We start from the raw sequence: 56,666 nt of genomic DNA on the forward strand, positions 1-56,666 counted from the left end.
GAATCGACCCGCGTCGAGGTCCGCCGTGAAGGCCTCCAGACGCCTTGCCGCATCGGCGAGATCGTGCTTGGCCGCGGCCGTAATGACCAGCAGCTTCCGGGTCAGCGCCATCCGTACGCCCTCCGGGACTTGCAGTGCGCGCACTCTTGTGTGCGCTTCCTTGAGTTGGTCCGCGACTGCCGCATAGAGCTTGAGTTGGCCGTCGTGTTCCATGCACAGATTGTGCCATCTGGGGCGAGTTGTCGCCTGCTCAGGGTGCAACTGCCGCCTCAAACGGCCTTCCGGGCACTTGCGGAAGCCGCGGCTGTACACGTCGCGTACCCCGGCAACACCCCACCTAACGTGGGAAGTTGAGGACAGTCACGAGTGGGTGCAGGGCCGTTCGGGTGCAGACACAGCCGTACCCCCGATCGGGCTGATCGGGGGTACGGCGGGGGTGTTGCGGTGGCCGAAAGTCGACCTGTTGGACGCCTTGGGATCAGACCTCGAGCGTCCGCGGCTTGTACGAAGGCCGCTTGGCCTCGTAGATGGCGATGTCTTCCTCGTTCTGGAGGGTGATGGAGATGTCGTCCAGCCCGTTCAGCAGCCGCCAGCGGGAGTTCTCGTCCAGCTCGAAGCTCGCGGTGATGCCTTCGGCGCGCACCTCGCGGGCCTCCAGGTCGACCGTGATCTCGGCCTGCGGGTCCTTCTCGGCGAGCTCCTGGAGCGCGTCCACGATCTTCTGCTCCAGAACCACCGTGAGCAGGCCGTTCTTGAGCGAGTTGCCGCGGAAGATGTCGGCGAACCGGGAGGAGATGACGGTCTTGAAGCCGTAGTTCTGCAGCGCCCACACGGCGTGCTCACGGGAGGAGCCGGTGCCGAAGTCGGGGCCGGCGACCAGGACGGTCGCGCCCTTGCGCTCGGGCTGGTTGAGGATGAATTTCTCGTCCTTGCGCCAGGCCTCGAACAGCCCGTCCTCGAACCCGTCCCTGGTCACCTTCTTGAGCCAGTGAGCAGGGATGATCTGGTCGGTGTCGACGTTGGAGCGGCGCAGCGGGACGGCCCGGCCGGTGTGCGTGGTGAATGCTTCCATGACTCTCAGACTCCAGCGGCGACAGGGGCGTCGGACAGGTCGGCGGGCGAGGCCAGGTGGCCCAGCACGGCGGTCGCGGCGGCGACCTGCGGCGAGACCAGGTGCGTACGGCCGCCCTTGCCCTGCCTGCCCTCGAAGTTGCGGTTGGAGGTGGACGCGGAGCGCTCACCCGGGGCCAGCTGGTCCGGGTTCATGCCCAGGCACATCGAGCAGCCCGCGTGCCGCCATTCGGCGCCGGCCTCCTTGAAGACGACGTCCAGGCCCTCGGAGACGGCCTGCAGACCGACCCGCGCGGAGCCGGGGACAACCAGCATCCGTACGCCGTCGGCGACTTTGCGGCCCTTGACGAGCTCGGCGGCGGCGCGCAGGTCCTCGATACGGCCGTTGGTGCACGAACCTACGAAGACGGTGTCCACCTTGATGGAGCGCAGCGGCTGTCCGGCCTCCAACCCCATGTATTCCAGGGCCTTTTCGGCGGCGTGGCGCTCCGAAGCGTCTTCGTACGAAGCAGGATCGGGGACGTCCGCCGAAAGCGGCGCGCCCTGGCCCGGGTTGGTGCCCCAGGTGACGAACGGCGACAGCTCGTCGGCCTTGATGACGACCTCGGCGTCGAACTCCGCGTCCTCGTCCGACTTCAGCGTCTTCCAGTACGCGACGGCCGCGTCCCAGTCCTCGCCCTTGGGGGCGTGCACACGGCCCTCGAGGTAGTCGAAGGTGGTCTGGTCGGGGGCGATCATGCCCGCGCGGGCGCCGGCCTCGATCGACATGTTGCAGATGGTCATCCGGGCCTCCATCGAGAGCTTCTCGATGGCGGAGCCGCGGTACTCCAGGACATAGCCCTGGCCGCCGCCGGTGCCGATCCGCGCGATGATCGCCAGGATCAGGTCCTTGGCGGTGACGCCGTCGGGCAGTTCGCCGTCGACCGTGATGGCCATGGTCTTCGGACGGACCAGCGGCAGCGTCTGGGTGGCCAGCACATGCTCCACCTGGGAGGTGCCGATGCCGAACGCCAGACCGCCGAAGGCGCCGTGCGTGGAGGTGTGGGAGTCACCGCAGACGACCGTCATGCCGGGCTGGGTCAGACCCAGCTGCGGGCCCACGACGTGGACGACACCCTGCTCGACGTCGCCCAGCGAGTGCAGGCGCACACCGAACTCGGCGGCGTTCTTGCGCAGCGTCTCCAGCTGGACACGGGAGACCGGGTCCGCGATGGGCTTGTCGATGTCGAGGGTCGGGGTGTTGTGATCCTCGGTGGCGATGGTCAGGTCGAGCCTGCGCACCGGGCGACCGCTCTTGCGAAGGCCGTCGAAGGCCTGCGGGCTGGTCACTTCGTGCAGCAGGTGCAGATCGATGAAGAGGAGGTCGGGCTCGCCCTCGGCGCGCCGGACGACATGGTCGTCCCAGACCTTCTCCGCGAGTGTCCTACCCATCGCTTTCCCTCCGGCCGGCAAATGGTGCGCCGGCCCAACTAGAGATCTTCAGGAAGCGGCGCCCGCACCCCCTGGTTTCCCGGGCAGCCGCCACCAGGCCCGTTGGTCCGCGGGCCGCTGTGTATCCAAGGGTTGCGCGTCTCACGAAAAAAGGAACTTGCGTTTCACAGAGTGAGACGTGAGTATCGTTTCATGGACAACAGTAGCGGCGTCGGCGTTCTGGACAAGGCAGCCCTTGTCCTCAGCGCCCTGGAGTCCGGTCCGGCCACCCTCGCAGGTCTTGTGGCGGCCACCGGACTGGCACGGCCCACGGCCCACCGGCTGGCCGTGGCCTTGGAACACCACCGTATGGTGGCGCGCGACATGCAGGGTCGTTTCATTCTCGGCCCCCGGCTGGCGGAGCTGGCCGCGGCCGCGGGCGAGGACCGTCTCCTCGCCACGGCGGGCCCGGTGCTCACGCATCTCCGTGACATCACGGGCGAGAGCGCGCAGCTCTACCGCCGCCAGGGCGACATGCGCATCTGCGTCGCCGCGGCCGAGCGGCTGTCCGGACTTCGGGACACCGTCCCGGTCGGTTCGACGCTCACGATGAAGGCCGGCTCCTCGGCCCAGATCCTGATGGCCTGGGAGGAGCCCGAGCGCCTCCACCGCGGCCTGCAGGGCGCCCGTTTCACGGCCACCGCGCTCTCGGGCGTACGACGCCGGGGCTGGGCCCAGTCCATCGGTGAGCGCGAGCCGGGCGTCGCGTCCGTCTCCGCGCCCGTACGCGGTCCCTCCAACCGTGTCGTTGCCGCCGTCTCGGTCTCGGGCCCCATCGAGCGCCTGACGCGCCACCCGGGCCGTATGCACGCCCAGGCGGTCATCGACGCCGCCGCCCGCCTCTCCGAGGCCCTGCGCCGCACCGGCTGACCGGCTCGGGACACCACAGCGGGGAGGACCTGCCCCAACGCCGCGGCAGGCCCTCCCCGTCCCCCGATCCCCCGTCACTTGGCTTCTTCGGCCACCTTCGCCTTCGCCGACCGGTGCGCGAAGCGGTCCTTGCCGGTACGCCCCCGCCGCTCCAGCGGCACCTGACCGTGCGCCGCCGCGAGTCCGAAGGCCGGCATGTCGGCGTAGATCGACTCGTACGACCCCTCGGGCACGACATAGGTCTCGTGCCACAGCCCGACGTGCTGTCTGGCCTTCCCCGCCTTCTCCTTGCGGTTGATGATCGCCCACGCCCGGCGGTGGAACATGTCCGGTGCCTGCGCGTAGGCGTAGAGCTTCTCCTTGGACTCCCAGTACTGGACGACGTAGTACGTCCGCGGGCCGGCCGTCAGCAGGACATGGCCGAGCAGTCCCCGCTCGGGGGCCTTCCCCAGCTCGCGCAGCATCCGCGGCATGGCCAGGAGCACCGGGAGCCAGTGGTGCGCGGCCCAGAAGTGGTTGATGCGCATACCGATCAGCAGGACGACCACATCGCCCTCGGTGTCGGCGGTGGTGCGACCCGGTACCGGGTTGGCGAACATGACGAGCCCCCGTCCCCCCTGTCGGATAGCAGCGCTATCCTCCTGAGTGATGCTTGGATAGTGGCACTCCCCAATGAAGGGCGCAAGACATGCGACTGGCTGAACTGAGCGAGCGCAGCGGGGTGTCCACCGCGACGATCAAGTACTACCTGCGCGAAGGGCTGTTGGCGCCCGGCCGGCAGATCAACGCGACGACGGCCGAGTACGACGAGGAGCATCTGCGTCGGCTGCGGCTGGTCCGCGCGATGCTCCAGGTCGGCCGGGTGCCGGTGGCGACGATCAGGGAAGTGCTGACGCACGTTGACGACGACTCGCTGCCCCGTGCGCTCCGCCTGGGCTCGGCGGTCTGGGCGCTGCCGCAGGTACCGGAGCCGGACGCGGACGACGAGTTCGTACAGGGCGCGCGCGTCGCGATGGAGGACCTGCTGCGAACGCTGGGCTGGTCCAACGCGCAGGCCCTCGCGCCGCTCTCGCCGTCCTTCCGCTCCCTGGTGGTGGCGGCGGCCGCGCTGCGTCGCCTCGGATACGACTGGGGTCTCGAAGCCCTGGTGCCCTACGCGCGGCTCATGCAGCAAGTGGCCCAGCTGGACATGGAGTTCATGGAGTCGCATGTCTCGGAGGCAGAGAAGGCGGAGGTCGCGGTGCTGGGTGTGGTGCTCGTCGAGCCGATACTCCAGGCGCTGCACCGGCTGGCGCAGGAGGAGGAGTCGACGCGGAGGTACGGCTACGAGTAGGCGCCGGGAACGGCGAAGGCCCCCCACCGAAGTGGAGGGCCTTCACTCTGCGTACCCCCGACCGGATTCGAACCGGCGCTACCGCCTTGAGAGGGCGGCGTGCTAGGCCGCTACACAACGGGGGCCCTAGCGATCCTGCGTTTCCGCAGTTCCGAGCTGGTCTACCTGGACTCGAACCAAGAATGACGGTACCAGAAACCGTAGTGTTGCCAATTACACCATAGACCAATAAGGTTGAAACCTTTTCGTACCCCCGACCGGATTCGAACCGGCGCTACCGCCTTGAGAGGGCGGCGTGCTAGGCCGCTACACAACGGGGGCCCTAGCGATCCTGCATCGAGGTCGGCGGGAGCTACCCTGACCATCCCCGCGGGAAGGATCTGTACCCCCGACCGGATTCGAACCGGCGCTACTGCCTTGAGAGGGCAGCGTGCTAGGCCGCTACACAACGGGGGCTTCGCGGAGCTGGTCTCCGCTTGTGCAGATGAGCTCTGCGAGCTGGCCTACCTGGACTCGAACCAAGACTAACGGAACCAGAAACCGTCGTGCTGCCAATTACACCATAGGCCACTGGAACTCAAGTCCCTGAAGGGATCTTGTTCTAGTGTGCTCCCCCGGTTTCCGGCCTTTCGGCCCGCTCTCCGGCGGCGCAGGAAGAACATTACCCGAAGGTGGACGGGGCTCCAAAACGGGTATCCGCGCCGAGGATCGCGGGGAGTTCGGCGAGGGTGGCGATCCGGTGGGGGCCGACTGGGGCAGTGCCGGTCGCGTACACACCGTCGCGGTCGATCCAGAAGGAACGCAGGCCGGCCTCGGCGGCACCGCGTCCGTCGATCTCCGGATGGTCACCGACGTAGGCCACCTGCTCCGGGGCGAGTTCCAGGGCCTCGCAGGCCGCGTGGAAGGCACCGGCCTGCGGCTTGGAGACGCCGAGTTCGGCGGCGCAGAGGACGGCCTCGAAGCGGTCGTACACGCCGAGGGCGCGCAGTTTGCGGTCCTGGACGTGGATGCTGGAGTTGGAGAGCACCGCGTGCCGGTGGCTGGCGGCCAGGGCGTCCAAGACGGGCAGGACGTCCGGGAAGAGGGCCCAGACCGTCTCGTAATGCGCGACGTACCGCTGGAACCAGGCGTCGGCCTCCGTATCGCTCAGCTCCACGCCGAGGAATGCCCGCACCCGGTCCCGGCGCTGCCCCTGGAAGTCGACCTCCCCCGCCGAGAACCGCGCCCACTGGACGTCGGTGATCTCCCGCCAGCTCACGATGGCCTGCTCGACGTTCTCGTACGCCTCCAACAGCCCCTCGGCCGCGAGGTGCAGGCGCATTCCGGCGCGGTCGGCGCCGGTGTAGTCGAAGAGGGTGTCGTCGACGTCCCAGACCACGGCACGGATGCTCATGGTCCGACGGTAACCCTGAGGGCGGGCTCGCGGGCCCGATACGGCGAAGGGGGGCGACTGGCACACTGAGGTCATGAGCGAGTACCGCGTCCAGTTCACCGTCGAAGCCCGTGCGGCCTACGACGCCCTGCCCCCTTCACGTCAGGAGCATCTGGACAGAGCGGTACGGATACTGGCACGCGACCCGTTCCGGAAACACTCGACCGCGCAATTGGGTCCCGACGAGCATCTCCGCAAGGCGTACGTCGCCCCCGGCGTGATGCTGGAGTACATGGTGGCCGGCGCGATCATGGTCGTCGTGGTGCTGGAGATCTTCGACGAGAGCGCCTATCTGATCGACGAAGCCGACGCACAGTGACCGCCGATACGTGAAGGGGCGGTACCCGGAATTCCCGGTACCGCCCCTTCGCGCTTGCGTGACCTACGCCGCGAGCTTCGCCAGCGCCGCGTCGATGCGGGCCAGGGTCGTCTCCTTGCCCAGGATCTCCAGGGACTCGAAGAGGGGCAGGCCGACCGTGCGGCCGGTGACGGCGACGCGGACCGGGGCCTGGGCCTTGCCGAGCTTGAGGCCGTGGGCCTCGCCGGCGGCCAGGACGGCCTCCTTGAGGGACTCCGCGGAGGTCCAGTCCGCCGACTCCAGCTTCTCGCGGGCGGTCCTCAGGAGGGCGTCGCTGCCCTCCTTCATCGCCTTCGTCCAGCTCGCCTCGTCGAAGACCGGCTCCGCCAGGAACAGGAAGTCGACGTTGTCCGTGATCTCCGAGAGGACCTTCAGACGGGTCTGGGCGTGCGGGGCGATCGCGTGCCACTTGGACTCGTCGAAGTCCTCCGGCGCCCAGGGGGCGAACGGGGCCCGCAGCCAGGGGGCGCAGCGCTCGGTGAAGTCCTTCACGTCCAGCAGGCGGATGTGGTCGCCGTTGATCGACTCGCACTTCTTGAGGTCGAAGCGGGCCGGGTTGGGCTGGACGTCCGCGATGTCGAAGGCCGCGACCATCTCGTCCATCGTGAAGATGTCCTGGTCGGCCGAGAGCGACCAGCCGAGGAGGGAGAGGTAGTTCAGCAGCCCCTCGGGCAGGAAGCCGCGCTCGCGGTACAGGTTGAGCGAGGACTCCGGGTCGCGCTTGGAGAGCTTCTTGTTGCCCTCGCCCATCACGTACGGCAGGTGGCCGAAGGACGGGGTCTGCTTGGCGATGCCCAGCTCGGTCAGCGCCTTGTACAGGGCGATCTGGCGCGGGGTGGAGGAGAGCAGGTCCTCGCCGCGCAGGACGTGGGTGATCTCCATCAGGGCGTCGTCGACGGGGTTCACCAGCGTGTAGAGGGGCGCCCCGTTGGCTCGTACGATCCCGTAGTCCGGCACGTTCTCCGCGGTGAACGTCAGCTCGCCGCGGACCAGGTCCGTGAAGGTGATCGTCTCGTCGGGCATGCGAAAACGGACGATCGGCGCCCGGCCCTGTGCCTTGTACTCCTCGACCTGCGCATCGCTCAGCTCGCGGCAGTGGCCGTCGTAGCCGGAGGGCTTGCCGGCGGCGCGGGCGGCCTCGCGGCGGGTGTCCAGCTCCTCCTGCGAGCAGTAGCAGTGGTACGCGTGACCGGCGTCCAGGAGCTTGCCCGCGACCTCCTTGTAGAGGTCCATGCGCTGCGACTGGCGGTACGGCGCGTGCGGGCCGCCGATCTCGGGGCCCTCGTCCCAGTCGAAGCCCAGCCAGCGCATCGAGTCGAGCAGCTGGCCGTAGGACTCCTCGGAGTCGCGGGCCGCGTCGGTGTCCTCGATGCGGAAGACGAGCGTGCCCTGGTGGTGCTTGGCGAACGCCCAGTTGAACAGGGCGGTGCGGACCAGGCCCACATGGGGGTTACCGGTGGGCGAGGGGCAGAAACGTACGCGGACGGGTGCGCTAGCCACGCTTGACAACCTTGTTGGTGAGAGTGCCGATGCCTTCGATGGTGACGGCGACCTCGTCGCCGACGGTGAGCGGCCCGACGCCTGCCGGGGTGCCCGTGAGGATCACGTCGCCGGGGAGCAGCGTCATGGCCTCGGAGATGTTGACGATCAGATCCTCGATCGGGTGGATCATCTCGCTGGTGCGGCCGAGCTGGCGCTGTTGGCCGTTGACCGTGAGCTGGATCGTGAGATCGGCGGGGTCGAGGTCCGTCTCCACCCAGGGGCCGAGCGGGCAGGAGGTGTCGAAGCCCTTGGCCCGGGCCCACTGCTTCTCGCGCTTCTGGACGTCGCGGGCGGTGATGTCGTTGGCGCAGGTGTAGCCGAGGATGACGTCCTTGACGCGCTCGCGCGGGACCTCGCGGCACATACGGCCGATGACCACGGCCAGCTCGGCCTCGTGGTGGAGGTCCTCGGAGAAGGACGGGTACTGGATCTCGTCGCCGGAGCCGATCACCGAGGTGGACGGCTTGAAGAAGGCGAACGGGGCGTCGGGGACCTCGTTGCCCAGTTCCCGCGCGTGCTCGGCGTAGTTGCGGCCGTAGGCGACGACCTTGTTGGGGAGCACCGGCGGCAGCAGCCGGACCTTGCTCAGCGGGACCTTCGTACCGGAGAGCTCGAAGTCCGCGAACGGGATGCCCTTGATGATGTCGAGGACGAGCTCGTCAGGCTTGTCGCCCTCGACCGCGCCGAAGGCGACGTTCCCGTCGATGGAGAATCTGGCGATGCGCACGGGATCCTTGCGCCCCTCACTTGAGCCGTCTGGAGTCTGACGCTCCAGGCTAACGCGGCAAAGGGCCGGCGCCTCGCGCATTACGCGGGCGCCCCGACGGTCGTACGGGCGTGATCTACTCGGCGGTGGCGGAGACCGGGACGTCCATCAGGATCGTGCGGCGCGGGTTGGCGGTCTGGGCCGGGAGGTCGACGGAGTGCTCCGGGAGTTCCGGGGTCTGCAGGTCGTCGGCGTCCTCGAGGTGCGCCAGCGTCGTGCGCCGCGGGTTGGCTATGTTGCGGAACATCATCGTCGTCTTCACGGTTGTACGAGACCTTGTCGTCTTCGGGCGCCGGACGGGTCCCAAGGGGCCCCGGGCGGGCGCGGGTTGTCAAAGTGTTACGTCATGTAAAGCGTCAGGCTAAACATGCGCTTCCCCTCCGAAGGCGTGAAGACCCCATGATCCGCATGTGAGTTTGCTCACGGGGTAAGACACAAAGCGGTCAATTCAGGCCCGCAACCCACCCCAACGAAACGGACATTGACTCCCTGAAGGCACCATTCCGCTCCTGATCATGGCGACTGGGACACCCTTGTCGCGCAAGGGATCCGTTCGGGTACGTCCACTTTTGAGTGGATCACTCTCTACGTCTCGTAACGCGTCCCTCACGTGGTGTCACGGAAGTCACAGCCTGGCCTACGGCCCTTGTTGGAGATCCTGCACTGTGCTGGAATCTCACGGACCGCCGCAGGAACAAGCCGGCGCACAGGGGGCGCTCCGCGCGCCGGGTGGCGGCGAGTAAGGGGGAGCCAGCGCCGGTCACTCACGACCATCGGGGGGCGTAATTCAGGGCGCCCCCTAGTACGCCGACACCGTGTCCTTCCGTTCACGCGGAGGGGCGCCTGGTCCAGAGGTTGCGACGCTAGTGCAGGGACGTTTCAAGAGGGATGGCAGCGCTTCGGCGGAGCCGGAGCCGCACGGCGGGACTGGCCCGAAAGGCGGCTCCGCGCCCCAGCACGCCCAGAACCCGGGCCAGGCGGCCACGTCCGGCGACGGGGGCGAGCGCTCCGGGCGACCCGGCGCGGCGTCCTCCGGACCCGCGAACCCCGCCGCCCCGACGGTGAAGGCGCCGACGGGCCCGACCGGCCCCGGCTCGCGAATAGCTCTGCGCAACTGGCGTATCTCCACGCGCCTGGTGTCGCTGCTCGCGCTGCCCGTGGTCGCGGCCACCTCGCTGGGCGCCCTGCGCATCAGCGACAACATGGACGACATCCAGCAGCTCGAGAACATGAAGCTGCTGACGGACATGACCAAGCAGGCGACCGCGCTGGCCGACGCGCTCCAGAAGGAGCGCGACCTGTCCGCCGGTCCGCTGGCGCACGGCTCCAGCGCGACCGAGTACACGATCAAGGGTCTGCGCGACAAGACGGACCGCGCCCTCGAGGACTTCGTCGACTCCTCGGAGGAGATCGACACCGAGGGCGGAAGCCTCCAGGGCGTCCGCGAGAACGTGGTGCTCCTGGTCAGCAACCTGCGCGGTATCGAGAAGGTTCGCAACACCGCGTACGAGCAGAAGAACAACTCCACGCAGACGGTGGAGGCCTACCACCGCCTCGTCACGCAGCTGCTCGACCTCTCGCGCGACATGGCGCAGGCGACCAGCAACCCCGAGATGATCCAGCGCACACGTGCCCTGGCGGCCTTCTCCGCCGCCAAGGAGTACTCCTCCGTGCAGCGCGCGGTCCTCGCCGCGGCCCTGCCCGCGAACAAGACGTCGTTCGGCAACCTCTCCAAGAACGACCAGCTCTACGCCCAGTCGGCCCTCTCCAACGAGGACGCCGAGATCAAGAGCTTCCAGTCGATCTACGGCAAGTCCAGCGCCGTGGAGCTGATGGAGCCCATCAGCGACAACAACTCGACCATCCAGTCCGCCGACACCTACGCCAGCCGCGCCCTGGGCTCCACGGAGGGTCTGGAGAACCTGGACAAGCGGTCCTACCAGGACTGGGTGGACGACAGCTCCTCCAAGATCGACCAGATGGGCAAGATCGAGCACACGCTGCTCGAGGAGATGGAGCAGAAGGCCCGCGAGCTGCGCAACGAGTCGGAGCAGGAAGCGATCATCTCCGGTGCGCTGATCCTGCTCGTGCTCGGCATCTCGCTCGTCGGCGCCTTCGTCGTGGCCCGATCCATGATCCGCTCGCTGCGCCGGCTGGAGGAGACCGCCACCAAGGTCGCCACGGACCGACTGCCCGAGCTGGTCAAGGCGCTGTCCGAGTCCGACCCGCAGGACGTCGACACCTCCGTGGAGTCGGTCGGTGTGCACTCCCGGGACGAGATCGGCAAGGTGGCCGCGGCCTTCGACGACGTGCACCGCGAGGCGGTCCGCCTCGCCGCCGAGCAGGCCCTGCTCCGGGGCAACGTCAACGCGATGTTCACCAACCTCTCGCGCCGCTCCCAGGGTCTTATCCAGCGCCAGCTGTCGCTGATCTCCGAGCTCGAGTCCCGTGAGGCCGACCCGGACCAGCTGTCCTCGCTGTTCAAGCTGGACCACCTCGCGACCCGTATGCGCCGTAACGGTGAAAACCTTCTGGTTCTCGCCGGTGAAGAGCCCGGCCGCCGCTGGACCCGCCCGGTCCCGCTGGTCGACGTGCTCCGCGCCGCCGCCTCCGAGGTGGAGCAGTACGAGCGCATCGAGCTGGCCTCGGTACCGACCACCGAAGTCGCCGGCCGCGTCGTCAACGACCTCGTGCACCTCCTCGCCGAGCTGCTCGAGAACGCGACCTCCTTCTCCTCGCCGCAGACCAAGGTCAAGGTCACCGGTCACGCGCTGCCCGACGGCCGCGTGCTGATCGAGATCCACGACACCGGCATCGGCCTCTCCCCCGAGGACCTCGCGGCGATCAACGAGCGGCTCGCCTCGCCGCCCACCGTGGACGTCTCGGTCTCCCGACGCATGGGTCTGTTCGTGGTCGGCCGGCTGTCGCAGCGTCACGGCATCCGCATCCAGCTGCGCCCGTCCGACTCCGGTGGTACGACCGCGCTGGTCATGCTGCCCGTCGATGTCGCCCAGGGCGGCAAGAAGCCGCAGCCCAAGCCCGGTCAGGGTGCCGGTGGCGCCCCGTCCGCCGCGCAGGCGGCCGCCGGTGTGGGCGCGGGCCGTCGTGGCCCCGGTCAGCAGGGCGGCTCGCTCGGTGCGGGTGCGGCCTTCGGTGGCGGTGCCCTCGGTGCCGGCGCTCAGCCCGGTGGCCGGCTCAATGCCGGTCAGGGGCCGCGGGCCGCGCTGCCGGGCACGGGCAACGGCGGTCGTCCGGGTGGTGCGCCGGGTGGCGCGCGCGGACCCCAGGCTCCCTCGGCTCCTGCGCAGGGCCGGCCTTCCCCGGCCGGTGCGGGCGCCGCGTTCGGCGGTCAGGCGCCGGGTGCTCCGCAGGGTCTGCAGGCCGCGGGTACGTCCGCGCCGCAGGACGCCTTCGGTGGCAGCCGCGGTCCCGTACCGCCGCAGCAGTCCGCTCCCGCGGGCAACTCCGGCGACGAGCAGCAGGGCGGCCGCCGCCGTGGGCGTCAGCTCCCGGGCCGTGGCGGTCCGCGGGCCGAACTGCCCGGCGGCGCCCCGCAGCAGCCGCGGACGCCCAGCTGGAGCGACGAGAACGCGCAGCCGCAGATCTCGCACACCTCGCTCGACACCCCGCGCGGCCATGACGAGCAGGACGCCGCGCAGACGTCCCGGATGCCGCGGATCGACGACCGGCAGGGCCCGGGCGCGACCACGGAGATGCCCGCGATCCCCCGGTCCGACGGCCGCCAGGGTCCCGGCGCCACCTCCGAGTTCGCCCGCCCGGACTTCGACGCCCCGCAGAACACCGGCCAGTTCGCCCGCTCCGAGTACGACGCCCCGCAGAACACGGGCCAGTTCGCGCGCCCCGGTACCGAGGCTCCGCAGAACGGCACGGGTTCGTTCGTCCGCCCGGACGTCTTCGGCGCCCCGGGGCAGAACAGCCCCTCGGCGACAGGCCAGTTCACGGCTCCGCAGGGCTACGACAACGGCTCCACGGGCCAGTTCCCGATGCCGGGTCAGGACAGCGGCTCCACCGGCCAGCACGCTCTGCCGGGTCACCAGAACCCGCAGCACACCGGCCAGTTCGAGCGGCCGCAGACGAACGGTGGACGGGGTCCGGCCGACTTCGGCGCCCCGCGTCCCCCGGTCCCGCCGCGTCCTCAGCGTCCCGCCCGTCAGGAGCCCGAGGCGCTGCCTCCGGCGACGAGCGCCGGCGACGGACGGACGCCGCTGTACGACACCCTGGAGACCAACTGGTTCCACGGTCAGCAGGGTGGCCAGCAGGGCAGCGCTCCGGCTCAGGCCCCGCAGCAGCCGCAGACTCCCGCGGCACCCCAGTCCCCCGCATCCGCTCCTCAGCGGACCGCGGCCAACGCCTCCTGGCGCAGCTCGCCGAACGACGATCTCGTCCGGCAGGCCGAGCGGGTCAGGCAGCCGGCCGCGGGCGGAGTCACCACCTCCGGCCTGCCGCGCCGGGTGCCCCGGGCGAACCTCGTCCCGGGCACGGCTCAGCAGCAACAGCACCAATCCGGTCCGGCAGTCTCCCGTGCGCCTGATGACGTACGCGGCCGTCTGACCAATCTTCGTCGGGGTATCGCGCAAGGTCGTCAGGCCGGCACCGGCCAGACGGGCAGCTTCCCGAGCCCCACTCACCAGCAGGAGCGTTAGTTGAGCCCGATGAGCCAGGCGGCACAGAACCTGAACTGGTTGATCACCAACTTCGTGGACAACACCCCTGGGGTGTCCCACACCGTCGTCGTGTCCGCCGACGGCCTTCTGCTGGCGATGTCCGAGGGTTTCCCGCGGGACCGTGCCGACCAGCTGGCGGCCGTCGCGTCGGGTCTCACCTCACTGACGGCCGGGGCCTCCCGGATCTTCGAGGGCGGCAACGTGGCACAGACGGTCGTCGAGATGGAGCGGGGTTTCCTGTTCCTGATGTCCGTCTCGGACGGCTCGTCCCTGGCCGTGCTGGCGCACCCCGACTGCGACATCGGCCTGGTCGGCTACGAGATGGCCCTGCTCGTCGACCGCGCGGGGGCGGTCCTCACGCCTGATCTCCGCGCCGAACTACAGGGCAGTCTGCTTCACTGACCGGCCCCGGATCCACCCGTCTCACCAAATCACCGTCCGGCCGCCACAATCCCCCCACCGGCCATGTCAGACGGCTTGACTGACCGACTTGCTGTCCCGTCCGGAGGATTCATGACCCCGCCCACCGCCTCTCATGATCCGTACGCGGAGCCGTACGAGGATGAGGGCGACCAGCCGCTGGTACGTCCGTACGCGATGACCGGCGGCCGGACCCGGCCGCGCTACCAGCTCGCCATAGAGGCCCTGATCAGCACCACGGCCGACCCGGCGGCACTGATGGGCCTGCTCCCCGAGCACCAGCGCATCTGCCACCTGTGCCGTGAGGTGAAGTCGGTCGCCGAGGTGTCGGCGCTCCTGGCCATGCCGCTCGGTGTGGCCCGCATCCTCGTCGCGGACCTCGCCGAGGCGGGTCTCGTCGCCATCCACCAGCCGGGCGGCGACGAGAGCACCGGCGCTCCGGACGTGACACTGCTCGAAAGGGTGCTCAGTGGACTTCGCAAGCTCTGACGGAGGCCGGGCGACCACCTCCGCGAAGATCGTGGTGGCCGGCGGCTTCGGCGTCGGCAAGACCACGTTCGTGGGCGCCGTCTCCGAGATCAACCCGCTGCGCACCGAGGCCGTCATGACCTCGGCGAGCGCGGGGATCGACGACCTCACGCACACCGGGGGCAAGACGACCACCACGGTCGCCATGGACTTCGGCCGCATCACCCTGGACCAGGACCTGATCCTGTACCTCTTCGGTACGCCCGGTCAGGACCGCTTCTGGTTCATGTGGGACGACCTGGTGCGCGGTGCCATCGGCGCGATCGTGCTGGTGGACACCCGCCGTCTCGCCGACTGCTTCCCCGCGGTCGACTACTTCGAGAACAGCGGCCTCCCCTTCGTCGTCGCGCTCAACGGCTTCGAGGGGCACCAGCCCTACGCGCCCGAGGAGGTGCGCGAGGCGCTCCAGATCGGTCCGGACACCCCGATCATCACGACGGACGCCCGCCACCGCTCGGATGCGAAGAGTGCCCTGATCACGCTGGTCGAGCACGCTTTGATGGCACGGCTGCGGTAGCACTCAAATCGTCCGTGTCATACGGAAGTTGTCGTAGACGCCCCGGAGCCGGCTGTGTCCTTTGACACGGTCGGCCCTGGTGTTCATAACGTTTCGGCAGAGGAATCGGGTGGTACGGCCACGCGTCGTTGTCAACCGGTCTCACTGCGCTCACAAAAGCCCCGTCATTTGACGGGGCTCGCTCTTTATGACCGTTTTATCTAGGGCTTACATCACTCCGAATCCCCGCCCTCCCATGTTTGGAGGACGGTAGGCCGACATGCTGGAATGCCTGAACTGCCCAATAGTCAAAGACGTACTCACTAGTCGATGGCGCACTGGGCTCTGAGAGACTGCGGCACGACGTTGGTGCCGACCCCGCCGGAAGGTTGTTGGTCGAGTGAGGCGAAGCAAGAACGGTCCCGAGCCGTCGGCCCGGGGCAACTTCACCCCGCCGCCGCGCGGAGCGGCGCCCGCCCCTGTGCCCGGTTCGGAACCGACGGCCGCGCCCGCTCCGAGCGGCGGCCGTCTCTCCCCGCGCAACTGGCGCGTGCCGACGCGGCTGAACGCGATCCTGCTCATACCCGTGCTGGTCGGCCTCGTCATGGGCGGCTTCCAGGTGAAGAGCTCGATCGACACCTGGCAGCAGGCCGAGGACGCGGAGAAGACCGCACGCCTGGTCCGGGCCGCCCTGACCTACGGCGACGCCCTCTACACCGAGCGCGACTCCACCGCCGCCCCGCTGCTCCAGGACCTGGGCGAGGACGACAAGACGGTCGTCGCCGCCCGCAAGGCCACGGACACCGCCGCCGACGCCTTCGACGAGGCCGCGCAGAACATGCCGCAGACGGCGGGCCTCCAGCGCCGCCTCCAGATCTTCCGCAAGGTGGAGCCGAACCTCCAGAAGCTGCGCGCGACGGCGTACACCTCCAAGCGCACCGGCGTACAGACCGAAGAGGGCTACGTCGAGGTCGCGCACCCCTTGATGGAGTTCTCCAACGAGCTCGGCCTGGGCACCGGAAACATCACCAGCTACGGCCGTACCGTCTACGCGATCGCGCTGACCAAGGCCTCGCTGTCGCTCGAGCGCGCCATCGGTATGCACCTGCTGATCAAGCCGGGCACCGACGCCAAGAGCTTCGCCGCCCAGCGCACCGCGCTCACCTCGTACGCCTACCTCGAGGGCATCGCCATCGAGGAGTACATCGGTGGTGGCACCGAGGCCGACGCCCAGAAGCTGGACACCCTGCAGAAGCAGGCGCTGGCCGACGGCGCGACGGCGGCCAAGGAAGCCAAGCAGAAGAACTCCGCCTATGTGCCGCCGCCGTCCGACCCGGTCGACATGGTCCGGGGCATCGGCGGTCTGACCTCCACGGACAAGTCCGAGCGTGACGTGCTCGCCACGAAGGGGATCACCGCCGAGAACTGGTGGGCGGTCAACACCCTCAAGTACAACGTCTACCGGACGATCGAGTCCGACATGGCCGACAAGGCCGTGGACGAGGCCGCCAGCATCGCCGACGAGGCCCAGCGCGACGCCTTCATCACCGGTGCCGCCGTCGTGGTCGCCCTGCTCGCCGCGTTCATCCTGGCCGGCATGGTGGCCCGCCAGATGTCCCGCTCGATGCGCCAGCTGCGCAACGCCGCCTTCGGTATCGCCGAGCAGCGCCTGCCGATGCTGGTCGACCAGCTCTCCCGCACCGACCCCGGCCGGGTCGACACCCGGGTCACGCCGATCCCGATCACCTCGACCGACGAGATCGGCGAAGTCGCCCGCGCCTTCGACCAGGTCCACCGCGAGGCCGTCCGGCTCGCCGCCGAGCAGGCCCTCCTGCGGGGCAACATCAACGCGATCTTCACCAACCTGTCGCGCCGCAACCAGTCCCTGATCGAGGGCCAGCTGACCCTCATCACCGAACTGGAGAACAACGAGGCCGACCCGGACCAGCTGGAGAACCTCTTCCGCCTGGACCACCTCGCGACCCGTATGCGCCGCAACGGCGAGAACCTCCTGGTCCTCGCCGGCGAGGAGCCCGGCCGCCGCTGGGACCAGCCGGTCCCGCTGGTCGACGTGCTCCGCGCCGCCTCCTCCGAGGTGGAGCAGTACGAGCGCGTCGAGCTCTCGGGCGTCCCGGAGGCCGAGATCCACGGCCGCGCCGTGACCGACCTCGTGCACCTGCTCGCCGAGCTCCTGGAGAACGCCACCACGTTCTCCTCCCCGCAGACCAAGGTCCGCGTGACCGCGACCCGTCTCCCCGACGGCCGCGTGATGATCGAGATCCACGACAAGGGCATCGGCCTCACCGCCGAGGACTTCGCGGACATCAACCACAAGCTGGCCAACCCGCCGACCGTGGACGCCGCGATCTCGCAGCGCATGGGTCTGTTCGTGGTCGGCCGGCTGTCCGACCGGCACGGCATCCGCGTCCAGCTGCGTCCCTCGGGCGAGCAGGCCGGTACGACCTCGCTGGTCATGCTGCCGGACGCGATCACCCACGGTGGTGGTGGCGAGCAGCAGCAGCCGTCCCAGGACGAGTTCACGGTCTCGCAGATCATCCCGGAGCAGAGCTTCGGCGGCGAGAACTTCAACAACGGCCTGCCGATGCGCACGGCCGCCGAGCTCGGCTTCGACGACAGCCGCTACACCGAGGTCCCGGACGACATACGCGAGCTGGACCCCGTGGGCCGCTCCCTCATGCGTGAGGAGCGCCGCGCGGCCCTGGAGGCCCAGCACGGCCAGCCGTCCCTGGACGGCCCCGCAAACTCGTACGCCGACGAGTTCGACGCGCAGCAGGCCGCCTACGACAACGGCCACGGCGGCTTCCAGCAGCCCTCCGGCTACGAGGAGCAGCAGCAGGCGCCCTACGCCGAGCCGCAGCGCGCCGCGTACGAGGAGCCGCAGCAGGCGTCGTACGACGAGCAGTACTACGCGCCGAACGGCGGTGTGCCGCAGAACGACGCCTTCTCGCCGAACGGCGGCTACCCCGAGCCCACGTATGCGGAGCCTGCCCAGGCGGACCACACGTCGGTCCCGGAGTCCATCCCGGCCTTCGAGGAGCGGCGCTACCAGGACGACTGGCCGCAGCAGGACGGGTACCAGAACGGGTACCAGGGCCAGTACGCTCCCGAAGCGGAATCCGCGCAGGCCGCTGACGTCGGTGAGCGCGACCACGTAGGCTTCGACCGTCCGGGTCCGGCCCCGTCGGCCGCTCACGACCTGACCGAGGCGGGGCTCCCCCGCCGCGGATCCGGCGGGGGCGGAGCGAACGGCACGGCCCGTGCGAACGGAACGAACGGCACGGGCAGCACGACCGACATGTTCGGCTCGCGGCACGTGACCCAGGAACCGCCGGCCTCCGCACCGGAGAGCAACGGCAATGGCAACGGTGACTGGCGCTCGGCCAACGACGAGCGCTGGCAGCAGGCTTCGGCGCTCAAGAAGCCCAAGGCGGGCGGGGTCACCTCCTCCGGTCTGCCGAGGCGGGTGCCCAAGGCCAACCTGGTCGAGGGAGCCGCCGAGACCACCCCCCAGGGCGGCCCACAGGTCTCCCGCGCTCCCGAGGACGTCCGGGGCAGGTTGAGCAACCTGCGCCGCGGTGTCGAGCGGGGTCGCAGCGCAAGCAGTGAAACGAACGGTCAGGGCTTCGGTTCTGACAGCACCTACAACCAGGAGCGTTAGTGTGAGCCCGATGAGCCAGGCGGCACAGAACCTGAACTGGTTGATCACCAACTTCGTGGACAACACCCCTGGGGTGTCCCACACGGTGGTGGTCTCCGCCGACGGACTCCTTCTGGCGATGTCCGAGGGTTTTCCGCGTGACCGCGCCGACCAGCTTGCGGCCGTCGCCTCCGGTCTGACCTCACTGACCGCCGGTGCCTCGCGCATCTTCGAGGGCGGCAGCGTGAACCAGACGGTTGTGGAGATGGAGCGGGGATTCCTCTTCATCATGTCCGTCTCCGACGGATCCTCGCTCGCAGTTCTCGCACATCCCGAGGCGGACATCGGTCTCATCGGGTACGAGATGGCGCTTCTGGTGGACCGTGCAGGTACGGTCCTGACGCCCGACCTTCGGGCCGAGCTCCAAGGGAGCCTTCTCAACTAACAGACAGACGGTGCGTTTTGGCGTCCCGAGGCCATAAGGTTTCGGGACGCGGCTCCACAGTGATGCGGTGCCCGGCACAGTCGGAGGAGGAGAGAAAGTGGCAACACCCCCAGGCGGTTCATCGTCCGGTAATTGGTCGTACGGCCCTGGCCAGGGTCAGAACGACGGTTCCCAGAACCCGAACCGTTACAACTTCCCCTCCGCACCGAGCCATCGGCAGCCGTACGCGCCCCAGGGCCCCGGGCCCTCGCCGTACGACCAGCCGTCGGCACCGCGTATCCAGCCTGTGCAGCCGCAGCGACGCGCTCCTGAGCCGGCGCCCGCAGGGGCGTCGAACAACCCCTTGGTGCGCCCGTACGCCATGACCGGCGGCCGGACGCGCCCGCGCTACCAGCTCGCCATCGAGGCACTGGTGCACACCACCGCGCAGCCGCACCAGATGCAGGGCCAGTTGCCCGAGCATCAGCGGATCTGCAACCTCTGCCGGGAGATCAAGTCGGTAGCCGAGGTCTCGGCTCTGCTCACGATCCCTCTCGGCGTGGCCAGGATCCTCGTCGCCGACTTGGCGGAGGCGGGCCTGGTCGCCATTCATCAGCCCGGCGGCGACGAGAACGCCGGCGGCCAGCCAGACGTGACACTGCTCGAAAGGGTGCTCAGTGGACTTCGCAAGCTCTAGCGGCGGTCCTTCCCGCTCCACCACCTCGGCGAAGATCGTGGTGGCGGGTGGCTTCGGCGTGGGCAAGACCACGTTCGTCGGGGCCGTTTCGGAGATCAACCCGCTGCGCACCGAGGCCGTCATGACGTCCGCTTCCGCGGGCATCGACGACCTCACCCACACCGGTGACAAGACCACCACCACGGTGGCCATGGACTTCGGCCGTATCACCCTGGACCAGGACCTGATCCTGTACCTCTTCGGTACGCCCGGTCAGGACCGCTTCTGGTTCATGTGGGACGACCTGGTGCGCGGCGCCATCGGCGCGATCGTCCTCGTTGACACGAGGCGCCTTGCCGACTGTTTCCCGGCTGTCGACTACTTCGAGAACTCGGGGCTTCCTTTTGTGATCGCCCTGAACGGGTTCGACGGGAACCAGCCGTACAACCCGGACGAGGTGCGCGAGGCGCTCCAGATCGGCCCGGACACCCCGATCATCACGACGGACGCGCGCCACCGTGCGGACGCGAAGTCGGCGCTGATCACTCTCGTGGAGCACGCGCTCATGGCGCGCCTGCGGTAACTGCTTCTCTTTGCGGCTACTGGGCTGCCACGGACGGCTGTACGCCGTCTGCGGCAGCCCCGTGGCTTGTCGCGCAGTTCCTCGCGCCCCTAAAAGCCAAAAGCCTGAGGGCCCCCTCTCTTTCGAGAGGGGGCCCTCAGGCGTCGTACGCGCGCTCAGTGCCAGCTGTGCGGGGCTCGGAAGCCGCCCTCGCGTTCCAGGCGGCGCCAGCCGGCCCTGGGGTGGGGGCGGTGCTGGTCCGGGGAAGCGGGCTGGGCGGCGGCGCGGGCCAGGAGGATCGCGGTGATCGCGGCGACTTCCTCGGGCTCGGCGTGGCCCTTCTCGACGCGGATGTCGGGAGTGTTCATGGGTGTCAGTCTCCGTGAGAGAGGTTTCCGCAGGGGTGTCGCGGAGGGTCCGCTGGGTTACTGCGGGGGGTTGCCGTGCTTACGGGACGGCAGGTCGGCGTGCTTGGACTGGAGCATCGCCAGGGACCTGATGAGGACCTCGCGGGTCTCCGCCGGGTCGATCACGTCGTCGACCAGGCCGCGCTCGGCCGCGTAGTACGGGTGCATGAGCTCGGACTTGTACTCCTTGACCATGCGGGCCCGCATGACCTCGGGGTCCTCGGCGTCCGCGATCTGCCGGCGGAAGATGACGTTGGCGGCACCTTCGGCGCCCATCACGGCGATCTCGTTCGTCGGCCACGCGTAGGTGAGGTCCGCACCGATGGACTGGCTGTCCATGACGATGTAGGCGCCTCCGTATGCCTTGCGCAGGATCAGCGAAATCCGCGGCACGGTCGCGTTGCAGTAGGCGTAGAGGAGCTTCGCGCCGTGGCGGATGATTCCGCCGTGCTCCTGGTCGACGCCCGGGAGGAACCCGGGGACGTCCAGGAAAGTGACGATCGGGATGTTAAAAGCGTCACACATCTGGACGAAACGCGCAGCTTTTTCACTCGCCTCGATGTCCAGGACGCCCGCGAGGGACTGCGGCTGGTTCGCCACGATGCCGACGACCTGGCCGTCGAGGCGGGCCAGTGCGCAGATGATGTTCCGCGCCCAGCGCTCGTGGACCTCGAGGTAGTCGCCGTCGTCGACGATCTCCTCGATGACCTTGGCCATGTCGTACGGACGGTTGCCGTCCGCGGGGACCAGGTCGAGCAGTACGTCGCCACGGCGGTCCGCGGCGTCCGTGGACTCCACGCGCGGCGGGTTCTCGCGGTTGTTCTGCGGCAGCATCGACAGGAGGTAGCGCACCTCCGCGATGCAGGTCTCCTCGTCGTCGTACGCGAAGTGGCAGACGCCCGAGGTCTCGGCGTGCACGTCCGCGCCGCCCAGCCCGTTCTGCGTGATCTCCTCGCCCGTCACGGCCTTGACCACGTCCGGACCGGTGATGAACATCTGCGAGGTCTCGCGGACCATGAAGACGAAGTCCGTCAGCGCCGGCGAGTACGCCGCGCCACCCGCGCACGGGCCCAGCATCACCGAGATCTGCGGGATCACCCCGCTCGCCCTGGTGTTGCGCTGGAAGATGCCGCCGTACCCGGCCAGCGCCGAAACGCCTTCCTGGATACGGGCGCCCGCGCCGTCGTTCAGCGACACCAGCGGCGCGCCGGCCGCGATGGCCATGTCCATGATCTTGTGGATCTTGGTGGCGTGGGCCTCGCCCAATGCGCCGCCGAAGATGCGGAAGTCGTGCGCGTACACGAAGACCGTGCGGCCCTCGACCGTGCCCCAGCCGGTGATGACACCGTCGGTGAACGGCTTCTTGGCTTCCAGGCCGAACCCGGTGGCCCGGTGCCGGCGCAGCTGCTCGACCTCCTGGAAGGAACCCGCGTCGAGCAGCAGCTCGATGCGCTCCCGGGCGGTCAGCTTGCCCTTGGCATGCTGCGCCTCGGTCGCCTTGTCACTCGGCCCGGCCATCGCCTGCGCACGGATCTCGTGCAGTTCGGCCACTCGCCCGCGTGCGTCCGTCGGCTCACCCGGCGCGTCATCCAAAACGGTCATGTAGTGACCTTACGAAGTGCGACAAGGAAACCGGGCCGTCGACTCCGTACAGTCTCCGGCCCGTTTTCCTGGTACCCCTGAACAGAACCTCGCAGCCATGCAGCCATTCCGACTGCTCAGGGGGCGTCCCTCTTGTAGAGATCACACAAAGCCATCAGCTGAGAGCCACCTCACATTCATGTGGGGCACATGCCCTCCCCGGGGTGATTCTGAGGCGCAGACGGCGGCCCGTGGCGAGGATCTCGACCGAGTCGTCGGCCCGGATCACCGCGCGGACCGGATGGTTCCAGCCGACCTCCACCGGCTCCCCCGTCCGCGGCGGCTCGCTCACGCAGAGGGTAGCGGTGCGGCCCCGGCGGCGTACCAGCACGCTCGCGCCCGCGGAGGCGGCGAGCGGGCCCGCCGTACCGGCCTGCCAGAAGGTCGCGGCCGTCAGACCGAGGGAGGGGAGGTGGACCGCCTGGCGGGTGCCGTCATTGGCGAGGACCCTCAGCCACTGACGGTCGGCGGCGCGGGCCGCGACCCCGTGGCGGGACGCACCCGGCATCAGGACATAGGTGTACGACGCGTCCGTCGGGTCCGTGCCGTGGTCCAGCCAGAGGGTCTGCCAGCGACGAGTGGCCCGCTCCGTCGTACTGGTGGTGTTGATGTCCGACCAGGCGCCGGTGCGGTCCTCGCGGAGAGTGCGCAGTTCGCCGTACGGCACCACCCAGCCGCCGTGGCCCTCCAGATGGGCCCAGCCACGCCCCCGTGCGAAGGCCGGGGTGCCACCCTCCCCCAGGTTGCGGTTGTCGACGACGGTCTCGACCGGGACGCCGTCGGCACAGGTGATGCCGGCACCCAGGCAGATCACCGCGTCGGCGACACAGAACCACGACTTACGGGCTTCCAGCGTCGAGCCGAGGCCCTTCAGATGCTGTCCGATCGCCGCGTACTCGCCGTCGGTGACTCCGCCGACCCAGCGCGCGTCGGGCTTGGGCTCGCCCCACTCACCGCCGGCCCTGTCAGGAAGGCGGCGCGCGGAGACGGTCGTGCCCGGAAGGCGGTACCAATCGACGGTGGGCCAGTACCAGTCCGTGTACTGACCGCCCTGCCCCGCGGCCCACCAGTAGAGCGTTCCGGCTCCCGTGTGCCAGCCCCGCGGGTTCTCCCCGTTGCCGCACTCGTAGTACGCGATGCGGTCGCTCGCCATGGCGATGTTCGCGACGAAGCCGGGGCGGCGGTGGACGGCCCGGTCCATGGCGGCGAAGAGCCGGTGGCCGACGGGGTCGGGGCCGGCGGGCACGGGCGACTCGGCGACCGCGTGCAGCCGGGCGAGGTCGGCCACTGCGAACTGACGCGCCGTCAGGATCGGTGAGACGGTGTCCCGTTCGATCCATCCCTTGATACGGCCGTACCAGCGCTCCCGCTCCGCCTCGCTCGCCCCGCCCGCGAGGAGGGCCATCGCGGCGATGACGCCCTGGCCGTGGAAGTGGTCGCCGCGCAGCACATGCCGGTCGTCGCTCTTGAGGTAACCCCGGCTGATGGCACGACCGTTGACGCTGTCCATCATCAGACCGTCGTGGATCAGGGGCGCGTAGGCGTGCTCGACGGCGTCCAGGACGATCTGCCGGTTCGGGTCGGTCACGGCCCACTCGGAGCCGGCGAGCAGGGCGAAGAGACGGCCGAGGCCGTCGAGGAGGACCTGGCCGTAGGTGCCCGAGTAGGCGATCCAGGTGTGCTGGACGAACGAGCCGTCGGCGTAGAGGCCGTCGCCCTGGACGACGTACGGGAAGACCGGTGAGAGCGCGTCCCGGGCGAGGGCGATCTTGGCGGGTGCCCGGCCGAGGATGCCGCGCAGGGCGACGGAGCGGCACAGGTCGACGCGGTTGGCGCCGGTGGACGTACCGGAGTAGTCGCTCAGCATCGCGTCGGGGAGGAAGTGGTCGACGGCGGCGCAGGCGGCTTCCCGTCGGGCGTCGCCGAGGGGGTCGTACAGCGTGGCCGTGAGGTCCATGAGCAGACGGGGGCTGCCGATCTGCCATTCCCACCAGTTGCCGTAGCGGGTGGTGGAGGGGTTGTAGATCGTGGCGGAGAGGTGGTCGAGGCCGCGGAGGACGTCCGCGAGGAGGGTCTCGTCGCCGGTGGAGCCGGTGCCCGGTTGGACGTAGGCCTGGGCCATGGTCCACAGGCGGCCGTAGCTCTGGGTGATGCCGGACGGCGGGTCGTAGGGGTGGCCCGGCCAGAGGGAGGTCTCGGTGGGGGCCATGCTCGCGCGGAAGCCGCGGGCGAGTGCGCCGGTCTCGGCGAGGCGGGCGGCGTACGGCTCGGCGGTCGGGTCGTAGCCGGTACCGAGGGCGATGTCGAGCCAGCGGAGGCGGAGGGTGCGGTAGGGGTCGGGGTCGGCGGCGCGGGCGCCGGGGGCGGCCGTGGCGAGAAGCGCCGCGGTGAGTAAGGCGGCCCGGCGGGTGAGCCCGAGGGGACCTCTGGGATGCGGGTTCATGCCCTGGGCATCTACCACCTCAGCGTAACCACGCCAACACTTTGCGGATGATGTTGAAACTTGTACGGAATAGGTCTACGGTCGCTCTCGTTAGGTAATTCAACGTTCAACTTCCTCATCCAAGGAGCACGCCATGGCGACCACCGACCTGACCGCCCTGACCGGCGACTACACGATCGACACGGCCCACTCGACGATCGGCTTCACCGTCCGCCACGCCATGGTGACCAACGTGAAGGGGAAGTTCCTCGACTTCAGCGGCTCGCTGCACCTGGACGGCGGCGACCCGGCCGCGTCCTCGGCGTCGATCGACGTCAAGATGGACAGCATCGACACGGGCTCCGCGGACCGCGACGGCCACCTCAAGAGCGCGGACTTCTTCAAGACGGACGAGTTCCCGACGATGACCTTCCGCTCCACCAAGGCGGAGGCGCTCGGCGACGAGGACTACCGCATCACGGGTGACCTCACCATCCTCGGCACCACCAAGCCGCTCACCATCGACCTCGAGTTCAACGGCGCCGCGAAGGACCCCTTCGGCAACGAGCGCGTCGGCTTCGAGGGCAAGGCGACGATCCTGCGCTCCGAGTGGGGGCTGACCTGGAACGCGGCGCTGGAGACGGGTGGCGTGCTGGTCTCCGACAAGATCAAGCTGAACTTCGACATCTCGGCGATCAAGAACGCGTGACGCGTCTTTCGTGAGCATGCCCGCCCTCGTGTCCTTGAGGGCGGGCGCTCGGCGTTCTCACGCCTCCAGCCTGGCGACGGCCGAGGCCACCTGAGCCGCCCGGCTCTCCGGGGTCAGGGCCCGCAGCACACCGAGCATGACCTGGTACCGGTCCCTCTTGCCGAGCCCCTCGAAGCCCGCGCCGGCCCGCCGGCTGCGCTCCAGCGCGGCGGCCAGGTCGTCCGGCACCCCGGCCTCCTTCTGGGAGAGGTACGCAGACGCCCACCGTCCGTCCGCCTTGGCCGCGTCGATCTCCGCGAGGCCGGTGTCACGCATCCTGCCGTCGGCGATCAGTTCCTCGACCCGCCGGACGTTGACCACGGACCAGAGGCTGCCGGCGCGGCGCGGGGTGATCCTCTGGACGAAGTGCGAGGCGTCGAATCCCTTGCGCTGACCGGTGATCCAGCCGTGACAGAGGGCCACGTCATTGACTTCGGCGGCGGTGACGGGGGGATGCCGGAGCCCTTCTTGGCGACCTTCACCCAGAGGCCGGGGTGGGGGCGAGGGTGCGCGGTGAGCCAGTCGAAGAGCTGGTCGGCGGACTCGAAGGCGAGGGAGTCATAGTTGACCAAGGCTGCTATTCGCCTTCGTACAGGCGCTCCAGATCAACCAGTACGACATCTCCCCTGCTCTCCGCAGCCCTCAGATCGGCGCTGAATCCGGCCCCGCTGAAACAGGCGAGTCGCACCGCCGAGACATCGGTTCCGCGTCCGGCCAGCAGCGCAGCGACGCGTCGTAGCCGCTCCAGATGCCCCAGCCCCATGACCTGATCCCACTTTGCCTCGCCGAGGGCCAGCAGAACCCCGTTGTCCTGACCCACCGCGCCTCGTACGACCACGTCGATCTCGTAGCCGGTCCGTGCGGCCTGGTCCGGAACGGTCCCGTACGAGACATCGATGGGCATGCCCCCGATGGTCTCAGGTGCGGCGAAGTGAGCGACCCATTCGCGGCAGAGCTGTTCGAAGTGCGGTCCTACGACACCGGAGAGGAAGCGAGAGCGGGAACTCTCCCAGACGTGCTCCGCCAAGCCTCGGTCCAACAGGGGAAGTTTTGGGCGGGAGATCGCGTGATGGAAGGCGATGAGCGGCTCACCCACCCGATAGACACTGCGGTTCCTGCGGAAGGCGTCCACCTCTTTGCGCACGAGCCCGCAGTCCTGAAGGACGGTGAGGGGGTGGGTGATGTCGCTGGTGGGCCGCTCGAGGCAGCCGGCGATGCGCCCAGCCGTGGCGTTGCCGGATGCGAGGGCGGCCAGGACGGAGTGGTAGAGCGCACGGTCGCGCAGGTCGGACTCGTCCGCCAGGAGGTAGCGGGCCTCGCGGTAGAGCGGCGAACGCGGCGAGAGCGCCGTACGACAGACCCAGGCGTCGAAGTCGGCCAGATCGGCGGGAACGTCGTCGCGTACGAACTCCCTGCGGTAGGCGGGCGTTCCGCCCACCACGCTGTGCACGAGGAGCGCCAGCCTGGGGTCGCCGATACCCCAGAAGGCCGCCGCCTGCCGGAAGTCCAGGGGCTGCACGACGAGTTCGAGGCCGGCACGACCACGGAGCGGCGAAGTGCCGCTGAGCAGCTTGCCCATGAAAGAGAGGGAACTACCGCAGAGAAGCAGACGGGTGCGGGACTCGAGTCGCTCCGACCGCCGAGGTCCGTATGCCACCTGGACGATCGAAGGCAGCGAGGGGGTCGCTCGGGCCAGGTAGGGGAACTCGTCCAGGACCACGGGGAGGGGGCGGTCCCTTCCCAGGGCGAGCAACGCGTCCACGGCGTGCTCCCAGCGATCGAACCGGATCCAACGCACCGCACTGGCCCTGCACGTTGCACATGCCGTCCGCAGCCGCTTTCCTGGCGGCACCCTGTTCCTCAACATGCGCGGCTACGAAGACATCCCAGTGGCGCCCGAGCAGGCGGTGCTCTCCCTTCTGCGCGCGCTCGGCATCCGGGACGAGGATCTGCCTCCATCGCAGGACGAGCAGTACGCCCTTTACCGGTCCGAACTGAACCGCCTCGGGCCCGCACTGCTCCTTCTCGACAATGTCTCCGAAATGTCTCCGACTCGGCCCAGGTGACGCCGGCACGATCTGTTACGTGTGTACGCCCGAACGGTGAGCGGCGAGGAGGCCGAACTGCGCGAGGAAGCCGCAGCCGCCCGGAACCGACTGCTGCACCACTTCAGCTCGTCGCCGAGGTAGTGGTTTCCGCCGCGAAGCGAGACGGAGAGCAAACCGTCGAGATGGCTGCCTTGGCCATCGTCGGCAACTCCCGGTACGCGCTCGGTCGATTCCGGGAGGCCGCCATCGCTCACACTGAATCCCTGCGTCTGGCGTATGCCCTGGACGACCGCAACGGCCAGGCTGCCGCCTGGACCGATCTTGGGCGCTGCATGTTCGCACTGGAACAGTTCGAGATCTCCGTGCTGATGCACGAGCGGGCACGGGACATGTTCGCGGTCCTGGGCGATCCGCACAGAGAAGCAGCGGCGTGGAACAACCTGGGGTCGCCCCTTCAGTCGCTGCGCCGCTTCGGTGAGGCTGTTCAAGCGCATAGTCACGCCCAGGACATGTTCGCCCGACTGCCGGACCGCCACGGGGAGGCAAGCGCATGGATGAGCCTGGGTACCGCTCTCGCGGCGTCGGAGTCGTTCGATGGCGCCGCGAACGCGTATCTGAACGCAGGCGACATCTACGCTGAGCTGGGCGACCCCCACGGAGAGACCTGGGCTTGGAGCCACGTCGGACAACTCCTTGTCGACACAGGCGAATGCGAGATGGGGCTCAAGATCTTGCGGCAGTGCGAAGGCACCCGTGCCGTGTCGGGTCACCGGCAAGGGGGACTGCGGCTCGCTCGACGCCGACAGATCTCGGGCCGGACAGAGCTGGCTGAATCACACCCCTTGTGTGAGGTCTCACAGCGTTCTCATAATCCAGCAACAGATTTGACCTGCCCATGCCAGTGGATGGGAGTCTCTTTGCGTTCTCTCTTGGCATGCGCACGACATATCTGCGGCCCAGTACTTCCACCCCCCACGGAAGGCAGAACGTTGAAGAGACTCCTCACGGCCCTCAAGAGATGCGTGGCCCTCGGGGCCGCCGCCCTCGCGATCGCCAGTCTTCAGCCCGTCTCGGCCGCGCAGGCCGCTCCCGCGCCCGTCGTCGGCGGAACCCGTGCCGCGCAGGGCGAGTTCCCGTTCATGGTCCGGCTCTCCATGGGCTGTGGCGGCGCGCTGTACACGCAGCAGATCGTGCTGACCGCGGCGCACTGTGTGAGCGGGACCGGTGCGAACACCTCCATCACCGCCACCGCCGGTGTCGTGGACCTGCAGTCCACCAGCGGGCGCGTTCAGGTCAGGTCGACGTACGTGTACCGGGCTCCCGGATACAACGGCGACGGCAAGGACTGGGCGCTCATCAAGCTTGCCTCGCCGATCAATCTGCCGACGCTGAAGATCGCCACGACCGCGCAGTACAACACCGGGACGTTCACCGTCGCCGGGTGGGGTGCGGCGAGTGAGGGTGGCGCTCAGCAGCGGTACATGCTCAAGGCCACGGTGCCGTTCGTGAGTGACGCGACCTGTCGTTCGTACAGCGGGTACAGCGGGCTCATCGCGAGCGAGGAGATCTGTGCGGGGTACGCCGCGGGTGGGGTCGACACCTGTCAGGGGGACTCCGGTGGGCCGATGTTCCGGCGGGACGCGAGCAATGCGTGGGTTCAGGTCGGCATCGTGAGCTGGGGTATCGGGTGTGCCCGGGCCAACGCGCCGGGTGTGTACAGCGAGGTGTCGACGTTCGCGTCGGCGATCGCGTCCGCTGCGGCCTCTCTCTGACGCGCGGGTTGTCTCGTACGGACTCTCGCGGGCTCGGCGTGTGGTGCGCCGGGCCCGCGTCCGTGGACGGGAGTTTTTCGCCCCCGCCGCCCCTACCCGTCCCTCCCCCAGAGGGGGGACCCCCACCAGGGGCTCCGCCCCTTCGACCCCGCTGGGGCTCCGCCCCAGACCCCGATCGGCCCGAAGGGCCTCGTCCTCAAACACCGGAGGGGCTGAGATCGCCTGGACCGGCGTCCAGGGGCGCAGCACCTGCGGGTGGGTGGGGGGTCGGGACGGCAAACCCTCGCCCCCGAACGCCAGCGGGCTGAGATTGCCTGGACCGGCGTCTAGAGGTGTCGCCCTGCGGGTGGATGGTCAGAATCCTCCCCCTCCGAAGTCGCCTCCGCCGCCGAAGTCGCCGCCTCCCCCGAAGTCACCGCCGCCGAAACCGCCCGAGAAGTCGTCGGAGTTGAAGTCCGCGCCCGAGACGTCGCCGCCCTCGTAGCCGCCGCCGAAGTCGCCGTAGCCGGAGCCGTAGTCGGCGGCGTAGGCCGGGGTGGCCATCATGCTGCCGAGCATCGTGCCGACGAGGAGGCCGGGGAGGAGCCCGCCGCCGAAGTAGCCGCCGGCCCAGGGGCCGTAGGCGGGGCCCGCGTCCCAGTAGGGGCGGCGGCCCTGGTCGGTGTCGACCTCGCGCATCACCGGGTCGCGGCCGTCGGCCAGGCGGGTCGCGTCGGCCGCGCAGACCGGGACCTCGCGCGGGGCGCCGCTGGGCGGCGTCCACGTCGCGTCCGTGGTCGACGGGCCGTGGCGAGGGTCGAAGAAGCAGGGTGGGCGGCGGTCCGGGAGTGGCCGACTCTCCCTGCGGGCGGCCAGTCGCGCCAGTGAGAAACGGCCGTCCTCCAGGGCCTGGGTCACCGCGCGGACCTCCTCCGGCTGCTGCGCGGCCGCCATGAACGACTTCGCCTTCTCGTAGGCGTCGAGCGCGTGCTCGTAGTCCTCGCGCATGGCGTCGTCCGCACCCGGTTCGGCGGGGTGGAAGTCCAGGCGGTCCAGTTCCTCGCCAAAGGCGGTGATGTCCTCGTCCACCACGACCCGCAGCTTCTCCAGGGCGGCCCGCTGCTCCTCCGCGTGGCGGCGGCGGTTGCGGCGGACCAACGCGTACGCGCCCACGCCACCGGCCGCCAGCACGGCGCCGACCGTCACCAGCGCACCCGCCGGGACGCCTCCGCCGTCGGAGGGCGAGCCCCAGCTCGCGGGCGCCGAGCCGCCCATATTGGCCAGGGCCTGGTCCGCGAAGTCGTCGAGCTGGGTCTTCGCGTCACTCTCGCCCCCGACGCTCGCGACGAGGTTGCGTACCGCCGACCTGGGCAGGACCGAGGAATCCGCGCCCGCGTCGAAACGGTCGCCGACCCGCACCGCGTACAGGCCCGTCACGCCGGTCGCGGTGCGCAGGTTCCGCAGGAGGTTCTCGGTCGGCTGATCCGCGGGCAGGACCGCCACGAACAGCGCCTTGTCCGCGTCCTCGATCTGCTCGGCGAGCGCGGTGGCATCCCCGGAGGACAGCTGGGCGGAGGCCGCCGGGTCGACGTACACCGGACTCTCGCGGAGCGCCTCGGCGATCGTGGAGACGTTCGTGGCGGCGGAGGCGGGCGCGGGGACCGCCCACAGTACGGTCAGGGCCGCGAGCACCAGGGCCGCCAGCAGCCCTGGGAGGCTTCGGGTCCGTAGGACGGACTTCATACTTCGAAGCTACCCGAAGCCTCCCAAAACAGCCTCAGCCGGTCGTCGCCCGATAGGCCTCCGTCAGCCGCTCCACCGCCGCCGCGTACCGTCCGGTGAGCAGCAGACGGTCGGCGTCGGCGAAGGGTTTCGCGAACGCCGCCGTGATCTTCTTCTGCTGGACGATCAGCCGCGCCTTGGTCACGATCGCGCGGCCCGCCTCCTCGGACCCGGCCTTCTCGGCCACCGCAGCCGCGACGCCGAGCGCCTTCAGCGTCGTCGCGCCGCCCTCCGGCACCTTGGTCAGCGTCGTGAGGCCCCAGCCGTACGGGAACTGCGGGTCGTACGACGTGTCGCCGACGTTGATCGGCAGCTGGTCCTGCGACTTCGGCCAGGTGACGGGAAGCTGCCCGGTGAAGGACCGCTTCCCGTACAACACATCGGCCACGCCGTCGCCCTCCGTCCCCGGCAGCCAGGAGGCCACCAGCGCGTCGATCTCGCCCAGTCGGTCGCCGATGAGCTGGGGGCGGCCGGAGACGATCAGCACCGCGCACTTCATGGCCGCGCAGACGGTGTCGACGGCCGTCTGGTCGGCGGGGCTCAGCGCCAGGTCATGACCGTTGCCGACGTCTCCGACGCCCTCGGCGTACGGGGTCTCGCCGACGACGACCACCCCGATGTCGTGGCCGGTCGTGGGGGCGGAGGCGTCCTTGGAGTACGTCAGCCGCGCGGAGTTCTTCCGCATGGCCTCCAGGATCGTCGTGCCGGGCGTGATGTCGCCGGACGCCCCCTGCCAGGTGACGGTCCAGCCGCCGCTCTGGTTGCCGATGTCATCGGCGTTGGAACCGGCGACGTACACCTTCTGGGACTTCTTCAGCGGCAGCACGCCGTCGGCGTTCTTCAGCAGTACCTGCGACTCGGCGGCCGCCCGGCGTGCGACGGCCCGGTGCTCGGCGGAACCGATCTTCGAGGCGCCGCTGGTGTCGGCGTACGGCTTCTCGAAAAGACCGAGGCGGAACTTCTGCGTGAGGATGCGGGAGACCGCGTCGTCGATGCGCTGCTCGCTGACGCGTCCGGCCTGCGCCTCCTCCATGAGCGTCGTACGGAACTCCCTGAAGGCGTACGGGACCATGACCATGTCGACGCCGGCGTTGACCGAGGTGCGGACGTCAAAGGCGCGGTCGCCGGGGATCTGGTCGATGCCGTCCCAGTCGCTGATCACGAAGCCGTCGAAGTCCATACGGCCCTTGAGCACGCCGTTGATCATGTCGGCGCGGGCGTGCATCTTGACCGGGCCCTGGCCGTCGCCGAGGACGTCGAGCGAGGAGTACGAGGGCATGACGGTGCCGACCCCTCGGTCGACGGCGTTCTTGTACGGCGCCAGGTGGACGGCCTCCAGCTGCTGCCGGGTGACCTTGGTGATGCCCTGGTCGATGGTGTAGGTGCCGGTGGTGGAGGAGCCGTACTCGGTGCCCCCGTCTCCGACGAAGTGCTTGGCGGTGGCGAGGACTTTGTCGTTGTCCTTCAAGTCCTTGCCGTTCCGGGCGCCTTGGAGGCCCTGGATGACCGTCTCCAGGGAGTCGACGAGGGCCGGGTCCTCGCCGAAGGACTCGTAGGAGCGGCCCCAGCGTTCGTCGCGGGTGACGCAGAGGCAGGGGGCGAAGTCCCAGGGGATGCCGGTGGCGCGGACCTCGGCGGCGGTCACCGCGCCGGTCTGCTCGGCGAGTCGGGGGTTCCTGGAGGCGCCGAGGCCGATGTTGTGGGGCATGACGGTGGCGCCGACCAGGTTGTTGTGGCCGTGGACGGCGTCGACGCCGTAGACGAGGGGGATCTGGAAGCGGGTTGCCTGGGCCCGGAGTTGGAAGGCGTCGATCATCTTCGCCCAGTCCTCGGGGGTGTTGGGCGTCGGGGTGGAGCCGCCGCCGGACAGGAGCGAGCCGAGGTCGTATGCGGCGACGTCCGCCCCGGTCCCCACGGCTCCGCGCTCGGCCTGGGTCATCTGGCCGGCCTTCTCCGCGAGCGACATACGGGAGAGGAGGTCGGCGACGCGCTGCTTCACCGGCAACTTGGCGTTCAGATACGGCAGTCCGTGCGCGTCGACGACGATCTGCGGGGTCTCGGCCGGGGGCTTGGCGCCGGTGACGGTGAGTGCGAGGGGGATGGTCTCGGCGGCCTCGGCCGACTTGTCCCTCAGCGTCGGGACCCGCACGGCCTGCGTGGCGCCGGAGGCGGTCCCTGCCGGGAAGACGACGGTCCCGCTCACCGGGGTGTAGTCCTTGCCCGGGTCGGCGGTGCCGGTCGCGGCCGTCTCGTAGGCGACGGTGACGGGTTCGTCGATCGGGGCGGAGCCAGTGGTGGCGACGGAGATCTTCACGGTCGCCGTACCGCCCTCGTCCGTCGGGTACACGGCGGAGTCGGTGAGGACGGAGGCGCGCAGTGACTGGTCGGCCTTGCCGTACAACTCGACGCCGTCCATGGCGAATTGGCCCTGGACGCCGACGGGGAGGGTGACGGCGTAGCCCCATGTCTCGGTGAGGCCGAGGATGTGGTCGATGCCGCCGACGGGCTGGTAGTCGGTGCGATAGTCGAAGTCGGTGAAGGGGATCTCGATCTGTTTCCAGCCGCTGAAGTCGTCGGTGAAGGACGTCGTCCACAGCTCGGAGGCCTCGCCGTTGGCGCCGCCGTCCTTGAGCTCGAAGGCGACCTTCTTTCCGTTGTCGCGGCCTTCCCACCAGAAGCGGATGCCCTTGTGAGCGGACCAGTCGTGGGCGGGTTCGGCGAAGGCGAAGTCGTGGGTGAAGCCGCCGTAGCCGCTGATGTCGTAGGTGCCGGACAGGACGCGGTCGCCCTCGGGGGCGTCGGCGCGTGCTTCGAGTGCGAGCGTGGGCGGATCGTCGTTGTCGCTGCCCCACGTGAAGATGCCCCCCGCGGGTGGGTTCGCGAAGGGCACCTCGCCCTCGAACCGGTCGACGGGGACCGGGGCGGGATCGTCGGCGGCCTGTGGCTGTGCCTGTGCGGACACCATCGGCAGCAGGGTTGTCAGCAGGGCGGCCGAGGCGAGCAGGGCGGTTCTTCGCATGGAGCTTCCCCCTTGGCTCTCGTTAGTCCACTCATGACTTACCTCACGCCGTGAGTTAACTGGTGGCCCGCAGGCCCGTCAAGGCGCCTCGCGGCTCCGGAACTCGCACCACACGACTTTGCCCGGAACCCGCCGCCGCACGCCCCAGCCGTCGGCCAGCGCGGCCACCAGCAGCAGGCCGCGACCGCGCTCCGCTTCCGGGGCCGCGGCGTGCGGAGGGTGGATCTCACCCGGGCCGCTGTCATGGACCTCGACCCGCAGGACACCGTCGGTGGTGAGCGTCAGGCAGAGCCGGAAGCAGCGGTTCGGGGGCACGCCGTGCAGGAGGGCGTTGACGGCGAGTTCGCTCACGCACAGCAGCGCGTCGTCGCCCCGCTCGGTCAGCCCCCAGTCGGTGAGCGTGATCCGGGTGAGGTCTCGGGCCACCCCTGCCGACCTGCGGTCACGGGGGTAGAGGGCGGTGCGGGCTCGGAGGAGTTGGGCTTGGGCGTTCACGGGGCGACTGTCACAGGGAGTCACTACTGTGGAGCAGTGGGTGAGGTCGTAGTTCTGATTACTACGACCTCGCTACGAGGAGTTCGTGTGCCCACGGGGGAAAGGGACAGCCATGCACACGGCCAGGAAGCCCAGGAAGGTCAGTTCATGGCGTGCGGTGGGGGCGCTCGTGGCGCACTGCCGGAAGCGGGCGCGGCTGACTCAGGAGCAGCTCGCCGGGTTGGCGAGCATCAGTGTGGACACGGTGGCGTCGATCGAGCAGGGGCGGTTGGCGCTTCAGCCGGATCGGACGGAACAGTTCGATGAACTGCTCGGTACGGGTGGGGTGTTGGCCGTGGTGGTGGCGCAGATGCCGGTGCGGGAGAGGGTGGTGCAGTTCGCGCAGTCGCTGGTGGATCACGAGCAGGAGGCGGTGAGTGTCCTCGCGTATCAGACGCAGCTGGTACCCGGACTGCTTCAGACCAGGGATTACTGCCGGGCCTCCTTCGACTCCCGCTATCCCGCGCTCGGCAGCGAAACGGCCGACCAGTGGGTGGACGCCCGTATGGAACGGCAGTTGATCTGGCAGCGGGACCGGCCACCTGTGGGTCACTTCATCCTGGAGGAGAGCCTTCTGCGGCGGCAGGTCGGCGGCCCGCAGGTTATGCGTGATCAGTTCCGCCAGATCCTGGAGTACACCGAACCGATCCACATGAGCTTTCAGATCATGCCCATGGACCGGATGCCCCACGCCGGTCTCGCGGGCCCCATGACCTTGCTCGAAACCCCTGCGGACGAACGCCTCGTCTACCTGGAAGTACAGCGTGCCAGCTTCCTCGTTGAGGATTCCGACGAGGTCCGCGACTATCACCACAAGTATGGAATGCTGCGGTCACAGGCCCTCTCACCCGACGAGAGCGTGCGCCTCTTGCACGGCTTGCTAGGAGACCGATGAGCACCGCACTTCAGTGGTTCAAGTCCAGCTACAGCAGCAATGAGGGCGGCGACTGCGTCGAGGTCGCCTCCCAGCATTCCGTCATCCACGTCCGTGACTCCAAGAACGCCGGGCCCATCCTGACCGTGGCGCCCGGCACTTGGGCCGCCTTTGTCGGGCACGCTCGGCGGGAGCGGCGCGGGTAGCCACGCCGGTGAGCGAGGGGGGGTACGAGTGGGGCAGTGAGCCCGAAAAGGAACTCTACAAGAAGGCCGTACGGGACTGTCTCGACGACCCGCGGCTGACCGGGCTGCTGGAGCAGCGGCCGACGGTGACTGTCGAGGCCGTAATGGAGACGATGTGCTCGTCTTCCTATGTCGAACGGGTGCTGGACGCCGAGCACCGTGACCCCAGTCACTCGGAGTACCAGCACGCGCGCTATCTCAGCGACTGCTTCCGCTGGGCCCTGCCCGCGCGCCTGTCGCTGAGCAACATCCGGGCGAACAAGGCTTTCCTGCCCTGGTGTGCGGGGCTGTTCGTCTTCGCTGCCCTCTGCGTGACGCTTTCCTCCTCCAGCCTCCCGCCCTACATGGTTCTGGCCATCCCCCTCCTCCTGTTCTACGCCCCCGCTTTCGCCTTCGCCCGGCCGTCCAGACCTGCCCCGTCCGCCCCCGGTGGCTGGCTACGGGTGGTTCGCCTGGCGCTACTGGGGCCCGCCACGTCGGCGCTGTGGCTGCTGGAGAGGCGGCGCGGGGCACACTGGGTTCACTCGCTCCGTCGTGAAGGACTCCAGCGGCAGGTGGCGCGCGCTGTCGAGGATCTCATCGGCGAAGATCTCGGCACCCTGTTGGTGACCGGCAGCCATGAGGGACTACGTTCCCATCGCCAGACGGGGTACGTCGTCTCCAACCTCTCCGCCGATGAAATGCACCGCAAAATGGACCAGTTGGCGGACGGGACCATCGCCGTGAGTGGTCCGCGCGGGGTGGGCAAGACCACGCTCATGCAGAGCGCCGTACGGCCGCACGACTTCTCGGTCTTCGCGCACGCACCCGCCGCCTACACCCCGTACGACTTCCTGATCTCCTTGTTCGTCAGCGTGTGCCGGGGGTACATCACTAGGGCGGGCCATGACGCACCGGAGTTGGTGCGGCTGTCGTATCTCCACCGGATGAGGCGCACGGTGGTCGAACCGCTGAGGGTTTTGCTGCGCCGGGCGCCCTACCCGCTTTTCGCCGCCCTCCTCGTCGGGCTAGGCCTATTCGCGGTCACGAAGAGGTCCATCGAGGCCGCGCACGGCGTGTGGGGGTGGCGTTTCGTCACCCCCACCCTGGACTGGCTCGCCGGGCTCGTGCAGGACGTGCTGCACGGCAGAGCTCCGGAAGCCGCCTTCGTCCTGGTCCTCATGGGTGGACTCGTCTGGGTACTGCGCCACTCCAGATCCTTCGCCCTGTTCCTCAGCAAGGCCGGTCGGGCGGTGGTCACGCTGACGAGCACCGCGCTCATCTTCGGCCCCCTGGTCTCGCTCCCTTTCGACCCTGACATCCGGAACCATTACAGCGGCGGGTTCAGCAAACCGTTTTCCGCTCTGGTGGTGTTGGCCGGTCTCCTGATGACTCTGCGCGCTGCGGCCAAACACCGCCGCTACATTGCAACCTCATTTGACCAACCAAGGTGGCAGTTCGGATCCTGGTCCGCGAACTGGAGACCGTTTCTCGACCTCTGCATCATCCTGTCGCCCTTCTTCGGCTTGGTCGTGATAGCAGCCAACGAGTCGAACAGAATCCTTATCACCGACGACGAGACCCCCTTCCGGCTGAGCGTCCTGCTCCTCGGATTCCTGATCCGCGGACTCCAGCGCCGGTCATGGTCGCTGCCAGGACTCGCCCCCGAACTCGTCGCCGCCTGCCGCGACCACCTCTACCGGCTCCAGACTGTCCAGAACTCCACCGCGGGTATAACCGCGGGAGCCACCCAGTTCCTCACCCTGGGCACCTCCCACACGAGTGGCCTGACCTCGGTGCCGCCCAACTACCCGCTCCTGGTCGCCGAGTTCAGGGAACTGCTGGGCCGGATCGCGCAGGACGAGCACGCCCAGGGCAACCGGGTGGTCATCGCGATCGACGAGGTCGACCGGCTCGGCACGGACGCCCAGGCCCTCGCCTTCCTCGCCGAGATCAAGGGGATCCTCGGCGTGCCCCACGTGCATTACCTGATCTCCGTCGCGGAGGACGTGGGGGCCGCGTTCGTCCGGCGCGGTCTGCCGAACCGGGATGTCACCGACAGTTCCCTGGACGACGTACTGCATGTGGAGCCGTGCACGCTCCACGAGTCCGCGAGGATCCTGAGGAGGCGGGCGACGGGTATCGGTGACGCGTACATCGCGCTCGCCCACGCCCTCTCCGGTGGCATACCGCGCGACCTGATCCGCTACGGCCGGCGTCTGCTGGAGATCCGGACCAGCACAGAGCAGGTCGAACTGCGCGACGTGGCGCAGGTGTTGATCACCGAGGAGCTGTCAGAGACGCTCGCGGGCTTCCGTACCCTGCTCGCCAAGCAGCAGTGGCGCCGCGACACCATGGGCGTGCTGGGGTCGTTCCGCGGTCTCGCCGCCCATCTGCGGGCCGCCTGTCCGTGCCCAGAACCGGCCGAGCGACTGCGGGACGCGCTGACGCACTTCGCCGCGCAGGAGGCGGGCGGCCTCCCCGACGAGGCAGGTCGGCTCATCAACGAGGCCGCCGCGTACGCGTACTTCTCGCTGACCCTGCTGGACGTCTTCGGCCAGCCCAACTTCAACCAGCGCCGGACGACCTCGGCCCAGCGCCCCGACGGACACCTCGACCTGCTCGCCGAGGCCCGTCAGGAACTGGGGGTCTCGCCCTTCAGCGCGCGTACCCTCATCGACGACATCCGCACAGCATGGGACCTGGCCCCGGTGTCCGCACAGGCATCACTACCGACGGTCGTGATCCCGGCGCCAAGGGGTACCACCTGTACGTGGCACCCCCGGCGCTGAGCGACAGCCAAAGGGAGCTTCCTACTCCGCCGGCTCCACACCCGCCCGCAGCAACCCGTACGTGTAAGCATCCTCCAGCGCCTGCCAAGACGCCGCGATCACGTTCTCCGCGACTCCCACCGTCGACCACTCCCCCGCCCCGTCGGACGTCGAGATCAGTACCCGAGTCGTGGACTGCGTGCCGTGGACGCCTTCCAGGATGCGGACCTTGTAGTCGACGAGATCGAGCTTGGCGAGCTGGGGGTAGATCTTTTCGAGGGCCACCCGCAGAGAGCGGTCCAGCGCGTTCACCGGACCGTTGCCCTCCGCCGTCGCCACGATGCGCTCGCCCTTGGCGAAGAGCTTCACCGTGGCCTCGTTGGCGTGGCTGCCGTCGGGGCGGTCCTCGACGATCGCGCGCCAGGACTCGACCTGGAAGTACTTGAGGGGCTTGCCCTCTACCTCGGCGCGGAGCAGCAGCTCGAACGAGGCGTCCGCCGCCTCGTACGTGTAACCCTTGAGCTCGCGTTCCTTCACGCGCTCGACCACCCGGCCGACCACCTCGCGGTCACCGCCGAGGTCCACGCCCAGTTCCTTGCCCTTGAGCTCGACCGAGGCGCGGCCCGCCATGTCGGAGACCAGCATGCGCATGGTGTTGCCGACCTGCTCGGGGTCGATGTGCTGGTACAGGTCAGGGTCGACCTTGATGGCCGAGGCGTGCAGGCCGGCCTTGTGGGCGAAGGCCGAGACGCCCACGTAGGGCTGGTGCGTTGACGGGGTGAGGTTCACTACCTCGGCGATCGCGTGCGAGATCCTCGTCATCTCGCGCAGCTTGCCCTCCGGCAGCACCTTCTTGCCGTACTTCAGCTCCAGGGCCGCGACCACCGGGAACAGGTTGGCGTTGCCCACCCGCTCGCCGTAGCCGTTGGCCGTGCACTGCACGTGGGTCGCGCCCGCGTCCACCGCGGCCAGGGTGTTCGCGACCGCGCAGCCCGTGTCGTCCTGGGTGTGGATGCCGAGCCGGGCGCCGGTGTCGGCGAGGACCGTGGAGACGACCGCCTGGACCTGGGCGGGGAGCATGCCGCCGTTGGTGTCACAGAGGATGACCACGGACGCGCCTGCTTCCGAGGCCGTCCGTACGACCGCCTTCGCGTACTCCGGGTTCGCGCGGTAGCCGTCGAAGAAGTGCTCGCAGTCGACGAAGACCCGGCGGCCCTGTGCCGTCAGATACGACACCGTGTCGCGGACCATCTCCAGGTTCTCGTCCAGCGTGGTGCGCAGGGCGAGTTCGACATGGCGGTCGTGGGACTTGGCGACCAGGGTGATCACCGGGGCACCGGACGCCAGCAGCGCGTTGACCTGCGGGTCCTCCGCCGCCTTGGCACCGGCCCGGCGCGTCGCGCCGAAGGCGACCAGCTGGGCGTGCTTGAACTCGATCTCCTGCTGGGCGCGGGCGAAGAACTCGGTGTCCCGCGGGTTGGCGCCGGGCCAGCCGCCCTCGATGAAGCCCACGCCGAAGTCGTCCAGGTGCCGCGCGATGGCCAGCTTGTCCGCGACGGTGAGGTTGATGCCCTCCCGCTGGGCGCCGTCGCGCAGGGTGGTGTCGAAGACGTGGAACTGGTCGTCGAGCTCGCTGGTTGCGGTCATGGTCTCAAGGCTCCTGAGGATTGGATCTCGGTCTGTACCGGAATGACCGGCTCCACCGTCCCCACATAGTCCCTCGCGCTCTCGCCTCTGGCTGCGGATGGGCCAGAAAAGCGAAAAACCTCTCGCGGGTGCGAGAGGTCTGCGCGCGGGTCGAGGACGACGGTGTCCGCCCGTACCTGGTCGTACGTGGCGGTCACTGCGGACCGGCGCGCCTGCTGCCAATAATCATGACGAACGAGAGCACGGGGGCAGTCTGGCACAACCCCCGCGCCTCGCTCACGGCTGTCTCAGGATGCGGTCGATCACTTCGGGTGAGTCACTTCAGGTGGGTCACTTCAGGTGGCGTACGTAGACGTTGGTGGTGAAGTCGGTCTGCCCGGCGTCCTCGGGCACGAGGTCGTTGGCCCAGCTGCTGAAGGCGACCGTACGGCCGTGCCGGTCGATCACCGGGAATTCCGCGGGGTCGGCGCTCGGACCTCCCTGCGCCGCGACACTGACGAGCACCGTGCGTCCGGTGCGCAGATCGCGTACGTACACCTGCCGCGCGTCGTCCGAGGCCGGGGCGGCCGAGCCGAACGCGAGATGCCTGCTGTCGTCGCTGAGCCGGGGGTAGGCGGTGTAGGCGGCCGGGTCGGCGCCGTCGATCCGGCTCACCGACCCCGTCTTCAGGTCGCGTACGAAGACGTTGTGGCTGCCGTTGGTGTCGTCCGGTGTCAGCTGCGAGTCCAGTGAGTTGAAGACCGCGTACCGACCGTCGGCGCTGACCTGCGGGAACTCGGTCTGGCCGTCGGACACCTTGCCGTCCGGCGCCTTGTCGACCTGGAACAGTTCGCCGCTCGGCACATCACGGACGTAGGCGTCGCTCCAGTCGCCCCGGGTGGGCTGCGGGACGAAGAACTGGTAGCCGACCCGGCTGCCGTCCGCGCTGATCGACGGGCGGGTGGCGGCGGACTTCCAGGCGCCCTCGCCCGGCACCTGGCTGATGCGGACCCGCTCGCCGGTGACGCGGTCGACGCGGTAGACACGGCTGGACCGGTCGCCCGCCGGTGCCTCGTCGCTGTTGCGCAGGGCGACGAAGGCCACATAGCGGCCGTCGGCGCTGAGCGCGGGGCCGGCGATGCCCGCGTAGCCGGGGGCGATGGCGTCGTCGATCTGCTGGACGGCGCCGGTCTTCAGGTTCTTGATCCAGATGTGGTTGTCGTCGGTGTTGTAGGTGGGGTTGATGGTGTACGCGAGATACCGGCCGTTCGCGCTCAGGGAGACGTCCAGGACGTTGCCGTCCCCGGCGGTACTCGCCAGGCGGGTGGTGCCGGTCTTCAGGTCGCGGACGAAGGCGTCGGCGGTGCCGTCGGTGTCACCCGGGACCAGGTTGTCGGCGGCGGAGCGGAAGGCCAGGTAGCGGCCGTTCGCGCTGATGCTCTGCCCGCTGGACGACGCGTTGCCGTTGGTGCCGTCCGAAGCCACGCTCGCCTTCTCGGTGCGCGGGGCCTTGGGCGCGGCGCTCGCGGCCGGGCCGGTCAGGGTCGCCGTGGCGGCGGCGACGGTGACGGCGAGCGCCAGGGCTCGCTTGGTGCTGTACATGATGGTTCCCCCGTAGTGGTTGCTGCTGGTCATTGCACTGTCCGCAGGAAGACGTCCGACACCCCGTTGGTGTCTCCTTCCACCAGATCGGGTGACGCCGACTCGAAGGCGACGACCGTGCCGTCGGCGTTGATGGAAGGGTGCCGGGCCGAGAGGTCGTTGCGGCCGCCCCAGCGGTCGACGCTGATCAACTGCCGCTTCCCGGTGGCGAGTTCCCGCAGGTATACGGCGCCGCGCGAGGTGTACGCCACGTGCGTGCCGTTCCCGGAGAGCGAGGGCTGGCTGCCCCTGATCCGGGTGGTCGTTGCGGTGTCGAGGTCGCGGACGCGTACCTCGCCACCCTGTTGGAAGGCGACCTTGCGGCCGTCCGCGCTGATCGACGGCGCCGAGCCCGCGCCGAGCGTCGACAGGGCGCCGGTGTCCAGGTCGCGGACGTGGACCTCGCCGCCCTGCTCGAAGGCGATGTACCCGACCTGGGTGCGCCCGCCCGTCGCCCGGTCCTTGACGAAGAGGTCGGCCGGGTCCTCCGCCTCCACGTCACCGCGGACGGAGTACACGACCTTCTCGCCGTCGCCGCTCACCGAGGCCCCCGGCTTGTCGCCCTCCTCGGCCGGTGAGATCAGCCCGTCGGTGCCGGTGGCCGTGTCACGGACGTACAGCAGCCGGAAGTTCGCGTCACCGTTGCGGTTGCCGATGGTGTACGCGACGTGTGTACCGTCCGGGCTGATCGACTGCACGCGGCCCAACTCGTTGAAGCCGGGCGGGTCCTGCGGCCACAGCTTCTCCGCACGGCCGGTGGCGCTGTCGTACAAGTAGGGCGCGAGGAACCGGGTGCCCGCGGAGAACGCGATACGGCTGCCGTCGGCGCTCGGCGCGGGCGAGCCGTACGTGTAGCCGCTGCCGAGGTCGATCTTGGTGACCCCGCCGTCGTCCAGGTCCTTCACGAGCAGGCACCTGTCGAAGCGCGCGCAGCCGAAGCTCGGTGCGATGGAGGTGAACGCCACCTTGCGGCCGTCGGCACTGATCGCGGCGCCCGTCGACTCCCCGTCGGCCTGGCTGGCGTCGGTGGCCGTGCTGACCCTGTGCACTCGGGGCGCGTGCAGCTCGGCACCGGCGGTCGTTCCGGTGAGCGCGAGCAGCAGCGCCGTACCTAAGGACACGCTGGACACACGTACAGCTCTGGACATGTTCCCCCCTGTGTTCCCCGTGGACGCTCTCCCCCGGCCCCGCGCAGGCCCTGCCGCCAAGGCTCCCCATGAGGCAAACGCACCACGGGTCACAGGGTCAATCGGCCTTATTGCGTACAACCCGGGCTCGGGGTCACGCGTCCGCGAGGAGGTTCTCGTCCAGGAACTCCCGTACGTGGCCGAGAATCTGCGCTCGGTCCGTGCCTCGTAGTCCGATCGCCACGTGGATGGAGAAGCCGTCGAGCAGCGCCCGCAGCCGGGCGGCCACGCGGTCCGGGTCGACCGCGCGGAACTCGCCCCTCGACACCCCTTCCGCCAGCAGTGCCACCAGGTCGCGGTGCCAGGCGCCCTCGATGGCGGCCTGCCGGTCGCGGGCGTCGGCGGGGGCGTTCTGCGAGCGGTTCCAGACCTCCAGCCAGAGGGTCCAGTGGGGGTCGCGATGGCCGTCGGGGACGTACAGGTCGACGTACGCATCGAGCCGTTCGCGCGCGGTGGCCGTGCGGGTGAGGAGGCGGCCGCGCTCGGCGCCCAGCCGGCCCTCGCTCCACTCCAGGGTCCGGAGCAGCAGCTCGTCCTTGGAGTGGAAGTAGTACAGGAGGTGGCCGCTGCTCATCCCGACCTCGCGGCCGAGGGCCGCCATGGTGAGCTTCTCCAGGCCGAGTTCGGCGATCATCTCCATGGCGGCGACGAGGACCTCCTCGCGGGGCGGGGCGGGGGTGCGGCGGCGGGCGGGGGTCATACGGCGGCCTCCACGCGGACGGCGCGGGGCAGGAAGTGCGTCTCGTACGGGCCGTAGCACTCGGAGAACAGCGTCGCCACCGCCGTATCGCACTGCGCACAGACCTCGTTCGACCCCTCGCGCCCGGGACGGCCGCAGCACCCGGTCTCCTCGGCGGCGGGGTCGGCGGACAAGCGCCCACGGGTGTCCTCGGGGTGGACGACCCATGTGTCGCGCGGCCCCGCGGACATCAGGCACCCCGGTCCGTCGGGGTCTCCCATGCACACGTCTCCCGGGTGGGCGGATCCGCACCACTCGGGGTCGGGATGCGGCACGTACGGCGCCCCGCACGGCTCCGGGTCCAGCGCGTACGTCCCGCGCGGCAGGGTCGACGGGGCGTGCCGGGAGCCGTCGGGGTTCTTCAGCCCCTCGTACTCCGGGCGGGGCGGCACTTGAGGCAGGAGCCGCAGCGGCTCGGTCAGGCGGCTTCCGCAGGCGGCACAGGTCAGCACGTTCACCCGTACGTTCTACCTGACCGTCGCCCTCGGCTGCTGCTGGGTGATGCAGTGGATACCGCCGCCACCCGCGAAGACGGTCCGCGCGTCCACCAGTGTCACCGTCCGCCCGGGGAAGAGCCGACGGAAGATACCGGCCGCCAGTTCGTCGTTCGGGTCGTCGAAGGCGCAGAGCACCACGCCGCCGTTGCAGAGGTAGTGGTTGATGTACGAGTAGTCGACCCACTCCCCGTCCTCGTCCCTGAGGACCGTGGGGGCGGGGATCTCGACGACCTCCAGGCGACGGCCCTTCGCGTCCGTCTGTCCGCGCAGGATCTCGACGTACTCCCGCGAGCGGGCGTGGTCGGGGTGGTCGGGGTTCCGCTGGCTGTGGACGACCACGGTGCCGGGCCCGGCGAAGGCCGCGACGATGTCGACGTGACCCTGGGTGCCGTACGTGCCGTAGTCGCCGGCGAGGCCGTGCGGGAGCCAGATCGCCTTGCTGGTGCCGAGCCGGGCGTGGATCTCCGCCTCGACCCGCTCGCGCGTCCAGCCGGGATTGCGCCCGGCGCCGAGCTGGACCGTCTCGGTGAGCAGGACCGTGCCCTCGCCGTCGACGTGGATCGCGCCGCCCTCGTTGACCATTGTGCTGCTCCGTACCGGCACTCCGGCCAGGTCCGCGACATGGCGGGCGATCTTGGAGTCGTGCTCCCAGCTCGCCCAGTCCTGTGCTCCCCAGCCGTTGAACACCCAGTCCACGGCGGCCAGTCGACGGCCGTCGCTGACGAACGTGGGCCCGATGTCACGCATCCACGCGTCGTCGAGCTCGCGCTCCACCAGGTCGACGTCCGGTCCGAGCAGCTCGCGCGCGGACTCCCCCTGGCCCGTGCCGTGCACCATCGTCACCGGCTCGAAGCGGCGCACGGCGCGGGCCACCGAGGCCCAGGCGGTCCGGGCCTCGGCGAGCTCCTCGTCGTCGGTGAAGGTCGCGTTGGGTCCGGGCCAGGCCATCCACGTGCGCTCGTGCGGCTCCCACTCGGCGGGCATGCGGTAGGTCATCAGGTGCTCCAGGGGTCCTAGAGGAAGTACAGGCGGTTGAGGGAGACGGAGTCGGCCGGCTCGGAGCGCAGCGGCTCGCCGTCGAGGGTGACCAGGCCGGTGCGCTGGTCGACATCGACCGCTCCGGTACGGGAGTTGAGGCGCAGGTCGGCCGGTCCGATGCCGCGGGTGCCGCGGACGGCGACCCTGCGGCGGCGGGTCGGCATGGAGTCGTTGCCCTGGTCGAGCGCCGCCTGTGCGACGAAGGCGACCGAGATATCGGCGGGGGCGGCGCCGTACGCGCCGAACTGCGGTCCCAGCACCAGGGGTTCACAGGTGTCCGTCGCCGCGTTGGGGTCCCCCACCACGCCGTACGCCGGGAAGCCGGACTTCAGTACCAGCTGCGGTTTCGCGCCGAAGTACTCCGGGCGCCACAGCACGATGTCGGCCAGCTTCCCGACCTCGATGGAACCGACCTCGTGCGAAAGGCCGTGCGCGATGGCCGGGTTGATCGTCAGCTTGGCCATGTAGCGCAGGACGCGTTCGTTGTCGTGGTCGTCGTCGGGGGCGCCGAACTCGGCTTTCATCTTCCCGGCCATGGCGAAGGTACGGCGGACCGTCTCGCCCGCTCGCCCCATGCCCTGCGCGTCCGAGGAGGTGATGCCGATCGCGCCCAGGTCGTGCAGTACGTCCTCGGCGCCCATGGTTCCGGCGCGGATGCGATCGCGGGCCATGGCGGCGTCGCCGGGCAGGTCGGTCTTGAGGTCGTGGACGGAGACGATCATGCCGTAGTGCTCGGCGACCGCGTCCCGGCCGAAGGGCAGGGTGGGGTTGGTGGAGGAGCCGATGACGTTCGCGACGCCCGCCATCTTCAGCACGTTCGGGACATGTCCGCCGCCGCAGCCCTCGATGTGGAAGGCGTGGATGGTGCGCCCCTCCAGGACGCGCAGGGTGTCCTCGACGGACAGGCACTCGTTCAGCCCGTCGCTGTGCAGGGCGACTTGGACGTCGTGTTCCTCGGCGACCCGGAGCGCCGTGTCCAACGCCCGGGTGTGGGCGCCCATGTCCTCGTGCACCTTGAAGCCGGACGCACCGCCCTCGGCGAGAGCCTCGATCAGCGGCGCGTCGCGGGAGGACGAACCCCGGCCCAGGAAACCGATGTTGACCGGCCAGGCGTCGAAGGCGCTGAACGCGTGCCGCAGCGCCCAGGGCGAGTTGACGCCGACGCCCCACACCGGCCCGAACTCCTGCCCGATGACCGTGGTCACGCCGGAGGCCAGCGACGCCTCCATGATCCGTGGCGACAGCAGATGCACGTGGGTGTCGACGGCCCCGGCGGTGGCGATGAGCCCCTCGCCGGACACGATGGACGTGCCGGTGCCGACGACGACGTCGACCCCGTCAAGCGTGTCGGGGTTCCCGGCCCGCCCGATGGAACAGATCCGCCCCTCGCGGATGCCGATGGAGACCTTGCGGATCCCCTGCACGGCATCGATCACGACGACGTTGCTGATGGCGACGTCACAGGTCTCCCGCACGGCCGCGGCCTTGAGGTGCAGTCCGTCGCGTGCGGTCTTGCCGAAGCCGGCGAGGAACTCGTCGCCGTAGCGCTGGGAGTCGGCCTCGACGCGGATCGTCAGCCCGGAGTCGCCGAGCCGGATGCGGTCGCCGGCGCGGGGGCCGTGGGCGGCGGCGTACTCGTGAGGGGTGAGGCGGCGGGCCTCGGCGGGGTGCCCTCCGGGGCGGCTCATCGGTCGGCCTCCTCGGTGGGCACGCCGAGGTAGCCGCAGGCGGCGGCGCGGCGCAGGGCCTCCTCGCGGGCGCCGGGCGCGTCCAGCGGTCCGTCGACGAGCCCGGCGAAGCCGATGGCGACGCGGGCACCGCCGATCGGTATCAGGCCGACCTCCAGCGACTCCCCCGGCCCGAACCGCACCGAGGAACCGGCCGGTACGGCGAGCCGTGTCCCGTAGGCCTCGGCGCGGTCGAAGTCGAGGCGCGGGTTGACCTCGAAGAAGTGGAAGTGGGAGGTGACGGAGACGGGGACGGTCGCGGTGTTGGTGACCGTCAGCCGTACGACGGCCTCGGGTTCGGCGTGCTCGGGCCCGGGCAGCAGCGCGCCGGGAGCCTCGGGGCCGAGCCCGCCGCCGATCGGGTCGCTCACCACGGCCAGCCGGGACCCGTCGTCGAAGACGGCCTCGACATGCACCTCGGTGACGACGTCCGCGACACCGGGCAGCACGTCGTCCGGACCGAGCACCGTGCGGGCCCGCTCGATCGCCTCGGCGAGCCGCGCGCCGTCCCGGGCGGCCTCGCACACGGTGTCCGCGATGAGCGCGGTGGCCTCCGGCACGTTGAGCCTCAGTCCTCGGGCGCGGCGGGCACGGGCCAGCTCGGCGGCTCCGAAGAGCAGCAGCCGGTCGCGTTCGGTGGGGGTCAGCCGCATGTCGTTCCCTTCGTTTAGAACGTCACTCTAATCAAGGTTGCCCATGAACGGAACCCTTGACGTCTCTCTTGGAACGCACCACATTGAGTAGCATTCTAAGTGTCGCTCGAAGGAGACCCGGTATGCCGATGGAACAGCGCGGAGTCGACACGATCCCGGACGGGGAACGCACCAGCGGGCCGCGCGATCTCGTCTCGATCCTGCTCGGCTCGAACCTCTGCCTGGGCGTGATCGTCTTCGGCTGGCTGCCGCCGTCCTTCGGCCTGGACTGGTGGGCGTCGGTGAGCTCGATCGTGGCGGGCACGGCGGTCGGGACGCTGCTCACGGCGCCGCTGGCGCTGATCTCCCTGCGCACGGCGACGAACCTGTCCACGTCCTCCGGCGCCCAGTTCGGCGTGCGCGGCAGGCTCGTCGGCTCGGTGGTCGGCCTGCTGCTGGCCCTCGGCTACACCACGCTGACCGTCTGGATCGGCGGCGATGTGATGGTGGGCGCGCTCGGCCGACTGTCCGGGATGCCGGCGAGCGGGGTGTCGTACGGCGTCGTCTACGGGCTGCTCGCGGCGGCGACGGTGGCGGGCGCCGTGTACGGCTACCGCGTGCTGCTCGCGATGTCGCGGGTGCTGGCGGTCGGGATGACCGCGCTGCTGGCGCTGGGGGTCGTGGCCTACGCCCCGCACTTCACGACGGAGGCGCTGCCGCAGGCCGGCGGCTATCTGCTGGGCGGGTTCTGGCCGACGTGGCTGCTGGCGACGGTGGCGGCGGGGCTGTCGGGGCCGATCGCCTTCATCACCCTGCTCGGCGACTACACCCGCTACATCTCACCCTCCCGCCACTCCTCCCGCCGGGTGCTGCACGCGACCTGGCTGGGTCTGGTCGTGGGACTGCTGGTGCCGCAGCTCTTCGGCACGTTCACGGCGTACGCGGCCCGCGCGGCCCTCGACTACGCGGGCCCGCTGGTGGACGCCTCGCCCGCCTGGTACCTGCTCCCGCTCCTGCTGGCCGCCTCCGCCGGCTCGGTCGGCAACGCGGGCCTGATGCTCTACTCCATGGGCCTCGACCTGGACGCCATCCTGCCGCGCGCGTCCCGGGCACAGGCCACCTGCGCGGTGGCGGTGGTCGCGACGGTCTGCGTGTTCATCGGCCACTACGCCTCGACCGCCCAGAACGCGATGACGTCCTTCGTCCTGCTCCTGACAGCGATCGGCACCCCGTGGGCGGTCATCACCCTCATCGGCTTCGCGCGCTGTCGCGGCGTGTACGACGCGAAGGCCCTGCAGGTCTTCAACCACCGTGCGCGGGGCGGGATCTACTGGTTCCGGGGTGGCTGGAACATCGCGGCGACGACGGCCTGGGCACTCGGCGCGGGGGTCGGTCTGCTGGCGGTCTCCCTGCCGTCGTACGAGGGTCCGCTGCTGGTGTGGACGGGCGGGGTGGACTACAGCTTCCTGCTGTCGGGGCTCGTGGGTGGGCTGACGTACGTGGGGCTGACGGCCCGGCAGCCGAGTCAGCCCACGGCCTCCTCCGCCTCGTCCGGATCGGAGAGCCGGCGCAGTTCCACAGCGTCGTAACGCAGGGGACCGTGCCGGATCCGTCGGACGAGTCCGAGGGGGAGCACCGCAGCCCCTCGCGACGGTGGTCGGAGGGGCTGCGGGCGAAGGTGACGGTCAGCCCAGCTGGTGCATCCAGCCGTGCTTGTCCTCGGCCGTGCCGCGCTGGATGTCCAGCAGAGCCTGGCGCAGCTTCAGCGTGACCTCGCCCGGCTCGCCGCCCGTCTGCTGCCACTCGGTGTTCGCGCGCTTCACCGTGCCGACCGGGGTGATCACGGCGGCCGTGCCACAGGCGAAGACCTCGGTCAGGGTGCCGTTCTCGGCGTCGCGCTGCCACTGGTCGATGGAGACGCGGCCCTCCTCGGACTCGTAGCCGAGGTCACGGGCGACCGCCAGCAGGGAGTCGCGCGTCACGCCCTCCAGGATCGAGCCCGTCAGCGCCGGGGTGATGATTTTGTCGCCGTACACGAAGTACAGGTTCATGCCGCCGAGCTCCTCGACCCACTTGTGCTCGACCGCGTCGAGGTAGCAGACCTGGTCGCAGCCCTTGGCGGCCGCCTCGGCCTGGGCGAGGAGGGAGGCCGCGTAGTTGCCGCCCGTCTTCGCGTCGCCCATGCCGCCGGGGACGGCGCGGACGCGGTCCTCGGAGAGCCAGATGGAGACCGGCTTGACGCCGCCGGGGAAGTAGGCGCCGGCCGGGGAGGCGATGACCAGGAAGAGGTACTCGTTGGCGGGCTTGACGCCCAGGCCGACCTCGGTGGCGATCATGAAGGGGCGCAGGTAGAGGGACTCCTCGCCGCCGTGCGCCGGGACCCAGGCCCGGTCCTGCTGGACGAGGACGTCGCAGGCCTCGATGAACGTCTCGACCGGCAGCTCCGGCATGCCGAGGCGGTGCGCGGAACGCTGGAAGCGCTCGGCGTTCTTCTCGGGGCGGAAGGTGGCGACGGTCCCGTCGGGCTGGCGGTACGCCTTGAGGCCCTCGAAGATCTCCTGCGCGTAGTGCAGGACCATCGTCGCCGGGTCGAGCTGGAGCGGGGCGTACGGCACGAGCTGGCCGTCGTGCCAGCCGCGGCCCTCGGTCCACTTGATGACGACCATGTGGTCGGTGAAGTGGCGGCCGAAGCCGGGGTTCGCCAGGATCGCGGCGCGGTCGGCGTCGGAAAGTGGCGAGGCTGAGGGCTTGAGCTCGATCGTGGGCGTCGTCATGAGTGGTTGTCCTTCACCGGTTGTGTAGTGACGGGCCGCGCTCACGCCCTTTACTGTCAGTTGCCAGTGCTAGGACGTCCGAGCATTCCCTCATTCCGCGGCTCCGCGTTCGATTATCGCGCTACGGAGGCCGTGGAAGAAAACGGCGTGAATGCGACCCAGGGGATGATGGTGGCACCCGGCGGGGACATAAGGAAAGCCGCCGGGTGCGGATGCGACCCGGCGGCTTCGAGTGGTGCTGTGAGTGCCGCGGGTCAGCCGGCTACTCGTACGGCCAGCGCGTCGCCGATCTCCGACGTGCTGCGGGCGGGCTTGCCGGTGCGCTCGGCGAGGTCGGTGGAGACCGCCTCGTCGATCCGGGCGGCCTCGGCCTCGTAGCCGAGGTGACGCAGGAGCAGCGCGACGGACAGGACCGTGGCGGTGGGGTCGGCCTTGCCCTGGCCGGCGATGTCGGGGGCCGAGCCGTGGACGGGCTCGAACATCGACGGGAACTCGCCGCTGGGGTTGATGTTGCCGCTCGCCGCGACGCCGATGCCGCCGGAGACGGCCGCGGCGAGGTCGGTGATGATGTCGCCGAAGAGGTTGTCGGTGACGATCACGTCGAACCGGGCCGGGTCGGTGACCAGGTAGATCGTGGCCGCGTCGACGTGGATGTAGTCGGTGGTGACCTCGGGGAACTCCTCGGCCACCGTGTTGAAGACGTTCGTCCACAGGTGACCCGCGAAGGAGAGCACGTTGTTCTTGTGGACCAGCGTGAGCTTCTTGCGGGGGCGGGCCTGGGCGCGGGCGAAGGCGTCGCGGACGACACGCTCGACACCGAAGGCCGTGTTCACGGAGACCTCGGTGGCGACCTCGTGCGGGGTGCCCTTGCGGATGGTGCCGCCGTTGCCGGTGTACGGGCCCTCGGTGCCCTCGCGGACCACGACGAAGTCGATGGCGGGCTCACCCTTGAGGGGAGTCTCGACACCCGGCAGCAGCTTCGACGGCCGCAGGTTGACGTGGTGGTCGAAGAGAAAGCGGAGCTTGAGCAGGAAGCCGCGCTCCAGGACGCCGGAGGGGACGCTGGGGTCGCCGATGGCACCGAGGAGGATCGCGTCGTGCTGCTTCAGCGCGTCCACGTCGGCGTCGGTGAGGGTCTCACCGGTGGCGTGGTAGCGCTTGGCGCCGAAGTCGTACTCCTTGGTCTCCAGCTTCACATCCTGCGGAAGGACGGCGGAGAGGACCTTCAGGCCTTCGGACACGACCTCCTGGCCGATGCCGTCACCCGGAATGACTGCGAGATTGATGCTGCGAGACATGCCCGCACCCTACTCCCGCGTCCCATGGGATGACACGGAGCGTCCGCCATCCGGACAGCCGCATGCACCTGGGCGTCAGCCCTTCGACTGGCGTTCACCCGTACGTATGGCGGGCGTTGGGATCCGCTGGGAACTTCACCAGCATGGACCTTCCCGACGTCGGCATCCCGGCGCAGCTCGCGAGCCGGATGAGCATGGCCGAGCAGTACGAGTATCTGCGCACGAAGCTGACCCGGCGCCGCACCCTGGTGACGGCCGGCGCGGTGGCGGGCGGCCTGCTGACCGGCGGCTGCGCGGGAGACACGCCCGCACCCTCCTCCCGTAGAACCGCTTCCCCGTCCCCCGTCACCAAGGTGCACGGCTCGGTCGTCGCCCCCTTCGGCCGCCATCTCGCCTTCGGCGCCGACCCGAAGACGCAGATGCGGATCTCCTGGCAGGTCCCGCTCGCGGTGCAGAAGCCGTACGTCCGGATCGGCACCCGCCCCGACGAGCTGAGCCGCAGGATCGAGGCCGAGGTACGCGATCTGCACACCCCGGGCGTCACAGGCGTCCGCGCGGCGCTCGACCAGTACTACCTGCACGCCGCCCTGGACGGTCTGCGCCCCGGCACCACGTACTACTACGGCGTCGGCCACGACGGACTCGACCCGGCCGCCGCCGCACACCGCTCCACCATCGCGTCCTTCCGCACCGCCCCGGCGAGCCCGGAGAAGTTCGTCTTCACGGCCTTCGGCGACCAGGGTGTAAGCAAGGCGGCGGCCGCGGGCGACCACACCCTGCTGCGCCAGAACCCCGCGTTCCATCTCCACGCGGGGGACATCTGCTACGCGAACGTCAACGGCCGGGGCGAGGAGTCGGACGGCTACGACCCCTCGTACTGGGACCTGTTCCTCAAGCAGAACGAGGAGGTCGCGCGGTCGGTGCCGTGGATGGTGACGACCGGCAACCACGACATGGAGGCCTGGTACTCCCCCGACGGCTACGGCGGCCAGCTCGCCCGCTGGTCCCTGCCGGAGAGCGGCTTCGATCCGCGCTCGGCGCCGGGCGTGTACGCGTTCACATACGGCAACGTCGGCTTCGTGGCGCTGGACGCCAACGACGTGTCGTACGAGATCCCCGCCAACCTCGGCTACACGGGCGGCAAGCAGACGGCGTGGCTGGACGAGAAGCTGGGCGAGCTGCGGGGGTCGGTGGATTTCGTCGTCGTCTTCTTCCACCACTGCGCCTACTCAACCTCCTCGCACGCCTCCGACGGCGGGGTGCGCGAGGAGTGGCTGCCGCTGTTCGCCAAGCACCAGGTGGACCTGGTGATCAACGGGCACAACCACGTCTACGAGCGCACCGACGCCATCAAGGGCGACGCGGTCGGCAGGCGGGTGCCGATCGGCGCGTCGACCGACCCGACGCGGGACGGGACCGTGTACGTCACCGCGGGCGGCGGCGGCAAGGACCTGTACGGCTTCCCGGCGGGCGTGCAGGAGAGCTACGAGGGGCACGTGCACGACCGCGAGTCCGTGGACACCTTCCAGTGGACGAAGTCACGGGCCGCGGACAAGGAGAGCGTGGAGTGGTCGCGGGTGCGCTACCGGGGCTTCTCCTTCCTCCAGGTGGAGGCGGAGAGCGGTACGGCGCCGAGGCTCAAGGTGTCGGCGCTGGCGCAGAACGGCGACCGGATCGACCATTTCGAGGTGCGGCGCGGGACGTGAGCCCGCGCCGCACCCCGGCGGGTGCGGCTCCCGGTATCTGGGTGGGCGGCCTCAGTGGCCGGTCGAGCCGCCGTTGTCACGGCGGTCGAGGGCGCGCTGGAGGGCGGCCGCGGCGTTCTTGCGGTCGGACTCGCTCGTACGGACGGTGTGACGGACTCGACGGCGGGCGGTCGTCTCGGCCATGAGAAATCGACTCCTTCGAAATCATGGAGTGCAGAAGGAAGTTACGAGACGCCGGAAGGGGCGGGGAGCGGTGCCGCAGGGGTTGCCTGCATGGGGCCCGGCTCACGACCGCCATTCGCTTGATCGAGCGAGACGTTCGGCTTCTACAAAGCTAAGGGAGGACGCTCGGTCTGTCTCCACAATTACTCGGACTTCCTACTATCTGAGACGGTGTAGTGGGTCACACGGGGCTGACCTGCGGTTTCATATCCTGGAGAGGCACGCGGCCCAGATCACCGCGCTGATACGGACTTCCTCAGCCGGAGTCTCTGAGCGCCGCCTCCACGGCCTCCCGGAACCCCTCCGGATCCTCCACCCACGGCAGGTGCCCGGCACCCGGCAACACCACCCGCCGCACCCGGGGCAGCGCCCGCTCCAGCGAGTCGACCGACCAGCGCGGCCGGATGTCCCGCTCACCGTCGACGATCAGCACGGGCACCTCCAGCCCCTGGCAGGCGGCGTACAACTCCGGGCTGCCCCAGCTCTGTCCCGTCTCCGTACCCAGCGCCACGTTGCACTCGAAGTTGATCTCGAACCAGGGGTCCGCCATACGACCGGCATGCTCCAGCGCCCGCTCCCGGTCCTCGAAGTCGACCGACCACTGCAGCACCGCCCGCTCACGGTCGCCGTCCGTCAACTCCTGCCACCGGGCCGACCGTTCGGGCACCTCCCCCAGCCTCTCGCGGAAGTTCTCCTCGAAGGGCCCGCGCCAGGTGGACACCGGGTCGATGCCCGTGCCGCCCACGTACACGAGGCCCCCCACCCGCTCCGGGTGGGCCAGCGCATAACTCAGCGCCAGCTGGGCGCCCCAGGAGTGGCCGAGCAGCACGGGCCGATCGAGCGCGAAGTGCTGCCGTACGGCGTCCAGATCCGCCACGAACCGGTCCGTCGTCCACGGCCCCGCGCCCCGCTCCGAACGCCCGCACCCGCGCTGGTCCCAGCGGACGACGGTCGCCCGGTCCTCCAGCATGGCGGCCACGTCCTCGAACATGTCCCACAGTCCGGGGCCGCCGTGACACAGCACCAGGGCCTCGGCGCCCTGCCCCTGCCGCGAGACCCACAGCCGTGCACCGTCGTCAGTCGTCACCGTCATGACCATGAGTCTGCGCCATGAGTCCGGCCGGGGGACGACGAAGGGCCGGGCGATCGCCCGGCCCTCCATGCTCTCTGTCCGACCGTCAGCCCATGTGCGGGTACGCGTAGTCGGTCGGCGGGACCAGCGTCTCCTTGATGGCGCGGGTCAGGGTCCAGCGCATCAGGTTCTGCGGGGCGCCGGCCTTGTCGTTGGTGCCGGAGGCGCGGCCGCCGCCGAAGGGCTGCTGGCCGACGACGGCGCCGGTGGACTTGTCGTTGATGTAGAAGTTGCCGGCCGCGTAGCGCAACTTGTCCATCGTGTACGCCGCCGCCGCGCGGTCGCCCGCGATGACCGAGCCGGTCAGGGCGTAGTCGGAGACCGACTCCATCTGGGCCAGCATCTCGTCGTACCGGTCGTCCTCGTAGACGTGCACGGCGAGGAAGGGGCCGAAGTACTCGGTGGTGAAGACCTCGTTCTCGGGGTCCGAACACTCGACGACGGTCGGGCGGACGAAGTAGCCGACCGAGTCGTCGTACGAACCGCCCGCGACGATCGTGCAGTCGGGGTCGGACTTCGCGCGGTCGATGGCGGCCTTGTTCTTGGCGAAGGCGCGCTCGTCGATGACGGCGCCGATGAAGTTGGAGAGGTCGGTGACATCACCCATGGTGAGGTAGTCGACCTCGGCCGCGAACTCCTCCTTGAAGCCGCTGTTCCAGATCGACGCCGGGATGTAGGCCCGGGAGGTCGCGCTGCACTTCTGGCCCTGGTACTCGAAGGCACCACGGGTCAGTGCGGTCTTGAGGATCGCCTTGTCGGCGCTCGGGTGGGCGACGACGAAGTCCTTGCCGCCGGTCTCGCCGATCAGACGGGGGTAGGTGCGGTACTTCTCGATGTTGGCGCCGACCGTCTTCCACAGGTGCTGGAAGGTCTTGGTGGAACCGGTGAAGTGGATGCCGGCGAGGTCGCGGTGCTCAAGGGCGACCTTGGAGACCTCGATGCCGTCGCCGGTGACGAGGTTGATGACGCCCTTGGGCAGCCCGGCCTCCTCCAGGAGCTGCATGAGCAGCACGGCGGCGTGGGTCTGCGTCGGGGACGGCTTCCAGACGACGACGTTGCCCATGAGCGCCGGGGCCGTCGGCAGGTTGCCCGCGATCGCCGTGAAGTTGAAGGGCGTGATCGCGTAGACGAAGCCCTCAAGGGGGCGGTGGTCGAGGCGGTTCCAGACGCCCGGGGAGTTCGCCGGGGGCTGCTCGGCGAGCAGGTCGCGGGCGTACTGGACGTTGAAGCGCCAGAAGTCGACGAGCTCGCAGGGGGTGTCGATCTCGGCCTGCTGGGCGGTCTTCGACTGGCCGAGCATGGTGGAGGCGGCGAGGGTCTCGCGCCAGGGGCCGGCGAGGAGTTCGGCGGCGCGCAGGATGATCGCGGCGCGGTCGTCGAAGGCCATCGCACGCCAGGCGGGCGCGGCGGCGAGGGCCGCGTCGATCGCGTCCTGCGCGTCCTGCTGGGTGGCGTTGCGGTACGTGCCCAGAACGGCCTTGTGGTTGTGCGGCTGCACGACCTGGAAGGCGTCGCCGCCGCCGAGCCGCCTCTCGCCGCCGATGGTCATCGGCAGGTCGATCGGGTTCTCGGCCAGCTCCTTCAGCTTGACCTCGAGACGGGCGCGCTCGGGCGAGCCGGGGGCGTAGCCGTGCACCGGCTCGTTGACGGGGGTGGGGACCTGGGTCACAGCGTCCATGAGATCCGTAACTCCTTGTTCTGAGCGGGTGTTGCGAGCGGGTGTGCGGGCTCAGCCCTTGCTGATCATGCTGCGGACGAAGAAGCGCAGGTTCGCCGGCTTCTCCGCCAGACGGCGCATGCTGCGCCTTCCCGGGGGACAACCCCCGGACCCCCGGCCGAAAGACCCGCGTGCGTGCGTCATCTTTCAGCCCCGGGTGAGCATGCTGCGGACGAAGAAGCGCAGGTTCGCCGGCTTCTCCGCCAGACGGCGCATGA

General features: G+C 69.5%; 48 protein-coding genes, 5 tRNA genes and 1 pseudogene (2 of these 54 cut by a window edge). 19 read left to right on the top strand and 35 right to left on the bottom strand.

What is annotated here, in order from left to right:
• The 3 genes from TN53_RS14495 to leuC form a co-directional block, all read right to left on the bottom strand.
• Positions 1-213 carry the 5' portion of a hypothetical protein gene (locus TN53_RS14495; protein ID WP_046258874.1) on the bottom strand. Its footprint begins 18 nt before the window's first position, so only the first 213 of its 231 coding nucleotides appear in the window; it begins with the start codon at positions 211-213; the stop codon falls past the left edge of the window.
• Between the two features lie 265 nt (positions 214-478).
• Positions 479-1,072: a 3-isopropylmalate dehydratase small subunit gene (gene leuD, locus TN53_RS14500; protein ID WP_046258875.1), complete on the bottom strand. Its 594-nt coding sequence runs from the start codon at positions 1,070-1,072 to the stop codon at positions 479-481.
• Between the two features lie 5 nt (positions 1,073-1,077).
• Positions 1,078-2,502, bottom strand: coding sequence for a 3-isopropylmalate dehydratase large subunit (gene leuC, locus TN53_RS14505; RefSeq protein ID WP_046258876.1), 1,425 nt, complete (start codon positions 2,500-2,502; stop codon positions 1,078-1,080).
• A 192-nt stretch (positions 2,503-2,694) separates the two neighbouring features.
• Between leuC and ndgR the strand changes: the two genes are divergently transcribed.
• The gene (ndgR, locus tag TN53_RS14510) at positions 2,695-3,411 is read left to right on the top strand and encodes an IclR family transcriptional regulator NdgR (RefSeq protein WP_007384919.1); all 717 of its coding nucleotides are present in this window, start codon (positions 2,695-2,697) and stop codon (positions 3,409-3,411) included.
• 74 nt (positions 3,412-3,485) lie between these two features.
• On the opposite strand, the gene TN53_RS14515 is transcribed toward ndgR, so the two are convergent.
• Positions 3,486-4,010, bottom strand: coding sequence for a DUF4188 domain-containing protein (locus TN53_RS14515; protein ID WP_046258877.1), 525 nt, complete (start codon positions 4,008-4,010; stop codon positions 3,486-3,488).
• Positions 4,011-4,099: 89 nt separating this feature from the next.
• On the opposite strand from TN53_RS14515, the gene TN53_RS14520 reads away from it, so the two are divergent.
• Entirely contained in the window at positions 4,100-4,744 is a 645-nt protein-coding gene (locus TN53_RS14520; protein ID WP_046258878.1) for a MerR family transcriptional regulator, read from the top strand.
• A 52-nt stretch (positions 4,745-4,796) separates the two neighbouring features.
• Here the strand turns inward: TN53_RS14520 and TN53_RS14525 are convergent.
• The 6 genes from TN53_RS14525 to TN53_RS14550 form a co-directional block, all read right to left on the bottom strand.
• Positions 4,797-4,869, bottom strand: a tRNA-Glu gene (locus TN53_RS14525).
• 31 nt (positions 4,870-4,900) lie between these two features.
• Positions 4,901-4,972: transfer RNA gene (locus TN53_RS14530), tRNA-Gln, on the bottom strand.
• Between the two features lie 20 nt (positions 4,973-4,992).
• Positions 4,993-5,065: transfer RNA gene (locus TN53_RS14535), tRNA-Glu, on the bottom strand.
• A gap of 62 nt (positions 5,066-5,127) precedes the next feature.
• Positions 5,128-5,200 (bottom strand) — tRNA-Glu (locus TN53_RS14540).
• 42 nt (positions 5,201-5,242) lie between these two features.
• A tRNA-Gln gene (locus tag TN53_RS14545) sits at positions 5,243-5,314 on the bottom strand.
• Positions 5,315-5,405: 91 nt separating this feature from the next.
• The gene (locus TN53_RS14550) at positions 5,406-6,137 is read right to left on the bottom strand and encodes an HAD family hydrolase (protein ID WP_046258879.1); all 732 of its coding nucleotides are present in this window, start codon (positions 6,135-6,137) and stop codon (positions 5,406-5,408) included.
• A gap of 73 nt (positions 6,138-6,210) precedes the next feature.
• Between TN53_RS14550 and TN53_RS14555 the strand changes: the two genes are divergently transcribed.
• Positions 6,211-6,495, top strand: a complete 285-nt coding sequence (locus TN53_RS14555) for a type II toxin-antitoxin system RelE family toxin (RefSeq protein ID WP_046258880.1) — start codon at positions 6,211-6,213, stop codon at positions 6,493-6,495.
• 63 nt (positions 6,496-6,558) lie between these two features.
• On the opposite strand, the gene gltX is transcribed toward TN53_RS14555, so the two are convergent.
• From gltX to TN53_RS14570, 3 genes are all read right to left on the bottom strand, one after another.
• Positions 6,559-8,043, bottom strand: coding sequence for a glutamate--tRNA ligase (gene gltX, locus TN53_RS14560; RefSeq protein ID WP_095046487.1), 1,485 nt, complete (start codon positions 8,041-8,043; stop codon positions 6,559-6,561).
• Positions 8,027-8,803: a fumarylacetoacetate hydrolase family protein gene (locus tag TN53_RS14565; protein WP_046258882.1), complete on the bottom strand. Its 777-nt coding sequence runs from the start codon at positions 8,801-8,803 to the stop codon at positions 8,027-8,029. Before TN53_RS14565 ends, gltX begins: the two co-directional genes overlap by 17 nt.
• A 115-nt stretch (positions 8,804-8,918) precedes the next feature.
• Positions 8,919-9,104 (bottom strand): hypothetical protein, encoded by a 186-nt coding sequence (locus TN53_RS14570; protein WP_046258883.1) that lies wholly within the window; start codon positions 9,102-9,104, stop codon positions 8,919-8,921.
• A gap of 604 nt (positions 9,105-9,708) precedes the next feature.
• Here TN53_RS14570 and TN53_RS14575 point away from each other — a divergent pair.
• The 8 genes from TN53_RS14575 to TN53_RS14610 all read left to right on the top strand — a co-directional run bounded on the left by TN53_RS14575 (position 9,709) and on the right by TN53_RS14610 (position 20,312).
• Positions 9,709-13,506, top strand: a complete 3,798-nt coding sequence (locus TN53_RS14575; RefSeq protein ID WP_046258884.1) for a nitrate- and nitrite sensing domain-containing protein — start codon at positions 9,709-9,711, stop codon at positions 13,504-13,506.
• Positions 13,507-13,515: 9 nt separating this feature from the next.
• On the top strand, positions 13,516-13,929 hold the full coding sequence (locus TN53_RS14580; protein WP_046258885.1) for a roadblock/LC7 domain-containing protein: 414 nt from the start codon (positions 13,516-13,518) through the stop codon (positions 13,927-13,929).
• A 111-nt stretch (positions 13,930-14,040) separates the two neighbouring features.
• Positions 14,041-14,436: a DUF742 domain-containing protein gene (locus TN53_RS14585; protein WP_030611532.1), complete on the top strand. Its 396-nt coding sequence runs from the start codon at positions 14,041-14,043 to the stop codon at positions 14,434-14,436.
• On the top strand, positions 14,417-14,992 hold the full coding sequence (locus TN53_RS14590) for a GTP-binding protein (RefSeq protein ID WP_046258886.1): 576 nt from the start codon (positions 14,417-14,419) through the stop codon (positions 14,990-14,992). The genes TN53_RS14585 and TN53_RS14590 overlap by 20 nt, the downstream gene beginning before the upstream one ends.
• A gap of 379 nt (positions 14,993-15,371) precedes the next feature.
• The gene (locus TN53_RS14595) at positions 15,372-18,650 is read left to right on the top strand and encodes a nitrate- and nitrite sensing domain-containing protein (RefSeq protein WP_046258887.1); all 3,279 of its coding nucleotides are present in this window, start codon (positions 15,372-15,374) and stop codon (positions 18,648-18,650) included.
• A 10-nt stretch (positions 18,651-18,660) separates the two neighbouring features.
• The gene (locus tag TN53_RS14600) at positions 18,661-19,074 is read left to right on the top strand and encodes a roadblock/LC7 domain-containing protein (protein WP_005479603.1); all 414 of its coding nucleotides are present in this window, start codon (positions 18,661-18,663) and stop codon (positions 19,072-19,074) included.
• Positions 19,075-19,171: 97 nt separating this feature from the next.
• Complete coding sequence (locus TN53_RS14605) at positions 19,172-19,750, top strand: DUF742 domain-containing protein (protein ID WP_046258888.1); 579 nt, start codon at positions 19,172-19,174, stop codon at positions 19,748-19,750.
• Positions 19,731-20,312 (top strand): GTP-binding protein, encoded by a 582-nt coding sequence (locus TN53_RS14610; RefSeq protein ID WP_026248371.1) that lies wholly within the window; start codon positions 19,731-19,733, stop codon positions 20,310-20,312. Before TN53_RS14605 ends, TN53_RS14610 begins: the two co-directional genes overlap by 20 nt.
• A 155-nt stretch (positions 20,313-20,467) precedes the next feature.
• Here the strand turns inward: TN53_RS14610 and TN53_RS14615 are convergent, their stop codons facing one another.
• The 3 genes from TN53_RS14615 to TN53_RS14625 all read right to left on the bottom strand — a co-directional run bounded on the left by TN53_RS14615 (position 20,468) and on the right by TN53_RS14625 (position 24,782).
• Entirely contained in the window at positions 20,468-20,659 is a 192-nt protein-coding gene (locus TN53_RS14615) for an acyl-CoA carboxylase subunit epsilon (protein WP_046258889.1), read from the bottom strand.
• A 57-nt stretch (positions 20,660-20,716) separates the two neighbouring features.
• The gene (locus tag TN53_RS14620; RefSeq protein ID WP_046258890.1) at positions 20,717-22,300 is read right to left on the bottom strand and encodes an acyl-CoA carboxylase subunit beta; all 1,584 of its coding nucleotides are present in this window, start codon (positions 22,298-22,300) and stop codon (positions 20,717-20,719) included.
• Between the two features lie 154 nt (positions 22,301-22,454).
• Positions 22,455-24,782: a polysaccharide lyase 8 family protein gene (locus TN53_RS14625; protein WP_046258891.1), complete on the bottom strand. Its 2,328-nt coding sequence runs from the start codon at positions 24,780-24,782 to the stop codon at positions 22,455-22,457.
• A 133-nt stretch (positions 24,783-24,915) separates the two neighbouring features.
• Between TN53_RS14625 and TN53_RS14630 the strand changes: the two genes are divergently transcribed.
• Positions 24,916-25,470 carry a YceI family protein gene (locus tag TN53_RS14630; RefSeq protein ID WP_046258892.1) on the top strand — a complete coding sequence of 185 codons (555 nt, stop codon included), beginning with the start codon at positions 24,916-24,918 and terminating at the stop codon, positions 25,468-25,470.
• 57 nt (positions 25,471-25,527) lie between these two features.
• Here TN53_RS14630 and TN53_RS14635 read toward each other — a convergent pair.
• Positions 25,528-26,081 (bottom strand): annotated as a pseudogene (locus tag TN53_RS14635) (YdeI/OmpD-associated family protein).
• A gap of 5 nt (positions 26,082-26,086) precedes the next feature.
• The gene (locus tag TN53_RS14640; protein WP_199924573.1) at positions 26,087-27,088 is read right to left on the bottom strand and encodes an ATP-binding protein; all 1,002 of its coding nucleotides are present in this window, start codon (positions 27,086-27,088) and stop codon (positions 26,087-26,089) included.
• Between the two features lie 286 nt (positions 27,089-27,374).
• Here TN53_RS14640 and TN53_RS47265 point away from each other — a divergent pair, with 286 nt between their 5' ends.
• Both TN53_RS47265 and TN53_RS14645 read left to right on the top strand, forming a co-directional pair.
• Complete coding sequence (locus TN53_RS47265; RefSeq protein WP_159038128.1) at positions 27,375-27,575, top strand: hypothetical protein; 201 nt, start codon at positions 27,375-27,377, stop codon at positions 27,573-27,575.
• A gap of 971 nt (positions 27,576-28,546) precedes the next feature.
• Positions 28,547-29,329 carry a serine protease gene (locus tag TN53_RS14645; protein ID WP_046258893.1) on the top strand — a complete coding sequence of 261 codons (783 nt, stop codon included), beginning with the start codon at positions 28,547-28,549 and terminating at the stop codon, positions 29,327-29,329.
• Positions 29,330-29,683: 354 nt separating this feature from the next.
• Here the strand turns inward: TN53_RS14645 and TN53_RS14655 are convergent, their stop codons facing one another.
• The 3 genes from TN53_RS14655 to TN53_RS14665 all read right to left on the bottom strand — a co-directional run bounded on the left by TN53_RS14655 (position 29,684) and on the right by TN53_RS14665 (position 34,604).
• A complete protein-coding gene (locus tag TN53_RS14655; RefSeq protein WP_046258895.1) occupies positions 29,684-31,051 on the bottom strand; it encodes a hypothetical protein in 1,368 nt (455 codons plus the stop codon).
• A 34-nt stretch (positions 31,052-31,085) separates the two neighbouring features.
• Complete coding sequence (locus TN53_RS14660) at positions 31,086-34,109, bottom strand: glycoside hydrolase family 3 protein (protein WP_046258896.1); 3,024 nt, start codon at positions 34,107-34,109, stop codon at positions 31,086-31,088.
• Positions 34,110-34,187: 78 nt separating this feature from the next.
• Positions 34,188-34,604 carry an ATP-binding protein gene (locus TN53_RS14665; RefSeq protein WP_046258897.1) on the bottom strand — a complete coding sequence of 139 codons (417 nt, stop codon included), beginning with the start codon at positions 34,602-34,604 and terminating at the stop codon, positions 34,188-34,190.
• A 112-nt stretch (positions 34,605-34,716) separates the two neighbouring features.
• Here TN53_RS14665 and TN53_RS14670 point away from each other — a divergent pair, with 112 nt between their 5' ends.
• The 3 genes from TN53_RS14670 to TN53_RS14680 are packed head-to-tail and all read left to right on the top strand — an operon-like array spanning position 34,717 to position 38,533.
• On the top strand, positions 34,717-35,538 hold the full coding sequence (locus TN53_RS14670; protein ID WP_046258898.1) for a helix-turn-helix domain-containing protein: 822 nt from the start codon (positions 34,717-34,719) through the stop codon (positions 35,536-35,538).
• Entirely contained in the window at positions 35,535-35,723 is a 189-nt protein-coding gene (locus TN53_RS14675) for a DUF397 domain-containing protein (protein WP_046258899.1), read from the top strand. The genes TN53_RS14670 and TN53_RS14675 overlap by 4 nt, the downstream gene beginning before the upstream one ends.
• An 8-nt stretch (positions 35,724-35,731) precedes the next feature.
• On the top strand, positions 35,732-38,533 hold the full coding sequence (locus TN53_RS14680; RefSeq protein ID WP_052745201.1) for a hypothetical protein: 2,802 nt from the start codon (positions 35,732-35,734) through the stop codon (positions 38,531-38,533).
• Positions 38,534-38,554: 21 nt separating this feature from the next.
• On the opposite strand, the gene cimA is transcribed toward TN53_RS14680, so the two are convergent.
• From cimA to ureA, 8 genes are all read right to left on the bottom strand, one after another.
• Positions 38,555-40,159: a citramalate synthase gene (cimA, locus tag TN53_RS14685; RefSeq protein ID WP_046258900.1), complete on the bottom strand. Its 1,605-nt coding sequence runs from the start codon at positions 40,157-40,159 to the stop codon at positions 38,555-38,557.
• A gap of 330 nt (positions 40,160-40,489) precedes the next feature.
• Positions 40,490-41,773: a TolB family protein gene (locus TN53_RS14690; RefSeq protein WP_234441594.1), complete on the bottom strand. Its 1,284-nt coding sequence runs from the start codon at positions 41,771-41,773 to the stop codon at positions 40,490-40,492.
• Positions 41,770-42,909: a PD40 domain-containing protein gene (locus TN53_RS14695; RefSeq protein WP_052745202.1), complete on the bottom strand. Its 1,140-nt coding sequence runs from the start codon at positions 42,907-42,909 to the stop codon at positions 41,770-41,772. The genes TN53_RS14690 and TN53_RS14695 overlap by 4 nt, the downstream gene beginning before the upstream one ends.
• A 151-nt stretch (positions 42,910-43,060) precedes the next feature.
• Positions 43,061-43,666, bottom strand: a complete 606-nt coding sequence (locus TN53_RS14700) for a TetR/AcrR family transcriptional regulator (protein WP_046258902.1) — start codon at positions 43,664-43,666, stop codon at positions 43,061-43,063.
• Complete coding sequence (locus TN53_RS14705) at positions 43,663-44,163, bottom strand: hypothetical protein (protein ID WP_046258903.1); 501 nt, start codon at positions 44,161-44,163, stop codon at positions 43,663-43,665. The genes TN53_RS14700 and TN53_RS14705 overlap by 4 nt, the downstream gene beginning before the upstream one ends.
• Positions 44,164-44,172: 9 nt before the next feature.
• A complete protein-coding gene (locus TN53_RS14710) occupies positions 44,173-45,198 on the bottom strand; it encodes an agmatine deiminase family protein (protein WP_046258904.1) in 1,026 nt (341 codons plus the stop codon).
• Positions 45,199-45,215: 17 nt separating this feature from the next.
• Complete coding sequence (locus tag TN53_RS14715; protein WP_046258905.1) at positions 45,216-46,928, bottom strand: urease subunit alpha; 1,713 nt, start codon at positions 46,926-46,928, stop codon at positions 45,216-45,218.
• Positions 46,925-47,620, bottom strand: a complete 696-nt coding sequence (gene ureA, locus TN53_RS14720; protein WP_046258906.1) for an urease subunit gamma — start codon at positions 47,618-47,620, stop codon at positions 46,925-46,927. Before ureA ends, TN53_RS14715 begins: the two co-directional genes overlap by 4 nt.
• A 122-nt stretch (positions 47,621-47,742) precedes the next feature.
• Here ureA and TN53_RS14725 point away from each other — a divergent pair, with 122 nt between their 5' ends.
• Complete coding sequence (locus TN53_RS14725; RefSeq protein ID WP_046258907.1) at positions 47,743-49,188, top strand: cytosine permease; 1,446 nt, start codon at positions 47,743-47,745, stop codon at positions 49,186-49,188.
• Positions 49,189-49,284: 96 nt separating this feature from the next.
• Here TN53_RS14725 and TN53_RS14730 read toward each other — a convergent pair whose 3' ends face one another.
• Together TN53_RS14730 and TN53_RS14735 are read right to left on the bottom strand one after the other, a co-directional pair.
• Entirely contained in the window at positions 49,285-50,373 is a 1,089-nt protein-coding gene (locus TN53_RS14730) for a branched-chain amino acid aminotransferase (protein ID WP_046258908.1), read from the bottom strand.
• 254 nt (positions 50,374-50,627) lie between these two features.
• Positions 50,628-51,671: a 3-isopropylmalate dehydrogenase gene (locus tag TN53_RS14735; protein ID WP_046258909.1), complete on the bottom strand. Its 1,044-nt coding sequence runs from the start codon at positions 51,669-51,671 to the stop codon at positions 50,628-50,630.
• A gap of 143 nt (positions 51,672-51,814) precedes the next feature.
• Between TN53_RS14735 and TN53_RS14740 the strand changes: the two genes are divergently transcribed.
• Positions 51,815-53,377, top strand: a complete 1,563-nt coding sequence (locus TN53_RS14740; RefSeq protein WP_046258910.1) for a purple acid phosphatase family protein — start codon at positions 51,815-51,817, stop codon at positions 53,375-53,377.
• A gap of 51 nt (positions 53,378-53,428) precedes the next feature.
• Here the strand turns inward: TN53_RS14740 and TN53_RS49135 are convergent, their stop codons facing one another.
• The 4 genes from TN53_RS49135 to TN53_RS14755 all read right to left on the bottom strand — a co-directional run.
• Positions 53,429-53,560: a hypothetical protein gene (locus tag TN53_RS49135; RefSeq protein WP_095046488.1), complete on the bottom strand. Its 132-nt coding sequence runs from the start codon at positions 53,558-53,560 to the stop codon at positions 53,429-53,431.
• A 295-nt stretch (positions 53,561-53,855) separates the two neighbouring features.
• A complete protein-coding gene (locus TN53_RS14745) occupies positions 53,856-54,692 on the bottom strand; it encodes an alpha/beta fold hydrolase (protein ID WP_095046490.1) in 837 nt (278 codons plus the stop codon).
• Between the two features lie 85 nt (positions 54,693-54,777).
• Complete coding sequence (gene pruA, locus TN53_RS14750) at positions 54,778-56,409, bottom strand: L-glutamate gamma-semialdehyde dehydrogenase (RefSeq protein WP_046258911.1); 1,632 nt, start codon at positions 56,407-56,409, stop codon at positions 54,778-54,780.
• Between the two features lie 186 nt (positions 56,410-56,595).
• Positions 56,596-56,666, bottom strand: partial view of a proline dehydrogenase family protein gene (locus TN53_RS14755; protein WP_046258912.1) — the end only. The gene runs 856 nt beyond the window's last position; the window shows 71 of its 927 coding nt (coding positions 857-927); the start codon falls outside the window, past its right edge; it ends in the stop codon at positions 56,596-56,598.

Source organism: Streptomyces sp. WM6386, assembly GCF_000972385.1.
Lineage (GTDB): Bacteria > Actinomycetota > Actinomycetes > Streptomycetales > Streptomycetaceae > Streptomyces.

Excerpts from the sequence above, each read along its gene's own strand:
- leuD (WP_046258875.1), bottom strand. The coding sequence starts at position 1,072 with ATGGAAGCATTCACCACGCACACCGGCCGGGCCGTCCCGCTGCGCCGC.
- leuC (WP_046258876.1), bottom strand. The coding sequence starts at position 2,502 with ATGGGTAGGACACTCGCGGAGAAGGTCTGGGACGACCATGTCGTCCGG.
- ndgR (WP_007384919.1), top strand. The coding sequence starts at position 2,695 with ATGGACAACAGTAGCGGCGTCGGCGTTCTGGACAAGGCAGCCCTTGTC.
- TN53_RS14515 (WP_046258877.1), bottom strand. The coding sequence starts at position 4,010 with ATGTTCGCCAACCCGGTACCGGGTCGCACCACCGCCGACACCGAGGGC.
- TN53_RS14520 (WP_046258878.1), top strand. The coding sequence starts at position 4,100 with ATGCGACTGGCTGAACTGAGCGAGCGCAGCGGGGTGTCCACCGCGACG.
- TN53_RS14550 (WP_046258879.1), bottom strand. The coding sequence starts at position 6,137 with ATGAGCATCCGTGCCGTGGTCTGGGACGTCGACGACACCCTCTTCGAC.
- TN53_RS14555 (WP_046258880.1), top strand. The coding sequence starts at position 6,211 with ATGAGCGAGTACCGCGTCCAGTTCACCGTCGAAGCCCGTGCGGCCTAC.
- TN53_RS14580 (WP_046258885.1), top strand. The coding sequence starts at position 13,516 with ATGAGCCAGGCGGCACAGAACCTGAACTGGTTGATCACCAACTTCGTG.
- TN53_RS14585 (WP_030611532.1), top strand. The coding sequence starts at position 14,041 with ATGACCCCGCCCACCGCCTCTCATGATCCGTACGCGGAGCCGTACGAG.
- TN53_RS14600 (WP_005479603.1), top strand. The coding sequence starts at position 18,661 with ATGAGCCAGGCGGCACAGAACCTGAACTGGTTGATCACCAACTTCGTG.
- TN53_RS14615 (WP_046258889.1), bottom strand. The coding sequence starts at position 20,659 with ATGAACACTCCCGACATCCGCGTCGAGAAGGGCCACGCCGAGCCCGAG.
- TN53_RS14620 (WP_046258890.1), bottom strand. The coding sequence starts at position 22,300 with ATGACCGTTTTGGATGACGCGCCGGGTGAGCCGACGGACGCACGCGGG.
- TN53_RS14625 (WP_046258891.1), bottom strand. The coding sequence starts at position 24,782 with ATGAACCCGCATCCCAGAGGTCCCCTCGGGCTCACCCGCCGGGCCGCC.
- TN53_RS14630 (WP_046258892.1), top strand. The coding sequence starts at position 24,916 with ATGGCGACCACCGACCTGACCGCCCTGACCGGCGACTACACGATCGAC.
- TN53_RS14640 (WP_199924573.1), bottom strand. The coding sequence starts at position 27,088 with ATGGGCAAGCTGCTCAGCGGCACTTCGCCGCTCCGTGGTCGTGCCGGC.
- TN53_RS47265 (WP_159038128.1), top strand. The coding sequence starts at position 27,375 with ATGCGCGGCTACGAAGACATCCCAGTGGCGCCCGAGCAGGCGGTGCTC.
- TN53_RS14655 (WP_046258895.1), bottom strand. The coding sequence starts at position 31,051 with ATGAAGTCCGTCCTACGGACCCGAAGCCTCCCAGGGCTGCTGGCGGCC.
- TN53_RS14660 (WP_046258896.1), bottom strand. The coding sequence starts at position 34,109 with ATGCGAAGAACCGCCCTGCTCGCCTCGGCCGCCCTGCTGACAACCCTG.
- TN53_RS14670 (WP_046258898.1), top strand. The coding sequence starts at position 34,717 with ATGCACACGGCCAGGAAGCCCAGGAAGGTCAGTTCATGGCGTGCGGTG.
- TN53_RS14675 (WP_046258899.1), top strand. The coding sequence starts at position 35,535 with ATGAGCACCGCACTTCAGTGGTTCAAGTCCAGCTACAGCAGCAATGAG.
- cimA (WP_046258900.1), bottom strand. The coding sequence starts at position 40,159 with ATGACCGCAACCAGCGAGCTCGACGACCAGTTCCACGTCTTCGACACC.
- TN53_RS14690 (WP_234441594.1), bottom strand. The coding sequence starts at position 41,773 with ATGACCAGCAGCAACCACTACGGGGGAACCATCATGTACAGCACCAAG.
- TN53_RS14700 (WP_046258902.1), bottom strand. The coding sequence starts at position 43,666 with ATGACCCCCGCCCGCCGCCGCACCCCCGCCCCGCCCCGCGAGGAGGTC.
- TN53_RS14710 (WP_046258904.1), bottom strand. The coding sequence starts at position 45,198 with ATGACCTACCGCATGCCCGCCGAGTGGGAGCCGCACGAGCGCACGTGG.
- TN53_RS14715 (WP_046258905.1), bottom strand. The coding sequence starts at position 46,928 with ATGAGCCGCCCCGGAGGGCACCCCGCCGAGGCCCGCCGCCTCACCCCT.
- ureA (WP_046258906.1), bottom strand. The coding sequence starts at position 47,620 with ATGCGGCTGACCCCCACCGAACGCGACCGGCTGCTGCTCTTCGGAGCC.
- TN53_RS14725 (WP_046258907.1), top strand. The coding sequence starts at position 47,743 with ATGCCGATGGAACAGCGCGGAGTCGACACGATCCCGGACGGGGAACGC.
- TN53_RS14730 (WP_046258908.1), bottom strand. The coding sequence starts at position 50,373 with ATGACGACGCCCACGATCGAGCTCAAGCCCTCAGCCTCGCCACTTTCC.
- TN53_RS14735 (WP_046258909.1), bottom strand. The coding sequence starts at position 51,671 with ATGTCTCGCAGCATCAATCTCGCAGTCATTCCGGGTGACGGCATCGGC.
- TN53_RS14740 (WP_046258910.1), top strand. The coding sequence starts at position 51,815 with ATGGACCTTCCCGACGTCGGCATCCCGGCGCAGCTCGCGAGCCGGATG.
- TN53_RS49135 (WP_095046488.1), bottom strand. The coding sequence starts at position 53,560 with ATGGCCGAGACGACCGCCCGCCGTCGAGTCCGTCACACCGTCCGTACG.
- TN53_RS14745 (WP_095046490.1), bottom strand. The coding sequence starts at position 54,692 with ATGACGGTGACGACTGACGACGGTGCACGGCTGTGGGTCTCGCGGCAG.
- pruA (WP_046258911.1), bottom strand. The coding sequence starts at position 56,409 with ATGGACGCTGTGACCCAGGTCCCCACCCCCGTCAACGAGCCGGTGCAC.